This is a genomic window from Rhizobium sp. MHM7A (genome assembly GCF_005862215.1).
Lineage (GTDB): Bacteria > Pseudomonadota > Alphaproteobacteria > Rhizobiales > Rhizobiaceae > Rhizobium > Rhizobium bangladeshense.
Map to the genome: position 1 here is coordinate 279,035 of NZ_VCHT01000003.1, position 54,865 is coordinate 333,899.

Here is a 54,865-nt window from a genome sequence, read left to right on the forward strand (position 1 = left end):
GAGAGGCGGGTGTGAAAGTGCGGAGCGGTCATGGCCCGACGATCATCGGGTCGTAGGCGGGAGTCAATGCTCCCCGTTCGGACTTTCAGGACACCATTGATCGCGATGCCGTGCCGCCGCCCAGGGCGCCTCCCGCGCCTGCGGCCGCAGTGCAACTGCGGTAGACCTCGCGGGGCTCATGCTACATCCGTCAACAGTCCAGGCTTGACGGCCGGTACGGAGGAGCGCTCCTCGATGATCGCGTTCAGCATCCGCAATGCCACGGCCGGGGCGACGTGATGCGGCATATGGCCGACGCCCTCCAGGCGTTTGACGAGAAGGCGGGGATGCCTCTGGCGGAGCCAGTCGATGTGCAAATTCGGATCGACGATGAGGTCTTGCGACCCGAAGAGCACATGGATGGGAACCTGTTCAGGCAGGCCAGGCAGCAGAGCCATGTCTCGGTTGAAAGCGCGCAGCTCGTCAGCCATGGTTTCGATCGCGCTGGGCCGGATCATATGGCCGGCAGGCAGCATGTTCAGGTGGGACGGCAGTGGATTGGGGAATGATGATGACCGAATTCCGTGCCGGAGAAAGAGAGCGGCCCAGCGAGACATGATGTGTCGGCGGATCAGCGGCCCTATGACAGGCGCAACGGCCGTGCGCAGCAGGATCAAAGGCTTCGAGGGAACAGGACTGCAGCAGGGCGAGATCAACAGGAGCGCCTTTACGAGCTCAGCTCTGCGGGCAGCCAGATGAAGGGCCGAGGCACTGCCGATCGAATGGGCGACGATCGTGACAGGCCCAAGCCCTGAGGTATCGAGAAAGCGCTCAAGCCAGAAAGATTGACCGAGTGGACCCCGTTCCTGCGGCGGAAGCGAGGAACTCCAACCGTAGCCGGGACGATCGATGGCGATCAGTCGGTGCTGGCTGTTTTCGAAAGGAAGCAGCGCCTCTTCCGCCAGACTGCCGCAGCCATGCAGAACAACAACCGGGCTTCCGTTTAGTGAGCCGCTTTCAAGGACATGAACCTGAAGGTCATCAATGACGCTGATCGTCCCCAGTCTGGGCAGGATGGGCTGCTTCTTCAACATGGTCAGCAAACCCGGCAGCCCAGCAAAAGTTCCGGTGCCCATGGCGCAAGCAACTGATAACACGTGACTAAAAACAACGTCGACAGACCTTTTAGCGGGCACGGCAAACGTTCGGCCGGCCTCCAATTCGCGTGCCGCAGCCACTCACATCTTATTCTGGTGTCCTCGCGCCCCTACAGCCGCGGAACGTGTGTCACGCCGATTTCACGCGATTTCGATGGCGGCTCTCGTTAGATTCTGCCGAGATTTCGCCAGCAGGATTCTGCCTGAACAGGATGTCTGTCGGAAAATGCGTTTCGGATAGCACCGCCGGCCGCCGCAATGGTGAGGAATTCTCGGGCCGATCAAGCATTGCCCGCCAGGGTGGGCGGCGGTCGGCTGTTTTGATCTTGGTCATGCTGCAGCAGGAGGCAGTGAAGATGCAATTCCCGGTCCATTCAAAGACGATCGCCGAACTCGATTACGACAGCCAAACCCGCCTCTTGCGGGTGCTCTACAAAGACGGACGAGTAAGCTCTGTTCCCGATGTCGCTCCCACGCTCGTGATGAAAATCGTCGCGCGGGTTCCCGTCGAAAAATCTTCATACCTCATGCAGACGGCCATCTGAGGCTTCCGCGAAAGCGGATCAGTCAGACGGCGCCTTTTCCGCGTGGAGCTTTCCTGAACCGACCGGTATGGATCCTCTACCGCCGATCGGTTCCGCCCAGGCCATCCTTGCGATCTATGAAAGCTTCGGCCTCATCCACCACGCGTTCCTTGATGTCATCATGAGCATCGGAGGCAACGTCCACGGCCTTGTGATAGACGTCCGACGCTACCTCTTTACCCTGCGCGACGACGTCCTGGGCCTGATGGCTGAGGCTATCTCTCGCGCTATCTGCGGCTTCGCCGACCAACTCATCCTCGGTGTCGGTATGCGGCAACGCCGCGCCGATCGCTGCACCGACCGCGAAAGCCAGAGCACCGCCGACCAGCGGCTGGTCACGGAACTGGGTGAGGATCGCCTCGTTGAGTCTGCTCGTTTGCTCCTGAAGACTGGTCGCCGCCGAAGAGGATCGGCTCGATAGCGAGCTCGCCGCGCCAGACGCACGGGCGCTGAGGTCGCTCGCGGCGCTTTTCGCCTGCTCCCATTTCTCCGCCGCCCAGCCGGTTGCCGCGTCGAGCATTGCACCAGTCTCGTCGGTGATCTGGCTGATCTGCTTTCCGCTCGCGTCGGCGAAGCCACGATAGGTCTTGCCCGCCTCGTCCATGAAATGGCCGGCACGACCTCCTGTTTCGTCCGTCAACGCTTTCAACCTCTTGCCGGATTCATCGGAAAAATGGCTGTAACGCGCTCCGTTTTCCATTGCCGGCGGGCCAATCCTGCGGACCCGGCCAGTCGCGGGATAAAGCGGGTATTCAGGATCCTCCCTCCAGGTCGTCGTGTCGCCTGATGACGGACTGCCTTTTGCCATGAGCCAGGCCAGGCTCACGCCCATCAGCGCGACCGGCAGAGGGTTCGCCTTGAGGGCGTGGCCAAGATTGCTGACATACTCTCCGCCGCCGCTTTCCTTGGCGTATGCGATGACCTCATCGATGAGCTGGCCCGGCGACATCCGTTCCTGAATCGCGTCGATCCGATCTCCTATACGGCGCCGGTCTTGGTCGATCTCCCGCTGAAGCTCGGCCGATGTTTTTTCCATTGAATTTTCCATCAGATTTTGTCCTTCACAACATCAACGTCGCGGCGAAGCGAGGTCGCAGTACGATCCAGTCTCATGTTATTGGCGCGAAGCGCGGCGAGGCCCCGGGAGACCAATGCCCAAGCGATGCCGGCAATGATGATGCCGACGATCAGAGAGGCGAGCGCACTGGCGGTGGTTTCGGTAAAACCCTGTGTCACGAGGAAGGCCGCGAGACCGCCGACAAGAGCACCCAGCAGGACGCCGACCGCCCCGATCGCCAGGACCAATCCGAACAGGAGAATCTCCACGCCGCTGAGCGCCTGCGAAAGTTTTTCCGAAGCCTCCGTCTTGGCAAGATCGATTTCCTTGCGGAGCAGGCTCGTGACATCACCAACGAGGCCACTGACGAGCTCGGAGAGGGGTGTGTTCTCTGAAGACTTAGCCATTTTTCTCGCCTCCGGTCGTTGCGGTGCCGGGGCGGCGGCCAATCGATGGTTCACGCGGCGCGGCAGCTGTTTGCCTTTTCGCGGACGCTGTCAGGAAGCGGCTTGCTGCCAGGCCTGCAAGTGCGGCGATCCCGAGAAAGGCGAGCGGTTGCTTGCGCCCGAAATCCTCGGTCATGGTGGCAATTTCGCCGATGTCCTTGCCTTCCATCCGCCGAGCGACAGTCTGCACGCTCCGCCCGATTTGCCTGGCGTATCGCCCGACCTCAGCCTGACCGGAGCTTTCCATTTCGGCGCCAGCTTTCTCAAGTGCCGTTGCAACGCCGCGGACCTGGCGAGCAGCGAAGCTGGTGCGTTCGGAAATGACTTCCTTGGCTTTTTCGACGGCGGTGTCGGCGCCTTCCTTGATCGTTTCCTTGGCGGCGGAAACATCTTCGCTCACCTTCGCTTCCAGATCGGAAATGGATGTGCGTGTCCCCGGCGAAGAACCGGAACCTGGGGATGAGGACGGTGTCTGCGCCGATGCGCTTCTTCCTGCCGGATCCGTGAAATCGTTCTGCATGTCTAACCTCCCATGTCGTGCCGGCGATTGCCGCAGCCCCGAACCACGGGTGCCCCGCTTTGTTCCCCGAATGCGCTTCGAACGTTCCTCTTCAGCATGGCTCAGACCTGCGACTGCAATGAAGCAGCGCCGTCCTCGGCTCCTTCCTGATCTTTGGCAGGCGTGATAATGGACGCAGCGACGTAACGCTCCTGCCTGTCGCCATCGTTGAAGTAGTAGACGGCGAGCAGGGATCCCTCACCGCGTTTTACGATTCTGGGATAACCGAGATCAGCCGTGCCGCCGTCGCTCCGGATGACCTTCTCGGCGCCCCATGTCTGGCCGTCATCGGAACTCATGCGCATCCTGATGCCAAATGGCGGATCGCGGTAGCCGTAGACGAGCAGTAGCATGCCTCCGATCCGTCCGAGCGCTGGCGGATTGCCATTGCTGCCGGTGTCGTCGACGATGCAGCCTTTCCGCGTCCAGGTCTTCCCTTCGTCGTCGGAGGTGAAGGCTTCTATCCAGCCCTTGCCACCACCCCTCCCCATGCAGCGCGTCAAGGTCAGCATGGCGCCACCGGAAAGTGCCGTCGATGCCGGCATGATCGAATAGCCCTCAGGTTCCGGGCCGACAAAGCCCTGAAGGACGAAGCTGCGCCCGCCGTCCGCGGTGCGCGCGCAGAACACTCTGCCTTCCGCACCGTCCGCTTTGGAGGTGCTGAGCATGAAAAGCGCACGGTCCCTGCCAAGAGGAACGATATCGGTGCGCGCCGCGATCGGAAGATGCAAACCGGTGAAACGATATGGACCCTGCCATGTCAGGCATCGATCCCGGCTGACATAGAACCAGCTGACAGCATCGCCCTCTACATCGGTTCTGGCGCACATGACGATCGTCTCGGGATCGAGAAAGTCTATGGGTTCATCCAGAACGCGGAGGTCATCACGGGTCGACAGATGGGGACGAGTCTTGAGATTGGCGTTCAGGTGCTCGTCGGCCGAAAGCGAGAGCCCACCCGGCACTTGGCCGCAGAACGGCTCGCCCATCCATGTCAGTCCGCCGTCCAGGCTGCGTGCCTGCCAGGGTACGAATGGATAATGACGGTCCAGTTCGTGCAGCTCCCCCTTCGCTCCGAGTTTGCCGCGCGCGAAGACGACGACGATTTCGTCACCCCAGGACCAGAGACCATAATTTGCCGGCCAGGCTGCGAACTCACCCTGCCTGCGGTAGATTTCAAGATGGCGCAATTGCGTGTCCATGGAGGCTTCCAGGCGGTCAGAGCGTTTCGACTGGAAGTGCCCGCACTAGCAGTTCATCCTGGCCGAGCAGCTGTTCGAGTTCGCGACGGTATTGGCGCCACCACACCCGATCGAGACTGCCCACCATGACTTCGATCACGATGACGGTATCTTCTTCAGTGCCCTCATCATTGGACCAAAGCCCCTTTGCGGGGGAATTGAGATATGCCGTCACACCGCCATGGCGCTCCGTCATCTCGCGCTGAATTGTCGCGATAATGTCTTCGATGTCGATCGCCGCTTGCGGCGCTGCCGGAATAAACAACTGTATCAAGTGCACGTGGAATTCTCCTCGTTCCGCGAACTTCGCAGGTCCGACGAGGTTCCGGCCCGGCTCGAAATCCGGTGCGATGTCATGGTGTCGGCTCCGCCGCCGAATTCGCGGATATCCGTCGGAAAGCGGCAACAGGCGGTGGTCGCAGTTATGAGACACCAATTAGTGTTGACTCATCAATTAGTCCGCACTATTGTTTCCTGATGATCCAGACCGCTTCCATCGACGCCGTCATGCGCGCCCTTGCCGATCCCACCCGGCGGGCCGTGTTCGAGCAGATCGTCAACTCCGATGAGATCACCGTCGTCGAACTGACGCGGGCGAGCCATGTGACGCAGGGCGCCGTCTCCCAGCACCTCAAGGCGCTGAAGCAGGCGGGCCTTGTCACTGAGCGCCCCGAGGGGCGCAAGGTCTATTACCGCGCCGAGCCGGAGGGCCTTGCGCCGCTGGTCGACTGGATGAGCCATTACGGCCTCTTCTGGCGCGACCGCTTTACCAATCTCAGAACATTGCTGAAGGAAATCGATCCATGAATGACGCAGCATTGAAGCCCGACACGCATGATATCGTTGTCGACGAGGTCTTCCCGCATCAGCCCGAGACGATCTGGAAAACGCTGACCACGGCCGAGCTGATGGGCCGCTGGCTGATGGTGCCTGAAGGCTTCGAGCCGGTGGAGGGCAAGCGCTTCACCTACCAGACCACGCCGGCCGGCGCCTGGGACGGCACCATCCATTGCGAGGTGTTGGAGGTGAAGCCGAACAAGCGTCTCTCCTATGCCTGGAAAGGCGGCCATGCCGGGAATGTCGGCTACGGATCGCGGCTCGATACCGTCGTCACCTTCATTCTCTCCGAGGCCGAAGACGGCACGCGGCTGCGGCTCGTCCATTCCGGTTTCGTCCTGCCGGAGAATGACACGGCCTTCCGGAAGATGGGCGAAGGCTGGAAGAAGGTCGTGAAGAACATCGGCGGCCTTGCCGGCGAACAGGATTGAAGCGGCTCGAAAGACCGCATCCCAACAACATCAGGAGAAATAGATGAGCAAGCCCTATACCGGCGGGTGCGCTTGTGGCGCGATCCATTATGAGATCACGGCCGAGCCGATCGCGATGAACGACTGCCAATGCCGCGACTGCCAGAGGACGAGCGGCACCGGCCACGGATCCTATCTGACCTTCCCGAGCCGGCAGGCGGTGAAACTCGAAGGTGAGGCAAGCCATTGGGAGATGGTCGCCGACAACGGCAACGTCAAGACGCGCGGTTTCTGCCCCGCCTGCGGTGCGCCTGTTTACCTGACCTTCTCCTATATGCCGGATTTCTTCACCATCCACGCCGCAAGCCTCGACGAGCCCGAGCGATATCGGCCACAGGCGGTGACCTACACCGTGCGCGGCCATGCCTGGGACCTGGTCGACCATGATGTCCCCAACTTCGAAAAGATGCCGCCGATGTGAGGCTGGGCAGCGCCTGGAAAAATGGTGCATCGGGGGTCGACGTCGCGAGCGGTACGGGCCGGCGCGGCTTCCCGGCCGGGGATCAGCAGACGCAGGACCTTCCGCTTCATCGCCGAGGGTCCTCGCCGTCATTGCCAAGCGCAAATTGCCTTTGACATTCCCCTCCATCCAATGTATCCATTTGGCTATATAGCTAAATGGTGATGCATGGACGACAGGCTTGATGCGATTTTCTCCGCGCTCTCCGATCCCACACGGAGAGCAATTCTGGCGCGGCTTGCCAACGGCAAGGCGACCGTGGCCGAACTCGCCGATCCCTTCGAGTTGTCTCAGCCCGCCATCTCAAAACATCTCAAGGTCCTGGAGCAGGCTGGGTTGATCCGCTCTGGCCGGGAAGCGAATGCGCGTCCCCGCATCCTCGAGCCGGCAGCCTTGAAGACAATTGCTGATTGGATCGCCGATTACAGACGCTTCTGGGATCAAAGCTTCGATCGTCTCGATGACTATCTCACCAAGGTACAAGGATACGAAAATGACTAATCCGGAGACCGCCACCGACAACAGCCGCGACCTGGTTCTTGTGCGAAGGTTCGACGCCCCATGCGATCTCGTTTTCAGAGCATGGACCGACCCGAAAGCCTTCGTGCAGTGGTGTGGTCCTCACGGTTTCAAGGCGGTGGGCGACAGACTTGAAGCCTGGCCCGGCGGCAGACACCGCGCCTGTCTGATCGCACCGGATGGAGAAGAACATTGGGTCGGCGGAAAATATCTGGAGGTCGAGCCGCCGCACAGGCTTGTCTTCACACATGCCTGGGAGACGGGAAGCGGCGAAACCAGCCCCGAAACGGTCGTCGCCATCACTTTCAGGGAAAGCGACGGCGGCACGGAAATGACTTTCAGGCAGAGTGGATTTGCAAGCGCATCTTCACTTGAGGGTCATGAATCCGGTTGGTCGCAAAGTTTCGAGCGATTGGGCTTCTTTCTCGAGACTGAATCCGAAGGGCCGAAGCATGCGTAAGGCGGCGATGAAGCTCTACTATTGCGAGACGCTCAATCCCCGGAAGGCCTGCGCCGCCGCCCGTTTTCTTCAGGCCGGCGTAGAGTTCGTCAGGGTTGACCTGGCAAGCGGAGAACAGCGGAGCGCGGACTTCCTGGCGCTGAACCCGAACGGCAAAGTCCCGGTGCTGCAGGAAGATGCCGGAACCTTGTGGGAAGCGAACGCCATCATGTGCAGGCTGTCTGACGCAGTCGCATCGGATTTCTGGCCGCATGACCACCGGCAGATCGACGTGCTGCGCTGGTTGAGCTGGGATGCCAACCATTTCACCCGGCACGGGGCAACGCTGTGGTTTGAGATGTTGATCAAGCCGTTGTTCGGCGGGAAGCCTGACGTCGCCGTGATCGAAGACGCGAAGACGAGCTTTCGGCTCCACGGCCGGGTGCTCGACGATCATCTCGCCGCCAATAGCGTCGCCGTCGGCAAGACACTGACCGTTGCAGATTTCGCTTTGGCTGCTGCGCTTCCTTATGCCGCCGCCGCCGAGATACCACTCGCGGAGTTTCGGCATATTCAGGCCTGGTACGGACGGCTTGAAGAACTGGATGCGTGGCGAAACCCATTCCCAGCGTGAGAGGCACGCTCTCGCCCCTTCTCCACAGGAACGCTTTGTGCATATATTGCCGCTATGCAGAACACCCCACGCCGTGACGGGCCGCGGTTGCTGCAGAGCGTTCTGGCCATAGCCAAACCGGCGGGTAGATTCTGTCGTGAGCACCACAAGGTACTTGCTGATCTTGCCGCTGATGGCGGTCATCGCCTACTTGGCGATCGTGGCTCTGGTCTATTTCTCGCAGCGGAGCCTGCTTTATCCCGGAGCCGGCGCCACACCCGCCGCCGAGCACGCGGCTTGGGGCGAGTCGGTCCGCGTCAAGACGCCCGACGGGGAGATGCTACTGGGGCTGCACAGCCAGGGTGACAGCGACAAGCCCTGCGTGCTCCTCTTTTTCGGGAACGGTGACCGCGTCGACAATTACGCGTTTCTCGCACAGGCGCTGGCCGCGCGCGGGATTGGATTGCTGGCGATTTCCTATCGAGGCTATCCCGGATCGACCGGCTCACCCAGCGAGCAGGGACTGCTGACGGACGGAATGGCCGCATTCGACTGGCTTTCGGCACGTTGCAGAAGCGAAATCGTCGTGCTCGGCCGGTCACTCGGCACCGGCGTTGCCGTGAATACGGCCGCGGAGAGGCCGGTCGCGGGCGTCATTCTTGTCTCTCCGTACCTGTCGGTTCTGTCGGTTGCGCAGAGGCATTATCCGTACCTCCCTGCCCAGCTTCTTCTCAAGGATCCCTTCCGGTCGGACCTCCGCATAGGCAAAGTGAGACAACCGAAGTTGTTCCTCCATGGACGGCTCGATGACAGCATCCCGCTTTCATCAGGGCAGGCGTTGTACGAGATCGCACCCGAGCCCAAGCAGATGTTGATCTATGACGGCGCGGGTCACAACGATATCTTTACCGACAGCATGGTCGATGACGTGATCCGTTTTGTGGAAGCGCTGGCAGAATACCGGCCTTGAAGCCCGTTACGGAGGCAAGGTCGCGATAGAGATGCCAAACCCTCGTTGCCGACAGACAGAGATCTTTGCATCCATCCGAGTGCGGTCAATCCGCAACCCCAATACCGGCACAGGCTACATCAGCCCTCGCTGCCGTAACCCCAAGCTGCGGAGATCCAACGAGGCGGCCGAGGAAAAGCATCTCGCTACCTTGCGGCTATGCATGCGCCGGGCGCCAGTGGGGATAGGTGACATAGGCGGTGACTGCGCCCTCCTCATGCGAGCGGATCGTCACGGTCTCGCCCTTCGGCATGTAGACGATCTCGCCCGGCCCGGCGCTGACGGTTCCCGCCTCTGTCGAAACCGAAAGCCGCCCTTCGAGAACGATCATGACATCGTCGACCGCCATGGTTTCAGTCAGGCTCTGGCCGGGCGCGTAGCGTCCGTAACCGATGGTGACCGGCCCGCCATGCCGCTCATCGACGAGATTGCCGACGCGGATATCTGCCTCCTGCCCCGGGGAACGCTCCAGCGAAGCGTCGGCGATCTTGAATTTCTGCATCTTCATCGTCTACCTCCATGCCGCCGGCTTAGGTAACGCGGAAATCTCCCGCGCCAAGTCCGCAGCGTTTGGCGCGACAAGGTCAGAGTCTCTTACGGTGAGGGAACCGTGAAGGACGTCACCGTCAACATCAATGTGATCAAGAACTAAGGCGCGCTTGGGTGCAGAGGCGCCGGAGTTCGGCCGAGACGCACCCCCACCCTCCGTCATTCCAGGCCTTGAGCCTGGAATCCATGGCCGCAGCCGATCGAGCGTGTGAAGTGCGGGACCGTCCTAGGCCGATGATCATCACGCTTCTTACGACAATTGGTTCTTCGAACCTTCGACCCGAGCATCGATACCGATGTGGTTTCATTTGGTGCTTTGAAGGCAAGCACCTACGTCAGGAGCTATCCCCACGATGATGCCTACTTCGTGCTTGTAGCCAGAGATGCGTGACCGCAATGGGCCAACAGCAGCCGTTTGTCCGTCCCGGATAATTCCACGGCATCAGTCCGTTGATTTGGCTCTGCTTGTGGCCATTGACGATAGAGGTGAGCGTGGCGGCCAAATACGCAAACGGATCGACGGAATTGAGCTTGCAGGTCTCGATCAGCGACGCGACGGTCGCCCAGTTCTCCGCTCCGGCATCGTGTCCGGCAAATGACCACGCAGATCCGCCTCTATCCGATAAAGCTCGCCGATATTGCCGTCATCGCCCAAAACGTCAGAGCTCTCTGATGTACTTCACCAACTCGATAGCTTCCCCGGCCACTTTCCTTCCGTTACAATCTCTTTCGGATGTAGAGGAGTTCCGCCATGAGCGAAGACGCCTTCAACATGTCGATCCGCAAGTTCCTAAAGGAAGTCGGCGTGACCTCGCAGCGTAAGATCGAGGAGACGGTGCGTAACGTGCAAATCGACGGCAAGAAGCTGAAAGTTCGCATGACGCTGACGGCCGAAGGCAGCGGCCTCAACCACGTGGTGGAGGGTGAGATAGAACTTCCATAGGCCGGGGAATCGATTAAGTGACGTCGACCGGCCGTCGGCGCCCTCGATTTGATGCTCGCTCGCGGCTGCTTTGCTAGAGTTGGAAGAACTAGAGCCGAGCAACAGGATTTTTAAATCCACTCTACGCGACAACTTGAACTAAGGCCCGATGCTGATGACGAGATTCCAGCCGTCGCTAGGTCCACATCAGATCAGCGAAAGATGTCGTGAGAAGAGCCATCCCGGCTATGACCAGCACCGCCGCCATGATGCGGGAGACGTTCTTTCCGGCAGGAGCGAGCTTCTCCACGGCTACATAGACTGCGATGGCGGCGATCCACCAGATGTTCATGATCCCGCCCACGAACAAAAGCATCATCAATGCCCAGCAGCAACCGATGCAAAATCGACCGTGGACCAGGCCCATGCGGAATGCAGCGGCCCTGCCCGTGCGGCGATGGCGGATGAGCGCCTCGACTGGACCTCGGCAGTGATCGAGGCATGCGGCTTTGACGGGCGAAAGTTGATACAGCCCGGCGCCGATGAGGACTGCCGCGGCCAAATAGCTGGTCGCAAGGTTCATATACATGGCGGACATCAAGCCGCTTGCGGCAAGAACACCTTGAACCGAGGTCGCCACAAGGCTGAACGCGGCCCACATTGCCAGGTAGCCGGCAAGAAATTCGAGCGCCCCCCGCGCGCCACGGTCTCGATGAAGCGCTCCATAGAGCAGGATGGTCGGCGCCGCGCTCGGCACCATCATGGCGACCATCATCAGCCACCACATGGCGAAAACGATCACACCATAGCGCACCGACCACGCTTGGGGGCTGATCATGTCGTCGGTGCCAGCAAGCAGCGCCCCGCCGGGTCCGGTCTCGACGGACATCTCCACGGGAGACATGCCCGTCCGCGCTCCGTCGAGGATGTACCAGGCGGACAGGGCCACGCAGAGCGATAGCGACACAACCACGATGACCCGGTCGCGTCCGAGGATACGTTCGACTGTTGGCAGCGCCATGGGTGTTCTCAGGCGGCGTGTTCGATGACGCCCTGGCCGTTCATGTAGACCCTGCAGATATGGGCGTGGCTATCCTTGATGTTTTCGAGCGACATCATGCCGAATGTCCTGGTCGTGCCGCTGGCAATCTCGGCCACCCGATATTCGAAGCCATGCGGCAAGTTGATGCGGGCGCGGTGTTCGGCTCCGGTGACGGGATTACGGATAGGCTGGATGTCCATTTCGAAGACATCGAGGACCCGGACATGGCCCGTCCGCTTCTCGACGTCGACCTCCAGATCGATCGGCTTGGTCAAAACGTCGAGCTTGTTCGGAGACATCTTGCTGAACACCCAGAACATGGTAGCCATATCCTCGGTGTCGCCGCCGGAGACGATGGTCGCGACGGCGTCGCGCTGTGCCGGAGTGGCACTTGGATCCACGATCAGTTGGATCGTCCCGTTCCCGAGATGGATCGGACCAGGCCATTTGGCGGTGAACGCCATCTTCACGCCGTCCAGCCTAACGTCGCCGTAGAAACCCGACTTGACGGCGAATCCCACCGCAGCCTCGCAGTTACCGTTCGTCGGCAGCGAGTTGAACTGACAGGGGCATCCGGAGCTGCAATTGCAGTTGGTGATCGCAAGCGCATCAATCTCCCAAGGCGTCATGACAAAGCCTCCCCCGCTGATCCGAATGACCGCTAATAAAGATATCACTAATTGAATGTTCGCGGTAGGGCATGACGATCACCGGCGAACAGGAAGAGATGTGTGCGCTGCCATCGGAAGTTGGATCTTCTCCAGACCGGGTACGAGTTCACGAGGCGCAGGCGGTCGCCTGCCGCCGATACCCATTGCCATTGGAAGGCGCGGACATGACGCTCCCGAAGGGGGGCCGTCAAGGCCAATCTCTGAGGTGGACGCTGCGCTTGTCCTAGCTGCTTCTTGCGGCTCCGGTCGTCGAAAAAGCGGGGTCTGTCGCACCCGCCCTGACGAGACCATCCCGCATGTGCTGCACATTGGAATCCTGCGCGTAATGCAGGGTGGAAAGAAAAGTCTCAACGTCGAAATCCGACGCGAGTGCTCGCACCTTCTTCAAATGGGAGAGCGCGCTGTCGGCGTCGCCACGCCAGCCGTGGCAGGCCGCGGCGAAGGCATGCTGTTCATGATCCATCGTCGACAAGCGCTTGAACGCCTCGAGCGCCTCGTCGTACTGTCGGGCTGCGAAATGGGCCTTTGCCAGGTGGCTCCAAAAGCGTTCGGGATGATGGGGGTTGAGCCGCATCGCCTTGCGTATCCAGTCCATGCCCTCTTCCGGCCGCCCGAGCCAGGTAAGAAGTTCACCTTGCTGCACGACGACCAAGTCGTAATTCGGATTGAGGGAAAGAGCCCTTTCCTGATGATATTGCGCCTCCGAAAGCTGGTTGCTGCTGACGCGGACTGCGGCGAGAATGCGGTGCACGTCGGCATCGTTGTCGTCGAGAGCCAGTGCCTTGTCGAGTTCGCTAGTCACCTGCTCCCAGGTGGCGTCCTTGTCTTCGCACCAGCCGTGCACCCACGCCTGGCCAAGGATGCACGCTCGCCACGCATGGGCGTGGGCGTATCCGGGGTCGAGTGCGATTGCTTTGTCGATGAAGGCCTGGGCCTTCAAATTGTCCTCGGCTGTGCTTCGGTGATGTAAGACCTTCGCGGCAAGGGCACATTCATAGGCGACCATGTTCGACGGCTTCATCCTGGACAAGTGGTCGCGCTGGGCCGCCTCGACGCGTCCGGGAAGTGTGGCCGCGATTGAGGCCGTCACCTCATCCTGAATGGCAAAGACGTCGTCGAGCTTACGATCATACTTGTTGGCCCAGATATGTGTGTCGTTGACCGCATCGATCAACTGAACGGTGACGCGCAGCCGGTCTCCGATCTTTCGCACGCTGCCTTCTACAAGGTACTGGACTCCGAGCTTCTCGGCGACTTCACGGACATTGGTCGATTTATCCTTGTAAACGAAGCTGGAATTTCGGGAAATCACGAAGAGCTCGTGGTGGCGAGAGAGTTCCGTGATGATGTCCTCAGTCAGGCCGTCGGCGAAGAACTCCTGATCGGGATCACCGCTCATGTTGTCGAACGGCAGCACCACGATTGATGGCTTGGTGTTCGTACGTCGCCTCTGCGACGTTTCTTTCACCGCCGGGTGAGCAGCAATTTCCTCATCGATGCCGATGCGATAGAGCCGCACCGGGCGGCTGATGTTCTTGAGCACCTTTTCGCCCAAGTCTTCGATCGATACTTCGAGCCGATCGGCGATCTGCGCCGCAACCGCCGCTGTGATGCAAATCCCGCCGACGTCGGCGAGCTGTTCGACCCGAGAGGCGATATTCACTCCATCGCCAAAGATATCGCCGTCTTCGAATATAATGTCACCAACATTTATGCCAATCCTGAACTCGATCCGCCGGTCCGTGGCGACATCGGAGTTGCGCCGCTTCATGCGCTGCTGTATTTCGACGGCACAACGCACCGCGTCACTCACGCTTTGAAACTCGACCAGCATACCGTCGCCCGTCGTCTTGATGATACGACCATCGTTCTTGGCGACCGCTGGATCAATCAATTCAATTCGATGGGTCCGCAGGCGGGCAAGCGTGCCTGCCTCGTCGGCTTCCATGAGTCGGCTGTAACCCGCCATATCGAGCGCCAGAACTGCAGCGAGCTTCTGTCTCATGGAAGCACCAAGGGTAACGCATTGGCCAGACCGCAACATTTTAGCGGAATATGATGCGATCTCCTATCGAAATTGGCGTTCCTTCATGTTCGAGGCGACATCGACGCCGTCAGCGCCTGGCAGGAAGCGAAAGCTTGCGCCGGTCCTCCTGACCGACGGAAACAATGCCCAGAGTGCTGTTTTCGTCTGCTCCGTCATTTCGAGTTGGACAGGGCGCTTTGCCTTCTTCTGAATGAAGAATGCGCGAACTCTGATCGGCTATCCAACCACAGTTCCTCGACTGTTGGCGTGACGAGGTCCCATATACGGTGCTTGCTATCGAAACAGGAGCACCAGCCCAATCATTTGTGCAATCGCCTCTTTTGCCCGCGCCCAGCTCGCTGTAGGAGTGTCCTGCCGCGAACGGCCATATTGGGGTGAAGACCCTTAGGACAAACAGAGGTGAATGTGCCGCAATCGATTCGACATCCCGCTCGAATGGTACCGATTGCTTTCCTGGCCGCCATCGCGATAGGCACACTGCTTCTGATGCTGCCGATCTCTCGCAGCGGACCGGCCGGCGCGCCATTCCTCTCCGCCCTGTTCACGGCGACCTCGGCCGTTTGCGTGACAGGCCTCATCGTCCACGACACGCCCAATTATTGGTCCGGCTTCGGACAGGGTGTCATTCTCGCGCTGATCCAGGTCGGCGGTTTCGGCATCATGACTGGGGCAACTCTCCTTGGGCTGCTGGTCACAAAGAGACTCCGGCTGTCAAATCTCTTGGTGGCGCAAGCCGAAACCCGGAGTTCAGGGCTTGGCGATGTCAAGAGCGTGCTGCGGCTGATCTTGACCGTTACTCTCGCTGTAGAGGCGGTTACCGCACTGGTCCTCATCCTCCGCTTCCATTTCGGCTATGGGCTCCCTTGGCTGGAAAGCCTCTGGCACGGCCTCTTCCAATCGATCTCCGCTTTCAATAATGCGGGCTTTTCCACCTTTTCGGACAACCTGATGGGCTTTACGGGGGATGTGGCAATCCTTGGTCCCATTATGCTCGCAGTGGTCATTGGCGGCCTGGGTTTCCCCATTCTCTTCGAACTGCCGCAGGGTGTGCGCGATCCCTCGCGATTTTCCGTTCACGCCAAGATCACGCTTGTCGGCACCGCTATCCTGCTCATAGTCGGATTTGTTGCGGTTGCCGCCTATGAGTGGGCCAATCCGGCAACTCTGGGCCCGATGAGCTTGCCCGACAAATTGCTCAACGCCATGACCCATTCGGTGATGACACGCACCGCCGGCTTCAACTCGGTCGACGTGGGCAAGATGACCACCGAGACGCTGACGCTGAGCAACGCACTGATGCTGATTGGCGGCGGAAGCGCTGGCACGGCGGGCGGGATCAAGGTCACGACCTTCATGCTTCTCGGTGTCGTCGTCTGGGCTGAAATCCGCGGAGATGCGGACTCGAACATATTCCGGCGCAGGATCGGCCGGCATGTGCAGCGGCAAGCGCTTACCGTGGTCCTCCTGGCGCTCGGTGCCATTGGAGCCGGCGTGCTTTTCGTCCTGAGCGTCACGCATTTTTCCCTTGAAGCCGTCCTGTTCGAGGTCATCTCGGCCTTCGCTACCGTCGGCCTCTCCACCGGCATCACCGCCGATCTTCCGCCATCGGCGCAATTGGTGATCGTCGCCTTGATGTTCGTCGGAAGGGTTGGCACCATAACGGTGGCGAGCGCCCTGGCGCTCAAGGAAAGATATGTCCCCTACCGCTATCCAGAGGAGCGCCCAATCGTTGGCTAAAAATACGGCTTTCACGGGTGACGGCGTCGTTGTCATCGGCCTTGGCCGTTTCGGAACTGCCGTCGCGCAGTCCCTCGTCCACCTTGGGCACGACGTCCTCGCCATGGACGAAAGCGCCCAGCTGGTGCAAGACTGGTCCCATCGGCTGACCCACGTCGTCGAGGCAGACAGCACGAATGCCGACACGTTGAGAAAGCTCGGCTTACAGGATTTCGCCCATGCGGTAGTCGCGATCGGGACCGACATCGAAGCGAGTGTGCTGACGGTCCTGGCGCTCTCCGAGCTTGGCGTGCCTGATATATGGGCGAAGGCGTTAAGCCCGAACCACGGACGAATTCTCGAGCGAACCGGAGCACACCACGTCGTCTATCCGGAAGCGGCCATGGGCGAGCGTGTTGCCCATCTGGTGACGGGAAAGATGATCGATTTCATTGAGTTTGATGACGGCTTCGCAATTGTGAAGACCACCGCGCCTGCCGAAGCAACGGGAAAGACGCTGAGCGAGTCGGGGGTGCGCACGAAGCACGGGGTGACCGTGGTGGGGGTGAAGAGGCCTCATCAGGACTTCACCTATGCGACGCAAGATACGATGGTCGAGCGTGGCGACCTGCTGATCGTCTCTGGACCAACTGCCATGGTCGAGAAGTTCGCAGCATTGAAATGACCGAATGCTTGTTCGGGATGAGAACCGAACCGTGCGGGGCCTGACGAGCTGTCAAGGGATAGCGACGATCTGAGTTGCGTGTCTCCCTGACAGCCGCTTCTGGCGCAAAGCGGCCAAAGCCGCATCATGATCGGTTGGTGGCAATTGCTACGTCAGGCCCCGGTTGTCTTCGAGCCGATGGGAACATGGCGGAGATAGCCTCTGGTAAGGGTCTTCGGGAGCCAAGCTTGGCGGATGGACATATCGGCGGGTTTTTCGCTCATCCCCTGGCCTCCTGGGCGGAAGCGCGGAACGATTGGGTTTCCTCCGTCCGTAGCGCGACTTCACGGCAATAGCTCTGCATCCGACGCTGTTTGTGGCCTTTGGCGATAGCGGCTGTGTATCTAAAGGGGCGGGGTGCGTGGTCTTCAATCGCACCCGATCATGTCCCTGCATGACACAGAAATCGTGCCTGTCCCTTGCACTCCGTCTCCGATCAGCTTCGGTGGCGGATACAAAGGGTCCACACCGTGCTTTAGGTAGGCCCGCATCCAGAGGACGCTGCTTCTGAACGGGTCAGGGTCGAGTTCCTCCGGATAGTAATGGGGCAGCTTGTACTCGTAGTAAGTCGGGCGGCAATCGGGCTTACTGCGACCTTTGCCATCTGGGCCGATTGGGCACCAGGCATTCTTCGTCGCGTCTGGCACCCAGGCGATCCCGCTGCGAAAACACGAGATCGCTTCGAACTTAGCGTCGACAAGCATGCGCCCGTCGGGGCCGCGCAGCCCCCAATCACCGTCCTTCGATATGATCGAAACACCGCTCTTGCACTGGGTATTTTTGGAAGGAGCAGGCAATTTACCAGTTCTGAAGGGGAAGGGTTTCTCCTCGGGGACATCAACAAGCCTTCCGTCAGCAGTGATGCCGAACCATTTGCCATCGAGCTGCACCTTGAGCGGCTTTCCTTGTAGGTCGCGCTCGACCTTTTCGAAAAACCTGCCTCCGAGGAGACTGCCGCCTGTATCCAGGAAACCTTCCTCGCCATTCAGTCTCGCCACCGAATAGCCCTGATCCCAATATGACAGCCAGTCGTAGGCGATGGGGATCGCCAGCTTTCCGTCGGCATCGACCGCACCCCAAAGCTGACGCCGCGTTTCCGTGTCTTTAACCTTGACCGAAACAACGGCACGACCGTCGAAAAGTGGTTGAACCGTATCGAACATCGGTTCGACCTTCCATTCTCCCTCATTGTTCATCAGGCCAAATCGCGACTGCTTCGCTCTTAGGTCGCGGGCCCAAACGTAACCCGGTCGGCCACGTTCGAAGCGCCGAAATTCATAAGTTTCTTCGGTGAGCCAGCCCTTGCGCAGGCTGTAAAGGCCCATCGGACCGTACTCAGTGTAAAGTCCATCGAACGATTCCAATTCTTCCAGTTCAGGAGGACGCTTTGGTCTAAAATGACCCTTCCGCACGATGAGGACATCGCCCATGATTGGTGTAGAACGACCGAATTGCGGTTCCAGCACCACTTCCCCACTCTCTGAGACGACTCCGGTCTGTTGACCGACTAGGATTTCCGCAAATCCATCATGAAAGGGCCCGGCGAGGTCGAAGCGCGGCTCGATGACAACCTTGCCTGTCGTATCGATGTAGCCGAAGAGGCCGTTCATGCGCACGGCGGCCAAGCCCTCCGAGAACAGTATAGCCCGCTCGAACAACTTGGGGATCAGTTCTTTGCCACTCTGTCGGTCTGAGTAACCACACAAGTCGAATATCCCGCCGCATGACGGAACCATCGCTCTGCCGCTCGCCACAACGTCGGCAGTGCCGAATCCCTGGGACGGCGTGCAGGAGAGCGATATGACCAGCAGCGGGATTCGGACCCATTTCCACGACCAAGTTCTGTTCGCCCAAAAGCGTGGCATGCGTGTCTCCAGTGAAAGTGCAATCACCCCGACCACAAGAAACGGAACAAGTTATGATCGTCAGTAAGATATCTACTAAAATTGCGTAGGTAAGTGGTTGCTGGAAAAAACGATACTGGGCAAACGGGCGGACACACGTCAGCTCGTACTGGTCACTCTGACATAATAGCCGTCAGGATCGACAAGGCGGAAGTCGCGCAGACCCCAGGGCTTCAGGGCAAGATCGGACACGGGCCAACCGCTGTCCTTCGCGATGCGATAGGCACCCTCGACGTCGGCTACCCGCATGACGATCTCGACGCCAAGGCCAGGTCGCTCGCCGTTTTCGACCCGCACTGGATGATCATTTGAAAGCACGGATCGCGCGTTGACCGAGACGACGGCGTCACCATTTCTCAACATAGTGTATTCTGCGCTCGCAGTACCCTGAATTTCAAAGCCCAGAACCCGCTGATAGAAATCGAGTGATTTCTCAGGCGCTTCGACGAACAGCTCCAAACCGAGTTTCATCTGGTGTTTCCCTTTTGAAAGCATGTTGTTTGAAAAGAAGCCAATTGGCTGCACGTCGACCTAGTCGCGCAAATCTTCGGCAAACTCATAGTGATCGTTCGAAGAGAAGTTCGTTATCGTTCTCGCCAATATGCTCCCATCCAGCCGCTCGGTAGAACCTCTCGGCTCGGGTATCCGGATCAGTGGTGAGCCAAGCGCGGCCGAGGCCCGCCTCCTTCAAGCAGGCGCAGGCTTCGCCCAGCAGAACCGAGCCGATCCCTCTTCCTTCAAATCCGGGAGCGACGAAAAGCGCCCAGACGTTTCCGTCGCGTGGATCAGCGGCGGAAAAGCCAACCACGGTGCCGTTCTCTTCCCAAAGGGCGACTCCAGGGTTCGTTACATACCACTCGTAGTCCGCGTCGGTGACCTTGGACACGTCGTTTAAGGTATTTTCAACGACTGACGACCGGACAGCTTTGAGCGCCATTATGTCTGTCAGTAGCGCTTTTCGGAGCATGCCACTATCTCATGTTATTCCAAGGAGCTGTAAAAAGCTCAGCAAAAGGCCTTCATCACTGCCGTCTCCACTTGAAAGAGCTGACTTGTGGACGTGATCAAGAATGCGGATAAGAATATGACGACCCAAAGCTCCGGTCGCAAGGCAGCGTTTAAAGGAAGAATGTGCGACAGCTCGGGTTGGGGAGCAACTTGCCGACAAGCGGATTGCACTTAAGCAGTGTGCAGCTCACACCTAGATAAGAAGCAGTGGTTTCGAGGACCTGGGGCCAGACTGCAATAGCCATGTCATTGTCTTCCGACATTTGCGGTGTTACTCGGAACCTCGAATGTTCCTTCCGAAGTGGTGAATGGATGAATGACGAGGTCAACGAAGATATCTTCGATCACGTGGCTAGGGAGATTAAGGCAGATCAAAATATTGTAAGCCGACAGTTAGGCGTCATTTGCGCTACCATCGCAGCCTATAGTGCCGTGATATTCTTTACGTTTCTCGTTTTTAGACTCCACCCGTCAATATCCTGCGAGTTCGTCAATAACGAGGTTCTCCTGCGGTTTTGGCCCCCAAATACCGCCATATTATCTGTTCTGAAAACAAGTGGTTATTCGCAGTCTGATCAATGCCTGTTGATCGCCATGCGATCGTTTGCCAGCATGGTCATGCTCCCTGCCGTCGTCGTGTTTCTTGTAAAGCAACTGTTTGCATCCGACAGCTACCACGTCCAAGGAATGATGACGGTGTTCATCATTGTATTAGCTGCGAGCTTGGCGTCGGCGTACATCGGACCAACTGAGCATTATTCGCGTTATCGAATGAGCTTCGATTCGCCGATAGAGGCGAACATCTGGAAGAGTATGATCCACATCTTTGGATTTTACCTGGCCGCATTCGTACTTGCATTTAGGCTTCCCGCTTACATCAGATCAACCCGTAGAAAGCGTTAATCGTAGCCGACGGAACGATAATGTTCCTATGTCTCTTCGCGTCCGACTGCTGCAGTCACTTTTGCGATTGATCATCTAAACTGGATAGTTCCACGGCAGAAGTTCATCGATCCGGTTTTGCTGATGACCTTTGACGATGGCGGTGAGCGTGCTGGCGCTTCCTGACCGACGGCCGCATCGAGATCGACAACAACAGTCGAGCGCACCATTCGGCCGATAGCCCTCAATCGCAAGAACGCGCTCTTCGCGGGCCACGATACAGGTGCCGAGAACTGGGCAACCACCGCCTCCATCGAAACCTGCAAGTTCAATGCCGTCGATCTGTTGGGCTATTTGACCGCGACGCTCATCGCCATTGTCAATGGTCACAGGCAACGTCGCATCGATGAGCTTCTGCCGTGGAATTATTCGGGACGAACAAACGGCTGAAGTCTGCTGTCGGCCCAAGCCGCCATCTTACACTTGCAACGATGTGCGGAATGCAGCAGCTTCTGGTTTACCTCTGTACAGATCGCGAGACTGCATGACCCGATCCCTGACGAAATTTGCTTGCCTCGACTGTCAACGGGTTTTCAAACGACCCGCCGATGCTACACAGAAGACTTGCCCACGTTGCGCGGGTATAACCTATAGGACGGGATCGGATTTCCGTGCGCCTTGCGCTGCCGACAAGAAGGGGTGGGCGGTGGCGACATTTCTTATCTCAAAAGGCTTTCCGTACTATCGGCTCGGTGTGAAGTATCCCACGACCCTGAAAGAAGCCCGGCAATTAGTCGAAAAGAACGCATCCTTGGCCGTGGATATGACGAGCAACCGGTCCATCCTGCTGCATTGGCCGAGAGATCATCGCGCATAGCAAACGTCCGCCCGTGGCGTGCAAACTGGCTGACTATCGATGTGGGCTATCGGCCCAAAGCGGTCAGGAGGCGGAAAATCAGAAGATTGCCAACGCGGATGACGGGATTTACCTCTGGCGTTCAGGCCTCCAGTCCGGAGCATTTTTTAAAACCGGCGGCCATTGGCCTTCATGTTCAAATTCTGCAAATGGTGGCTCCACTTTATACGTCGGGTCGCAGTAGTGCCGCAGCCATTGGGCGGCACGCTCTTCGCAATAGCGTGAATTCAGCGGAGCGCCGTTCTGGTCAAGCTCCAGATTGTTGGTAAAGACAGTGTAGACCATCTCCATGGCGCTTGGCTCTTTCAATACATCAGAATAGTTGATGCCTTCTAAGATGGGATACCCTAGGGTTCCATTCGCGAGCCACAACGAAAACCGAGCCAACGCGCCGCGCATTTCAGGGTGCATTTTGTTTCGCATTGCGTCTCCGTCTATATCAAATCACTTAAAGATGAGCGCAAGCATAGCGATACTAGCAGGTCGTGCAATGACCGCTTCTGGCGCAAAGCGGCCATATTGCTTCTCTTGAGCGGACTCGAACCAGCGATCCTGAAGAAACGAGTCCCTGCTCCCCCGAAATCAATGAGTTGAGGCGACATCGACGCCGTCAGCAACGCCATCGAGCTGGCCCGGAGCAACGGACAGCCCGAAGGCCGGATCAACTGCCTCAAGACCTTCAAGCGCGCAATGTATGGTCGGGCAGCTCCCGAACTGCCGAGGGCACGAATGCTGCCACGGCTCCACACAAAGTGAGGAAGAACCCGGTTAACTCAACGACGTGAGCCCCATTCCGGGAACTAGCATGAAGTGGCGCGAATGTTTCAGTGTGCGACGCCTTGTTCCTCGTGTGCCCTCACGATGGCGTCCGCTTCCTTGCCGTATAGCTCCTCGAAGTGATCGAAGGTCTTGGAAAAGTAACCGATGCCCTGCGTCGCCGAGCGCAGAGCCCGCGCCAGATCGTCAAGTGCGCCGCCGGGAATAAGTGCCCGGAAGATGTCCCATCCCTTAGCGGTTTCATCCCGGTCGAAGCCGAGAACCTGACCCTTGAGAGCGGAGACGATCTGGACGAGGCTGCCGGAATAGATCGACGGGATGTGAATTTCGCTGCGGAAGACCGGTTGCATTAAGACGGCCGACCCTTCGGAAAGCGCCTGCCGCACTCCCATTCTCGACGCAGTCCTGAAGGCGTGTTCCGAACTGTCGACGGCATGGTGCTGACCATCGAACAGCGTTACGCCGACATCGATGACCTGGAAGCCGAGCGGCCCTTTCTCCATCGCTTCGCGCGCGCCTGCTTCGACGGCAGGGATGTAGTTGCGCGGAACGACGCCACCCTTGACGGTTTCGCTGAAGGTGAAGCCCCGGCCGCGCTCGTTGGGACGAATGCTCAGCTTCACATCCGCGAATTGCCCGGCACCGCCGGTCTGTTTGCGATGCCGGTAGTGAACCTCGGACGGCTTCGCGATTGTCTCGCGGTAGATCGGCCTGGGCGTTCGATCGGTTACCTCGATGTGGAAGACGTCGGACAGGGTTCGGCAGAGATCGCGCAGATGTATCGGGCCTTGAGCGCGGACGAGCTGGGCGCCCGTGCCTTCCTCCTGCAAAACGACAAGACCGCGATCCGTCTCGGAAAGTTTTGCCAGCGTTTCGGAGAGCTTGTTTTCATCGCGTTCGCTGCCCGGGACCAGGATCCTTTCAAGCATCGGCGTGGGTGGCTCGGTCCATTCGGGCGGGGCGACCGTCGCGTTTGATGTCAACAGCGACGGGACGGTCAAGTGGTCGGACTTGACCGTTGCGAACACATCCCCCGGTGCAGGCGTGATCGCCGAGCTGGACCGTCCGTTTGCGGGATCCTGCACGGCGCCGAGGCTGGAGCCGCCCAATGACGCGCCTTGCCGCAGTCCCTCGCCAAACGCACGCACCAGCACCGTCTTGCCGATATTCTGACGATGATAGGCATGAAAGCTCACGGCGGTCAGCTTGTTTTCATCGACATTGCCCGCACGAGCCAGGCGCTGCCGAAGCGCCGTGACCTGCGGCGCCTCGTGGCGCAGCGCCTTCATCAACCTCATCATGCCGTTGCCGTGGCTTGCGGCACCGATCAGGACTGGAATAATCCGGTTTTCCCTGAGAACCCGTGACGAAATGGCATAGAGCGCGTCGCTGGGTGGCTCGCGATCTTCGATCAGCTCCTCGAGAAGCCAATCGTCGAATTCGGACAGGTGTTCCAAAAGCTCTGTGCGCGCCTCGTGCTCGCGTTCAGCGGCGCTTTCCGGGATTGCGATCAGCGCCGAAGTCTGGCCTTCCCGGTATTGCCACGCCCGTTCTGAAATCAGATCGCAGCTCCCCACGATCCTGTCCCCCTCGCGGATCGGGATCTGGCGAAGCAGAAGAGTATGGTTTGCATAGTCCTGAAGCGCCGCGATCACATCCCTTAGCCGTCCTCTCGGTTCGTCCATTCGATTGACGAAGAGGATGCAAGGCGTCTCCGATGCCTCGATTATGCGCAGATAGGGGGCGGCGAGCACGGCCTCTTCGGGAGCCGGAGAAACGCACAGGATGCAGGCGTCGCTGGCAAGAAGCGCGTGCTGCACATGCGCCAACGCTTCGTTCGGTCCTGGCGCATCCAGCGCGCACCACGCCTCGTTTCCAAAGGTGAATTCTGTCAAGTTCAGCCCATAGGGAGAGCTGGATTTTCTCGGCGCCCCCTCCAGGGAGCCGAGCTTTTCCACGACTGTCGATTTTCCGGTCTGCGAAGGTCCAAGCACGGTAAAGCAGCGCATCGGCATTCCTCCAACTGCCATAACACAATTTTCAGCCATCATAGGATGCCCTGAACCGCTGCAAGGCGCCAGAGGCGTTCAGTTTCAGAAAACGCTTGGGTATGCGTCGAAAGACCTGGATGTTGCAGTTGATCGGATACGAACCCACGAGCGCGTTCGTAGCAGAAGCCTCATATCTCAGATGTTGCAGCAGCAGGTTCGGCTGCGGCCGAGATGGAATGACCGATTTGGGGACGGTTACGGAATGTCCGGTATTGCGTAAGCAATCGAGAAAGCGGACTACCGCGTGACGGGCGCCAGTGGAGTAACCGACCAAGCCTTGCCTCTTGTTGTAGGGCTGCGTCGGCCAGCAGACCCGAGGGCGCGGCGTCAAAAACACGACGCTCCTGGCGAATCAGTGGTGGAATTTCTTTGGGTCGAAGCCGAGTTAGCGCATGGTCCAGTCCAATCCGTTAACCCTGCGCACTGTCGGAGCCGCCTTTGAGTCCCGCAGCAACGGCCTCACCTTGACATTGCTCGGGAAACAAAACTTTCCTGGTGAGAGTCCAAACGAGTGACAGTCTTGAGTGTCGATGAACAAATATCCATTTTGAGCGCCATAGGATTTCGGATTGTTCATGTGAGAGGTCCTGCCTGGGAAAGCGTCGGGGAATTGCGCCGGGCCAATGCCGGCTCTATCGCAATCGGCTATAACGGCCAACGAAATGTCGCCATGGAGACGCCGAATGGTGGTGTTACCACGCGCAATTTGCCGGCCGGCAGCATCCGGTTAAACGGACCCGCCCCAACCCAATGGTTGCGCGTCAATTCGCCGGCCGAAATGGTGGAAATTACGGCCTCGCCAGCTCTAAAGGCCAATATTGCGGAGTCGCTCGCGGTGGAGCGCCACCGGGATCTGGCTGACGCCTTCGGATGGGAAGATCCGATCGTGTGGTGCTTTGCCACCCGGCTCCGCCAAGCAGCGACCGGCCTCGCTCCGGCTAACGAACTTTACTGTGATACCTTGGTGCGCAAGCTCTATGAGCGTGTCTACATTGAGCAGTTTGGCGGAAGGCCGATTGAGCGACCAAGATCGGAGAGCGGACTTGATGAGCGACGTTTGGGCCGCGTCTTCGATTACATAGAGGCGCACCTTGCCAAGCCAATGACCATCAGTGATCTCGCAGCCGTCGCAGCCTACAGCCCTTTCCATTTTGCACGAGCGTTCAAAGTGGCAGTCGGCTTCCCGCCGCACGCGTATCTTGCTGTTCGACGGCTAGAGGCTGCGCGGCGACTGGCTCTGCGCTCCCACCTTCCCATCGAACAGATCGCTGAAAATACCGGTTTTATCAATGTTTCCCATTTCCGGCGGCGATTTCGCAGGGAGCTTGGCATGCTTCCATCTCAGATGCGCCGATCTGTAACTTAGCAAGATTGGACCCTCCGCAACGCCGCCGAGATTGTTCATGTTCGGTCATCTCTAACACGGGGACGAACATGGAAACCTTAGCTCAATCCAATACCAGCCTTGCAATCTCCCGCCGGAACGCGATCTTCGGCGCTGCTACCGCAGGTGCTCTCCTGGCAGCCAGCGGCACCGCCGCGCAAAGCAAAGAAGCACGCCCGCTGGACGGCAAAGCGGCTGTCGTGACCGGTGCCCGGAACAACCTGGGCCGCGGCTTCGCCGTGGCCCTCGCCTCTATGGGTGCGGACGTCCTAATCCATCATCACAAGCCGGAGACCTGGGATCAAGCCGAAGAAACCGCGCGCCTGTGCCACGAACAAGGCGTGCGCACCGCGATCTTTGCAGGTGATCTTGGCAGCGCCGAAACGGTCTTGGCCATGTATGACGCCTGCCATTCTCAGTTTGGCAGCATCGACATTGTCGTGAACAACGCGGGTAGGATCTGGAAGGGCAACTTTGCCGACATTCCCGATGAGGAGTTCGAGCGCTGCCTCGCCATCAACACGAAAGCTATGTTCTATTCGATGCGCCAAGCAGCGCAACGTTTGGCGGAAAACGGGCGGGTGATCAATATTGCCACATCGCTTTTGTGTGCCACTTCACCCTTCTATGCCGCGTATGCCGGCACCAAGGCACCGATCGAGGAGCTTACACGCACTCTGGCGCGTGAACTGGGCGCGCGCGGCATCACGGTGAATGCAATTGCGCCAGGCGCGATCGACACCCCCTTCTTCCATGGGCCTGAAAGCAAGGAAGCGGTTGCCTACATCACCAACTCTGTTCCTGCCAAACGGCTGGGCAAAATCGACGATATTGCCCCGGTGGTTGCTTTCCTCGCGACCCCGGAGGCCCAGTGGATTAGTGGCCAAACGCTTTGGATCAATGGGTCGTATGGCACTCGCTGAAAGGGCGGGAATGAAGGTCGCAAATGGAGCAGGTCGTCGCATTGGTTACAGGCGCAAGCAGAGGCGTGGGAAAGGGGGATTGTGCTCGCCCTCCTTGAGGAGGGCGCGACCGTTCACGTTACCGCGCGAACGCTCACGAAGGCACAAGCTGCCTCGCACCCGCAAGGGTCGGGCTGCTTGGAAGAACTCGTCGAAGCAGCCAATTCGCTGCCGGGCAGGCTGGCAATCCACGTATGCGATCACCAGAACGGTGACGAAACGCTGAGCCTAATCAACAGGCTGACAGGGTGCCTGGCTGTCTGAGCTGGGGAACCTCCCGACTTGCTCTTGTCCGAAAAAGCAAGGCTGTTTGTGCGCTGCCGGGCGGCAAGCGTTTTGTCTGCAACGGGCCAAACGCAAGGCGCCCCTTGGCCAACAATGCCATCGGCAACTCAATGGAACGAGTCACACCATGTTCAGATGACTTGTTGCGCCGACTAGGCTTTTTTTCCTGATTGGATGTTGGAACATCAGACAAGATTGGGATCCCGATCGCAGGGCCAACGGCAGCTTTTGGAAAAACGCAGATGGTGCCGGGGCGGCCGACATGGGGCGCATTTCTGCCATCTCTGTCACAAGGCTATTATTCGAAACGGCAGTAAGCGCCTGGTCAAGGTGCGAGGCAAACAACGCTAGCGATAATTGCGCCAAGGCCGATAATTTAGCGATTTGCGAGGCGCCGCGGAGAGTTGGGCGGCAACGCACCCCCCTCCGTCATTCCAGGCCTTGAGCCTGGAATCCATTGCCACAGTCGCGAAGGGCGGGCGTCGTCCTCGGGGTCAAGCCCGAGGACGACGGAGTGGGTGAACCGTGTGCCGATAGCCCGGTCTGCGGGCGCTCGAGAAGGCGCGCCCTCCCCCAGTCCTCAGCGGAAACCGCCGCTCGCGATCAGTCGTTCGCCCGTCAGCCAGCGGGTATCGTCGGAGGCGAGGAAGACGGCGATGTCGGCGATATCGTCCGGCTGACCGATGCGGCCGAGCGGCGTCTGGGCAGCGATGCTCTGTTCGATCTCAGAGCCGATGACGCCGGCCGAGTGGGTCCCCTTGGTCTCGACCATGCCCGGCAAAATGGCGTTGACGCGGATCTTGCGCGGGCCAAGCTCCTCGGCAAGCACGCTGTTGATGCCCTCGGCGGCGCCTTTGGTGCCGGTGTAGACGGCCGAGGCCGGCAGCCCGAGGCTGGTGACCACCGAGGAGATGTTGATGACGCTGCCGCCCTCGCCGAGATGCTTGACCGCGGCCTGGGTGGTCAGGAGACGCCGAGAACATTGACGTCGAACATGCGGCGGTAGTGCTCCTCGGTCACCTCGCCGATCCAGGCGTCGTCATCGTGCATTCGGGAACATTCGCCGAAGTGGCAGCCACCCGGATTGGCAGATCGTTCGCCTGGCCGGCTGTCAGGTGACGCCGCCGTTGCTTCCAATTAGGCGATGAGTTTCAGGAGAAATGGACGACTACATCAGCAGATTCTAATAGATAAAGATGCGCGTCGCCTGTAAACTTCTCGTGCCGTCGCCCGTATTGGCTGGCAAGCGTCCGAGACAGGTAACGATATTCTGCAATCGCGCTCGTGATCGTGTCGCGCGAAACCGTGTTCCAACGCGCTGAGTGTCGGACGAGGTCTGTGAATACGGCGGCAAAATAGATGTCGATTCGCAACGGCCGGAAGTCAAAGCGAACGCGCGGCATGTCCAAACGCATGTTGTCATCGCTCAACACAGGGACAATCGTCATGCCACAGTATATGGTCGAAAGACACCTGCCAGGAATCACTCCCGATCAGCTCAGTGCGGCGGCATCCCGCGCGAAAAATGTCACTGCCGAGATGACCAGGCAGGGTAAGCCGGTGCGCTATCTGCGCTCGACATTCGTACCCGCCGAGGAACGATCATTCTGCCTGTTCGACGCTTCGTCGGAGCAGGAAGTGAAGGAGGCAAACGAACGCGCCGAAATCCCGCTGGTGAGAATTACCGAAGTCAAGCACATCTCGGCCGACGAAGTGGACTAGCGCATCCGGCGCGACAGAGCGCAAATGTTGCGACACCGCGTCCGGCCGGCCAAGGCGGGGCACATCGACCCCGCGAACGCGGCGCTGCGGGACATCAGGAAAAGCCGCTCCTGCGAGGCTAGCGGCCGCCACGGCGGTAATGCCGAGTCGCAGGGGCGATGTTATGATTGCGTTGTTTCCAGGTGCTCGTCGGGGATGAGAGCGCCAGCCAGCAGGTAGAGCACAAGCCTCACGATCAGGCCGACCCAGGCCAGCCACGGGCGGTTTGCCAAGCTGGGCGCCACAACTCACCACTGCGATCGGCGCACCGAAGCTCCAGATCACATGGCCGCTGACGAAGCCGAGCAGGCTTACAGCGATCGGCGGAACTCATAGGAAGGCGCCAGCACATTTCCATGTCTGCCATGATGCTGTTCCGCCGTCGCAACGCCTAGTGACGTCTGATGGAACCCACCATTTGCTCAACTCACCCGCAAAGCGAGCTTGCCGACGTAGTGGGTGGCAAGCGCCCGGTGCGCATCAACAACCTGGTCGAACGGGAATGTACGGGCGACATGGACGTCGAACGGGCCAGACTCGATCAGGCGGTTAAGCTTGTCGGTCGCGTCCTGGCCGCGGGCGCCGTTGTAGCGAATGAGCTCCACGCCGGGCCTGATATTTGGATCGGGCATCACTCCGTAGGGGCAGGCGACCCGACCGCCGTCGCGCATTGACGTCAGCGCGTGGTCGGCCGCCTCACCGCCGACGGTGACGAGGGCAGCGTCGAGGCCGCCGGCGGCGAATTCACGAGCGGCCGCCACCACGTCGTCCTTGCGCCCGTTGACGATGGCGTCGGCGCCCAGCCGCTGCGATAGCGCCACGCCGTCATCGCCCGAAGCCACCGCCAATACGCGGGCGCCCAATCGTTTTGCGAGTTGGATGCCCATGTGCCCGATACCGCCGCTGGCGCCGAAGATCATTATTGTATCGCCCTGCTTCAGGCCGATCTCTTCCAGGCCGCTGAGCGCGGTCAGCGCATCCCAGCCCATGACGCCCGCCTGCTCGATCGTGAGCTTGGCGGGGATGAGCGACACGTTTTCCGCATCCGTTACTGCGTACGTGGCGTAGGTTCCACCCTTGGGAAGCGGCATGGATGCAGCGTACACCCGGTCGCCCACCTTGAAGCGGCTAACCTGGCCGCCAACGGCGACGACTGCGCCCGCGCAGTCCCAGCCGAGGACATAGGGGAATGTCGACGGCATTCCGAAAGCCCCGTCGTAGTGACCCTCACGCTCGACCGCGTCCCAGGAGGCCACGCCTGCCACTTCGACCCGGATTAGCACATCGCTCGGCCCGACCTCGGGCACTGATACGGCTCGCACAGTAATCAGGTCGGCTCCACCGAACCGGTCGATGGCGGCGGCCTGCATTGTATCTGATTTTGCATTCGTCACGCTTATTCTCCTAAGAATACTGATGGTGATGAACGGCCGCCGCTTCTAGCGGCCGTGAATCCAGTCTCGCTGACGTGATTTCTTGTTTCGCGCCGGCGAAGCAGGAATTCGCTTTTCGTAGGCGTTCCATGATTGGTTGATGATGAAGGCTTGGATCGCCTCCCGTCTCCTTTCCTGTCCCAGACAGTCGTGCGATATCCCGCTTGAAGCAGCTCGCGGGCGAGCGCCGATCCCATACATCAAGTGTCCAGGGCACTGATTGCAGGCATCATTCCGACACCCCATATTGGATTGGCGCAACGCTCGGCTCGCTTGTCGTTCGAGGGAGAGCTATGATTTGGGAAGCGTGATGCCAATACGCACGGAGGCGTAAGTGGTTACCTGCCGGTAAGGAGGGCAAGGTGAACAAACCCACCGAGAATGGTCTTGCAACCGCGATAAAGATGGTCTCCGGCAAGTGGAAGCTGGACATCATCTGCGAACTCGGCGCGACACCACGCAGGTTCGGCCGGCTGCGGCAGTCAATTCCGGCGATCAGCGAAAAGATGCTGACGCAGCAGCTGCGAGAACTTGAGGCGGACGGGCTTGTGAACCGAAAAGTCCATCCGGGTTCTCCGGCGAAGGTCGTCTATTCGTTGACGGAAAGGGGATCGACGCTCTGTGCTGGGGCAGAGGGCTTATGCCGCTGGGGTGAACAGTTCCATTGCTCGGGTCAGCCGGAATGATCGCACGATGCTGAAAAGCTGCGGCGATCTAGCGACTGTGCGGCTCGCACTTTCACGTCGCTGACGACGAGCGGCGGCCAATTGGGCGGAAAAGCACCTCCGGCCCCGTCATTTCAGGCCTTGAGGCCCGAATCCATGGCCACAGCCGATGATGCCGATGCGGGTCCTCGGGGCAAGCCCGAGGACGACGGAGGGTGGCTGGACCCGTATCCGAGTATGCGCGCGCTCAAGAAGCGCGCGCTTTTCACTTACATCTCAGCGGTAACCGCCGCTGGCTACCAGGCGTTCGCCGGTCAGCCAGCGGGCGTCGTCGGAGGCGAGGAAGACCGCGACGTCGGCGATATCATCGGGCTGGCCGATGCGGCCGAGCGGCGTCTGGGCGGCGATGCTCTGCTCGAGATCCGAGCCGATGACGCCGGCCGAGTGCGTCCCCTCAGTCTCAATCATGCCTGGCAGGATGGCGTTGACGCGGATCTTGCGCGGGCCGAGCTCCTTGGCCAGCACGCTGTTGATGCCTTCGACGGCGCCCTTGGTGCCGGTGTAGACGGCAGTGGCCGGCAGCCCCAGGCTGGTGACCACCGAGGAGATGTTGATGACGCTGCCGCCCTCGCCGAGATGTTTGACCGCCGCCTGGGTGGTCAGGAGAACACCGAGAACATTGACGTCGAAGATGCGGCGATACTGCTCCTCGGTCACCTCGTCGATCGGCGCGAATTCATAAACGCCCGAATTGTTGACCAATACGTCGAGCTTGCCGAATTCCTTGACCGCGGCATCGACCAGTCCCTGCGCCTGCTCGGCCTTGGAAACGTCGCCCTGGACCGCGATAGCCTTGCCGCCCTTGGCGCTGATCGCCTCCACCACGGCATCGGCTCCCGCCCTGCTCGAGGCGTAGTTGACCACCACTTGCGCCCCCTCTGCTGCGAGCGCCTTTGCGATCGCGGCGCCGATGCCTTTGGACGCCCCGGTTACGACTGCGACCTTCCCTGTGAGCTTAGCCATCTCTTCTTCCTTCTGATCCGGACAGTCGCCGGAATTGGCAACCTCGTTCCGTAGTTCAGCAATTCGGAACTGTTGATCTCGATGTCAAGTGGGACTATATAAAATTCATGAGACCGCTCTTTCACCCAGCCCTGGAGGATATAAAGCCCGAGGCGATCCTCTATGCGCTGTCCGATCCCGAGCGCGTCACGATATTCGCCAAGCTCGCCGGCGCCGCCTGCGGCGGTACCTGTTCGGCGCTTGCCGATCTCGGCGACCGCATCATTCCAAAATCGTCGCTGTCGAACCATTTCAAGGTGCTGCGCGAATCCGGCCTGATCCGCAGCGAGCGCCAGGGCGTGGAGATGCGCAACCAGACCCGCTGCGCCGAGCTCGACGAGCGCTTTCCCGGACTGGTCAGGGCGATTCTGACAGCTTATGGGCAGCTTCCCGAGCAACTGAAGACGGATTGACCGCCCCTAGAACAGAATGCTTCCGCATGGAGGCTCGCCTGCGTCCTCGGTCAAGCCCCGGGACGGAGACCTGTCGTCCGTTATAGGGTTTTGGCAGGAACCTATAACTCTGATGAGAAGTGAGCGACGAGGACTTGGCCAAGCGACGGGAAATGGAAACGCGACCGGAGCTCACTCGCTATCGCGCGACAATGTGGCATCGCTCGAGCCCCAGTCCGATCCGCGCCCCCGCTCGCTCTTTCCGCAGGCCTACCGCAGCCTGACGACCACGCCGCGCTTCTGTTTTCCCGGCGGTGAAAGCATGAGGGCATGAGGCGGGATTTTGCGCTGGTGCTGCGGGCGCACCGTTCAAATCTCTCTGAAGCGCGTCGCATCCAAAATATTCCGCCGGCTCGGGAACAACGGGCTTTGCCGATCGTAAGTATTATGGGCCGTGCGGAGGTGCTTACAACGCAGCCATGCACTTCGATACTCTGTGCGGCCCACTCCAGTCAAAGCCAGGGCGCGTCCATATGTTTGGAAGCGCCCACATCCCTTGCCCACTTCGATCGGCATCGCGATTGTCCGGCAAAAACACCCGCCCGACCTCCATCATCCCCTTGAGCTTGCAATCCATGCCCGGAGTTGGAGGTCGACGTGGATCCCAGGGTCAAGCCCTGGGATGACGGAGGGTGAGGTGGGCTCTGCCGACACATCGGCGCGTTGCGGAAGGAGCCCATGCCTGATCTCCCCCCGGTCGCCAACATCCTGCTATCGGGACGCCCCAGCAGAGTATGGCAGAAGCGGCACCCCACCCTCCGTCATCCCAGGCCTTGAGCCTGGGATCCATGGCCACGGCGGACCAGGCCAAACGTGGATCCTCGGGTCAAGCCCACCGCTCACAGCCGCGACGTCTCGACGCGGAACTTGAAAGGCAATCGCGCGCCGGTGAACCCCACGACGCGACCGTTACAGAGCGTTCAAGGACGCCCTCGGCCGGCTTTGATGATATCCCCCATCCCTAGTATGGAGGGCTGAAGCCCCAGGCAGCAGGCTGGAGGTAATCACGGGGTGGCTGCATTTCATCCATACCCACCGGCCGGCGCGTCAGCGTCACTATTTTGAACCTCTCGCTGTCTCCCCAGCCAGACCAGCGGTCGTCAATCAGCGGTATGCCGTCCGAAGTCAGGCATTGCCTTAGACCCCCATCAGCCGAATTCGGTGTCCGGTCATACCATGCGCAGTCCTCGCCGAGCAGCCGATCCTGCTCTCTCATGTCGACCATCCCATAAATCTCGTCGAATCTCCTGAACTTCGGCGCGGGAATCGAGGAGGAGCGGGCAGCTTCGAACATGCGCTCCCCCTTGGATGCGGAATATCGAAGCCCCTGGTCTTCACGCTCGTTCCAGACGGTGATCAGGATCGATCCACCTCCACCGTCGCGCTGTCGGAGCCACCAGGGATAATGACGCAACAGCCTCTCCTTGGATCTGTGGCTAACCAGCTCCGCCTCGAAGTCTCCAGGATTTGGGGTGTAATCGTCGTAACGTGGCAAGGGCGCGAGCCAGGTACCGGCTTCGAGAAACTGCATAGGCGGTCGTACCACCGCTTCCGGCACAGGCCCGCGCCGCAGATCCGTCAGCCGCGTCTCGGACATGACCTTCCCGCTGGAGAAAAGGACTTTCGTCGCGATCTCTATTCCGTCCTCGGTCAGGCAAGTCAATTCACTGGGACTGGTCTCGTCCCTGTCCATGCGCCGGACGATCTGCCGCCAGCGACACTGCTCACCGCCGACGGTCTCGACATCATCCGTTTCCCTGACTTCCGTGATGCCGTAATGATCCTGAGATGGTTCGACCTGCCTGACCTCAAATGACGAGATTTCACCATTCCTCCTGGTTGCCCTCAGAACCACGTTCTTGAAGAAATTTCCGTAAGAAAGGTTGGTTTCTTCGTTTCGTTGCTCTTCAACACGTGTCCAGCCTTTGTGATGCTGGACGACCCGCTGGCGGTCGCCTTTGGCATCATAGGCGTCACGCACGATCATCTTTGCGGTATAGTCGGGCACATCAGGACTGGCGAAAAACGGAACCCCGCTCGCATAGGCGGAACCGGCCGCGATCGTGATCACTGCGAAAACAATCAATCTGTACACGATACTCCTCGGCGGGAAGGCGCACACAACCAGTGGGATTGACAGGAGCAGCGACATGTTAGCGCAGCTGTAGGTCAACTGATAGCCAGCAGGCTCAAGCCGAATGGCGGTCGACCGCACCACCGCCGCACGCCAGGCAGCGTAGACGAGACAGACTTCCCCGATCATCACCAAAACGTAGTGCATATTGTCCCCCCGGGTTCCTCATCTTCTGCAATTTTTAGCTGCAGTCTCTCGTTTGTGGAACCACCAATTTTGGTTGGCGGGCCGGCACCTTCCCATTTGCCTGCCGTCAGCGCAGACCTCTCCTCCGTCATCCCAGGGCTTGACCCTGGTATCCATGCGGGCGAGGCACTGCGTGCCGATGGTGTGCGACGCAAACAACTGCAGCCGCGTGCGTGGCCTTGGATCCCAGGGTCAAGCCCGATCCTCGGGTCAAGCCCGAGGAGACGGAGTGCGGGGTTGGCCTTGTTGCCCAACGCACCGCCGGTGCGGCTTGCGCCGCTTTTGCCGCAGTTGCCGCCGGTGAAGCGCGTGAGGGCTTTTGGCGTGGTACCGCCGGCCAGCGTGAGGGCCGCGTTTGCCGGAACGTCATCGCGCCGACGCCGCCTACCTCCCGGCATCACCTCTCCTCCGTCATCCCAGGGCTTGACCCTGGGATCCATGCGGGCGAGGCACTGCGTGCCGACGGTGTGCGACGCAAACAACTGCAGCCGCGTGCGTGGCTGTGGATCCCAGGGTCAAGCCCTGGGATGACGGAGTGTGGCGTTGGCCTTGTTGCCCAACGCACCGCCGGTGCGGCTTGCGCCGTTTTTGCCGCAGCGACCCCCCGGTGAAGCGCGTGAGGCGCGGCTTTTGGCGTGGTACCGCCGGCCAGCGTGAGGGCCACCTTTGCCGTAACGTCATCGCGCCGACGCCGCCTATCTCTCCCGGCACCACCTCTCCTCCGTCATCCCAGGGCTTGACCCTGGGATCCATGCGGGCGAGGCACTGCGTGCCGACGGTGTGCGACGCAAACAACTGCAGCCGCGTGCGTGGCTGTGGATCCCAGGGTCAAGCCCTGGGATGACGGAGTGTGGCGTTGGCCTTGTTGCCCAACGCACCGCCGGTGCGGCTTGCGCCGTTTTTGCCGCAGCGACCCCCCGGTGAAGCGCGTGAGGCGCGGCTTTTGGCGTGGTACCGCCGGCCAGCGTGAGGGCCACCTTTGCCGTAACGTCATCGCGCCGACGCCGCCTATCTCTCCCGGCACCACCTCTCCTCCGTCATCCCAGGGCTTGACCCTGGGATCCATGCGGGCGAGGCACTGCGTGCCGACGGTGTGCGACGCAAACAACTGCAGCCGCGTGCGTGGCTGTGGATCCCAGGGTCAAGCCCTGGAATGACGGGTGCGGGGTTGGCCTTGTTGCCCAACGCACCGCCGGTGCGGCTTGCGCCGCTTTTGCCGCAGTTGCCGCCGGTGAAGCGTGTGAGGCGCGGCTTTTGGCGTGGTACCGCCGGCCAGGTGAGGGCCGCCTTTGCCGTAACGTCATCGCGCCGACGCCGCCTACCTCCCGGCATCACCTCTCCTCCGTCATCCCAGGGCTTGACCCTGGGATCCATGCGGGCGAGGCACTGCGTGCCGATGGTGTGCGACGCAAACAACTGCAGCCGCGTGCATGGCTGTGGATCCCAGGGTCAAGCCTGATCCTCGGGTCAAGCCCGATCCTCGGGTCAAGCCCGAGGAGACGGAGTGCGGGGTTGGCCTAGTTGCCCAACGTACCGCCGGTGCGGATTGCGCCCGCTGTTGCCGCAGTTGCCGCCGGTGAAGCGTGTGAGGCGCGGCTTTTGGCGTGGTACCGCCGGCCAGCGTGAGGGCCGCCCTTGCCGTAACGTCATCGCGCCGACGCCGCCTACCTCCCGGCATCACCTCTCCTCCGTCATCCCAGAGCTTGACCCTGGGATCCATGCGGGCGAGGCACTGCGTGCCGATGGTGTGCGACGCAAACAACTGCAGCCGCGTGCATGGCTGTGGATCCCAGGGTCAAGCCTGATCCTCGGGTCAAGCCCGATCCTCGGGTCAAGCCCGAGGAGACGGAGTGCGGGGTTGGCCTAGTTGCCCAACGTACCGCCGGTGCGGATTGCGCCCGCTGTTGCCGCAGTTGCCGCCGGTGAAGCGTGTGAGGCGCGGCTTTTGGCGTGGTACCGCCGGCCAGCGTGAGGGCCGCCCTTGCCGTAACGTCATCGCGCCGACGCCGCCTACCTCCCGGCATCACCTCTCCTCCGTCATCCCAGAGCTTGACCCTGGGATCCATGCGGGCGAGGCACTGCGTGCCGATGGTGTGCGACGCAAACAACTGCAGCCGCGTGCATGGCTGTGGATCCCAGGGTCAAGCCTGATCCTCGGGTCAAGCCCGAGGAGACGGAGTGTGGGGTTGGCCTTGTTGCCCAACGCACCGCCGGTGCGGACGGAGGGTGGGACACGCTCTGCGGCAGACCTCCATATCACCCCGCCTTCGCCCTCCTTAGCGCGATCAGCCCCCGCCGCAGCCACAGCAATTGCTGTGGCGGCATCTGGCGCAGATGTTCGTAGTCCATCACAGCGACGTTATAGACGGTGCTGCGCACCTGCGGCCCGTCCTCGCAGCGGAGAAGGACGGCCTGCAGTTCCATCATGCGGTTGCTGGCCTTGCGGGCGCGGTCGGCGAGGCTTTCGGTCACCTCGCCTTCATGGCCCTTGACGGCAAAGAGCGACTGGGCCCTCGGGCTCGGGGCCGGGATGCCCGTCGTCTTGTGGTAGCGGGCCATGACCTCGGCGTAATCGTCGCCGGCCTGGCGCTGCTCGTCTGATATCAGCCCGTCGAGAAACATGCGGCCGAGGGTATAACCGGCATAGGGGCTTCTGACTGTCTCGTCATCAACCGTCCTGCCGAAGCCGTGAATGCGCCGGCGCGCCGCCATCGCGACGCTGATATTCTCCTTCTCGGTTTCGAACGGCTTGATCTTGCCGCAGGGGAAACGCTCGACATTGGCCTTGCGCGGCCGACCTGCGCCCTTGTTTGCCCGCTGTATCTTCACCTTGGTGGCCTTGCCGCCCATGGGGATGTCCTTCCTATCGAATGATGCCGTTTCGAAGTGCGGCGGCGACCAGTGCGGTCTCCTTGAACACGCCAAGTTTCGCCTTGGCGTTGGCAACGTGGGTGTTGACGGTGATCGGCGAGATGCCGAGGATGGTGCCGATCTCGGCGGCGGTCTTGCCTTGCGCCATCCAGCCGATGATTTCCCGCTCGCGCGGGGTCACGGCGCTGGTCACGGCGCTCATGGCGCCGGCCCGTCGATCGTCGGCACACGCGGCATCGTCACCTCGGCGCCCGACAGCGTCACCCGCCTGACACGGTCGGGATGGCGGATCGGCGCGGGCGCCGCGCCGGCGGTCGCCAACTGCTTGCGCGCATCCTGCCTTGACGGAAACCTGTCGCGGTTGCGATGCGCCATGTTGATGACGGTGTTCTTCTTCGAGCCGAAGAGTTCGGCGATCTCACGCGCCGAAAACCCTTCCTGCCAGAGCTTCTGCGCCTTGACGATCTTGTCTTCCGTCCAGAACAGATCTCTCATCCCACTGCCTCCTGTGCGTCTCGTGCGGCCTTTGCGATGACCGGATTATCGGGAAACATCTCAGCCAGCGCCCGTTTGGCGCTGCGGCTGCCGTTTGCCGCCTGTCTCAGCAGCAGCATCTTCTCGGCCGCGACCTTCGGCTGCGGCTGTTCGGGTGGCGCCTCGACGCGCGGGCGGCTTTGCGCCGTCATCACCGCCTGCTGCTGGCGGGCGATTTCGGCGAAGCTCGCCGAGCTCGGGGCGAAGGCGCGGTTATGGTCTTTGACCTTGCCGGAGAGGAACAGCCTGGCGGCGCGCCAGACCGCCTCTGCCGGAATGCCGTCGATGGCGACTAGATAGGCGCGGATCTGCATGTCGGGATCAATGCCGGCGGAGGCCGGAAAGCCCGAAAGCATCCCCGCTATGATCTTCACCGGAGAGGAAATCTCTTGCGGCATCGACCGTCGTCCTTCTGCCCACGCTTGCATTGGTTGGCCCGGCTTCCCTCGCCTTCTCATTGAAATACCAATCGGATTTGATCGCCCGCCAGCCGCGCAGGATCTGCATCTCGGCGGCCTCGACCGGATTGCCGGTCTTGAGATACTCCCTGACCTGGATCCTCGCCGCATAGGCCGTCAGCGGCTTCTTCAGCGTGCGGCTGCGATGCTCGATGATCGCCTCCGCCAGTTCCTGCCCGAGCACCGGGCTGAGGATCTCCATGATGTCCTTGTGGATCTCTTGCTTTTCCATGCGACTGCCTTCCCGCTCGAGAGCTCCCCTCAAATGCGCAGCCTGCGTCGGGCGCCGGCGAAACCGACCAGGGCGCCGGGCTTGGCGGCGCGGCCGGCAAACCGCCTGGCCTTGCCGGCGGCGTAATCCTGCTGGGCGGTGTCGCCCTTCTCGGCGCTGCGAAGCCGGTGGATCTCCATTTCCACGGCGGGCACCGACATGCCGAGAATGCTGGCGATCTCGATATAGTCCCTGCCGGAGCGGAAGAGCTCGAGGGCGTTCATGTCAGTGCCTTGATAGGCTGTGGCGATGCTCATCGCTTGATCCTCTTTCTCATTTCGATCCGCAGCCGGCCCTTCCCGCCAGGCGGGCGCCGGCCAGATCGTTCATTTTCAAACTTGTGGAAGGGGCTGGCGTCGCCGAGGGAGCGCGACGACGCCAGCTGCCGAAAGCCTTCAGGGAGGAGTGAGGCTGTCGGAATTGGTGATCGGCTGGGGACCGGGGAAGACCGGCATCTGCCGCATCTCCTCCGGCTCGGTCTGCCGGCCGCAACTCTCGCAATGGCGCTCGATCACCTCGGCGATCGATAGCGTCCTGCCGCAGTTCGGGCAGCCGGTGTAGCGGGCATTGGCAAAGCCCGAAAGCCGGGGCCGGTTGTTGGTAATCTCAGTGCTTGTCATGGCGATAAGGGTACGTAAAATACCCCGCACGTCAAGCAATTTAGGGCATTACATGTACCTTTTTTTAGGGTATTATTTATATCATGTTGAAAGATCAGGAACAATTTGAGCGCGAAGAACGCGCAAAGCGTCTGGTCATGGCCAGGAAGAACGCGGGCTTTGCCGGGCCGAAGGCGATCGTCGATCGTTTCGGCTGGAACGCCAATGTCTACAAGGCGCACGAGTCTGGCCGGAACGGCTTCGGCATTGCCGATGCGAAGAAATATGCCAAGGCGTTCAGGGTCAATCTCAACTGGCTGCAGTTCGGAACCGGCGATGCGCTCGATCCGGAGGAGCGGCCGGTCTCCGTCGCCGACGTGCCGAAGATCTCCTGGGTCAGCGCCGGGCAGCTGACCGAGCAGGCGCCGATCACCGACTTCTCGGAATTTCCGACCGTCGCCGCGCTCGATCTGCCCGACGGCGACTGGATCGCGCTCGAGGTCGAGGGCAATTCGATGAACAAGATCTCGCCACCGGGCTCGATCATTTTCGTCAACCGGCGCGACAAGCGCCTGGCGCCGAACGCGCTCTATGTCGTCGCCGACGAGACCGGGGCGGCGACCTACAAGCGCTACCGCCCGAACGACAACCCGCCCTTCCAGCCCGCCTCCTACGAGGAGGTGCCGCCGCCGGAATTCCAGGGCGCCGTCACCATCGTCGGCCGCGTCCGCCGGTCGGTGATCGAGATGTGATAGCAAGGCACCCCGGAAAATGCCAGTTCATTCAGTGGCTTAACGCTTATCATTCCAGCAAAATTCCAACCACTTCCCAAAAAGATTCAAGATCATCCGCCTGCGCTCACGAACCGGCAGACCTGGCTCCAAATCGCGACACTTGCCGTGCTTCGGCGCCAGCTGGCGATCCTGCTTTGATGCGAACCTCTCGCAAGCCCGAGGCCGGCTCCGCCCGGCGCTTCAATCACCACACGCAATGCATGCAGCAACCTTGCGAGACCGACGGCTGCAAACAACCGCCTCGAAGGCAGGCCTCAAAATCTGAAAGCCGCGACGCGCCGCAGAGCGGATCATCGCCGCCGCGCCGCGCGCCTGCGATATACTGATCTCTCTCACTCCTTCTCTCTTCCATCTCTTTCCAGTTCCTGAAGGCTGGTGAGGGAGGGTTCCGGCCAAAGCTTCCCCCTACCCCATGAGCAAGGCCCATGAAGCCGGGAGAGCATTGGCCATGTCCTGAAGGCCGGAGCCGGGATGGGACACGTGCCAGAGGGGCCATTCGCTTCGCCCTCGTCCTGATTTTCTGACAGCGCACTTAAGGACTTTCGCTTCCCGCGCCGCTGGGCTTCGTCAGCTCGGGAGTTGCACCCGGTCGCCCAATCATCTGCCTGAGACATACGCCTACGATTCGTACCTCGTCAACCGTTTGGGTATTCTTTATACCTTTTCTAATTGACGATCTGAGGTATGATATATACCTTAAGCTCGACGCCGAGGGCCGGCACGAAAGAGGGCAGAGCGATGCAGCATATCCGCGGGATCGAGACCGAACAGAGCCGGCGGGACGCCCGCTGGAATGCTGCCCGAGGGCTCGGCGACTGCGCAGCCTATATGGCCAACGAGGCCCAGCGCATGGGCGCGCTCGGCTTTGCCTATCTCGGCCGCCCCGAGCATTCGGTGCGCGGCCCGTCATGGCTGCGCGGCGCCACAGCCAGCGTCGAGGCGCATTACCGCTATGCCCGCGAGGTCATGGGCATCACGGATGGCGATCAGCTTTATGCCTGAGGGAGAAAAGGACATGTCCGCCGATTGCGTCATCAAAGCCTTTTCCGGCTGCGCCTGCCCGCCCGGTGAATGCGCCGAGAAGCCCATCATTCCGGCGCCGGTCACCTTCGTCTCCTGGCGGATTCAAGCAATCACCTGCATCGCCTTCGGCATCATGGCCGCGATCCTCTCGGCCGCGTGGATGGGAATTTTCCTTGATTCCAGCCGCGGCCAGCCTATTTTGACTACATATGGTCATACTGGACAGGAGGTGGCGATGTCGACAATCAGCGTCGCGGAGGCAAAGGCTGGTTTCGCCGGCCTGGTGGATGAAGCTGCAAAGGGCGAATTCGTAACCATAACCCGCCATGGCAAGCCCGCCGCCGTATTGGTTTCCGTGGAAGCGGCCGAAGCTGCAAGGAAGGCACTCAGCAAGCCGCGGCCGAATTTCGGGGATTTCCTGCTGACCTTCCCCGGCGGCGTCGAACTGGAGCGCAACCCCTCAAAATTGAGGGATACCGATCTTTGACCGCGTATCTCCTCGATACGAACATTATCAGCAAGTTTGCGCCGGATCGCACACCACCCTCGGATTCCGTTCGAGCATGGTTCCACGCTCGGGGCGAAGCCGACGCGCTTTTTCTGTCGGTCATGACGCTTTCCGAAGTCGAAAAGGGAATGCGCAGCCTTCACCGTCGCGGGGGCATCGAGCGGGCAAAGCGGCTTTCGCAATGGCTGAATTTCATCACCGACAGTTTCGGGGATCGTATCCTGCCGATGGACGCCCTTGTCGCGCGGATCGCCGGCGCCCTGGCGGACGAGGCCGAAAGCAAAGGCTGTCATCCCGGCCTTGGCGATCTCATCATCGCGGCGACGGCACGCGCCTATGACCTCACCGTCGTCGCGGAAAATTTGCGGCATTTCCAGCCGCTTGATGTACCTGTGGATCTTCCCGCAGCTTTCCGCCGGGAGTGATTAACCCATCGGCCGGTGAGGCCGGTCAGGAACTGAACTTGATGTCGCTCGCCTTGGCAGCGGTAATGAATGCCCGCCGCACCTGCTCGGGCTCGGCAACATCGTTGAAGACATCGAGCACAAGCAGCTCGGCAGCCTTGGCCGCCGGCGTCTGCTCCGGCCAATCGTTCAGCAAGGTATTGCCGGCCTGGACGACGTTATAGACGGTCCTGGTCTTGCCATTGATGGTGATCTTCACCGGCTTGAAGCTTCGTCGCCTGCTCATGATGCAACCCCCCAACGCGGAACACGCGACTCAACGAGCGGCGTTCGGACTCGTTCCAGTTGAGGTGACTATCTCACATGTTATTGTCGCTGAGCGAATCAACTTGCCGGTAGCCAAAACGTGCCAAAGCCAGAAAAACGTAGCGACCGGTTTACGTGGACATATGCCCTCTGGCTGTTGCCGCTTCTGGCGGAAGTTTGGCTCTACTGGCTTGCGCCTCGATGGGACTGGGGAACGATCGGTCTTATCATTTGGCTCGCGACGCTGATCGCCGTTGCGGGCTCCATGTGCTTCAACCTGGCGCTGCGGCGCTGGCGACGCGTCCTGTCTCTCCTGACAGCGCCCCTGCTGTTGCTCTTCGCCCTTTATCTCCTCGCCACGGCCTCTATAACGCCCGACAGCGTTCGATTTGCGCTGACCAGGCAGGCGTATTTGGCTGAGATCGAACGAAGCGATCCGCCGGACGAGGCGCCGCGCTTGCGCACATTCGTATGGGACGACACGTTCAGGGCTAAGACATACTCGACGCTCGTCTATGATGAGAGTGACGAGATCGCCTTGCCCAAAGGCGCGCAATCCGCTGCCTGGCAACAGCGCCTTCAGAAATCCTGTTTGGAAAACAAGAAAGAATGCGTCAATCTCGATCCGGGTCCGGACGAGGTCGTCGGCGTCAGAAAGATCGGCGAGCACTTCTATATTCTGGACAACAGCTTGCCAAACGCGTTTCCTTAAGCCGCGTCTGTGACTTTACGCGCAGCAACACCAGCGAGAAACGAAAAACCCCGCCAAAGCGGGGTTTCTAGCTGGTCGGAGTGGAGTGATTCGAACACTCGACCCCCACGTCCCGAACGTGGTGCGCTACCAGACTGCGCTACACTCCGTGACCAGCGGCGCTTCTATAGAACAGCCTATCTGGTTGCACAAGCGCCAAATTTCAAAAAGCCGAGGGAATTTTTGACGGGTTGATGACGGCGGCGAAAGCGGCTGCTGCAGCAAAAAGACACACCGCGGGCAAATCGAACGGAAGTGCAAAAGGGGCAATTTTCTTTTGCCGGGTTCCGCGCTAAAGGGCTCGGCGGGACAGGCGAAACCGCCGTGACGGCGGCTTCGCAGCCATTGCGCTAGAGATCAGGGACGACACGATGAAACTCCGCACCATGTCAGCGGCCGGGCTTGCCATTGCGCTTGCCGGATGCACAACCATTCCTTCCGCCGGCAATCCGATCGAGGCCCGCTGGGTCGGCAAATCGGCCGGCATCTTCTTTGCCGCCTACGGGCCGCCGATCAGCGATCGCGAGGAAGGTTCGAGCACCATCTATACCTGGCGCGGCGGCTACAAGACCGTGCGCATTCCGGCTAGATATGCCGAGGGCGCCGATGGCAAGCGCGGCAAGCAGATCGCTGCTGCCCGCACCGCCTATCTGCGTTGCCAGGCGGAAATCACCACCAATTCCGACTATACGATCCGCGACATCCGCACCGTCGCCGACATCCCTGGCGTCAACGGCCCCTCCTATTGCGCAGAGTTCCTGGCGCCCGAACAGAAGTGACGGGCGGTTCGTATGGGCTGAGCAGCGGGCGGCCCGAGTGCCGCCTCGAGCCACAATAAGCTCAGCCATCCCCCTTTCCTCGTTTTCGGGCTTGTCTTGTCCGGTTCGCCCCGAGATTTGCGGAGGCCGAAGCCAGTTCGTGGCCTTTTTCCGCCGGAAACAAACATGCCATTTTGGCGATGTGCTGGTTGCGGCGCTTGCGCGGGTGTAGACTGCCGACACTGTTGCATGTTCATGCAAGGCAACGATGATGGGCACCCTCGCACTCGATCGGAAGCTGCTCGCGATCCTGGCGGCGGATATGGTCGGTTATTCCAGGGCGATGGAGGCCGATGAGGCCGGCACCATCCGACGACTGAAGGCTATCCGCGCCGAACTGATCAATCCTGCCATCGCCGAGCGCCATGGCACCGTTATCAAGCTGATGGGCGACGGCGCGCTCGTCGCCTTCGACAGCGTGGTTGATGCAGTTGCCTGCGCCGCGGAGTTTCAGAATAGCGTGGCGGCACGCAACGCCGACCTGCCGGAACCTGAACGTATCGTATTCCGCGTCGGGATCAATCTCGGCGACGTGGCCTTGGTGGATGGCGATCTCTATGGAGATGGGGTGAATGTCGCCGCGCGGCTGGAGCATTTGGCCGAGCCGGGCGGCGTATTGGTCTCGGGCACGGCATATGATCACCTCCAGGGCAAAGTCGACTGGCCGCTCGATTTCGCCGGCGAGCAGCAGGTCAGGAACATCAGCCGCCCGGTGCGGATGTATCGGCTGAGGCTCGACGGCAAACGGGCGCGTCGCCCGTTTCTCGCAATGAGATCGCGCTCGGCCAAAACGCTTGCCGCGGCGATCGTCGCCTTGGCTCTGGCGGGCGGCGGCGCCGCCTGGTGGTTTCTCCGGCCGGAACCTCTGAGCGGCAAGCCGTCGGTGGCGGTGCTGCCCTTTAGCAATTATGGCGGCGACGAAGCGAGCGGGCGTCTGGCCGATGGCCTGACCGAGGACGTCATCACCGACCTCGCGCGGTTTCCCGAATTCGAGGTGGTGGCGCGCAATTCGACGGAAGCCTATAGAGGCAAGGCGGTGGATGCCCGCCTGGTCGCAACTGCGCTCCATGTCGGCTTTGTCATGGAAGGCTCGATCCAGCGGCAGAGCGGCCGGGTAAGGATCACAGCGCAGTTGATCGACGCCAAAACCGGCCGCCATCTGTGGTCGGAGAATTGGGACCGGCCGGCTGAGGACGTGTTCGCCGTCCAGACCGAAATCGCAGAGCAGGTCGCCAACCGCCTCGGCGGCGGCATGGGACTGATTCAGGAGGCCGGGCGGGCTGCAGCCAAACGCAAACGGCCTGAAAACCTGAATGCCTATGATTATTACCTTCTCGGGACCGAGAAGATTGAAAATTTCACCAAGGCCGATGTGGAGGAGGCCGTCGCCTTTCTCAGCCGTGCCGTCGAGCTGGACCCGGGGCTGGCACGGGGCTGGGTCGAACTTTACCACGCTCGTGATGTATTGGGTGTGTTTGGCGTCGATCCCGAGGGCAACCGCAAGGCGGCTGCCGATGCGGCTGAACGCGCGGTGCGTCTTGATCCGCGCGATGCTGAAGCTCATGTGGTGTTTGCGATGAGCCTTGCCGACAAGGGCGACATGGGCCGTGCCAAGTCGGAGTTTGACACCGCACTTCGCCTGGCGCCGGGCTCGTCCGAGATCCTGACGTTTTACAGCGGCTTTGCCGCACGCTTCAACGAAGCCGAACGCGGCGCTCAAATGGTCGACAAGGTCATGCGGCTCGACCCGAACTATCCGATGTGGGCATCCAACTTCTTCGCACCGGCCTACTTCATGGCCGGGCGGCATCAGGACGCGGTGACGATGCTGGATCGTATGACGCCCAACAACTACCAAAGGTGGACCTGGGTGGTCCGCAGCAGCGCGCTTGCGGCATTGGGCCGAACCGAGGAGGCCAAAGCTTCAGCCATGGAAGCTCTGAAGCAGCACCCCGACGTGACGGTCGAGAGCATGATCAACGAACCCGGCCTCAGTACAATTGAGCGCAACCGCTTCATAGAGACGATGCCGCTCGCCGGCTTCCCGGCATGCGCCAAGCCCGAGGCGCTGGCGAAATTCGCCAAACCCGTGCGACTGCCGGAATGCGAGGCGGAGAAGGCGAACCCTCCCGGCCAACCATAGAACAGCCCTGCGCAACGCACTTGCAAGCCGCTGGTGGCTGTTGCTCCATAGGACCGGAGTCGTCGCGCCCGGAGGCCAATGGCCTCGAGCACAGAGGCACGGAACAAATGATGAGAAGTTGCGCCGAGCCGCCGCTAAAGCTCACCCCTCCGCCGGCCCATAGAGGCCGAGCTGTTCGAGCAGCGCCCGCTGCCGGTCGGCGCTTTCGACGAGCAGGCCAGTGTAACGCTCGACGATCCGCTGGCGGTGATCCCTATCGGAGACGGCGGAAAGCGCGCCTGTGATCGCCGCGATCCTTTCCGAGACCTGGCGCAGTTCCTCCAGCAGTTCCGCCTTGCCGGCGGCCTCCGCGACCGCCTGCTTCGTCACCTTGCCGATGCCGGCCGGCGTGCGGCTGCCGGCGGAGACGTAACCCTCCGGCAGGTCGCCCTTGAGATTGACGACCGACTTGAAGCGGATGACGTCGAAGATCTGGTCGACCGCCTGCTTGGCGCCCGTCACCCGCGAGGGGTGATCGGTGTCGGCGGCGGCATGCGGCAGGAGCTCGAGCTTGCCCTTGTGGCGCCGTTCGAGCGGCAGATAGGGCAGCATCGGGCCGCTGAGCGTGCCGGTTGCGGCGTCCTTGAAGAGATCGGCGTCGATCGCCGCATGGGCGATCTTGCCCGACGACAGTGCCGCGTCGAGCGCATTGGGATCGACGACTTCGCCGCGGTCGTAATTGACCAGCACAGCGCCATCCTTCATGGCGGAGAGCACCTTCGCATCGACGGTGCCGGCATTGGAATAGCGGCCGGTCGATGCGTCCAGGCGGCCGAGGCCGATATGGATGGAGAGCACATCGGCGCCGCTTGCCGCTTCGGCCGGGCTTGCGGCATAGTCGAAGCCCTCGGCCTCGATCCAGCGCTTGTGATGTTCGCGGGCATAGATTGCAACCTGCATGCCGAAAGCCCTGGCGAGCTTGGCGACCTCGCGGCCGATATTGCCGTAGCCGAGCACGGCGATCTTGCGGCCTTCGAGCTTTGCCGTCGGAAAATCCTTGAGCTGACGGCCGGTGTCGAAATCGCCTTCGGCGACCATCCGGTGCAATCTATCGACCGGCAGGTCGGGAACGACCTTCAGGATCGCCTTCATCACCATCTGGGCCGTCGCCCGGCTGTTGATGCCGGGCGTGTTCATCAGAGGCGCCTCGCCGCCCTCGCCGTTGCCGCCGCCCCACGAGGCCGAGCCCATATTGCCGGTGCCGGCGCCGATGCGCACGCCGCCGAGCGGGAAGACCGAGGCCTTGGGGATGAAGGTCGCCGCCGCAATCAGCGCGTCGTACTGGCCCCTGTCGGTCTGCGGCAGGATCTCCGCCTCGGTGCTCAGGTTCGGCTGATAGAAGAAATGGATGCGGCCCTTTTCGAGGCCGGCACGGTCGCCGAGCGGGCCGACATGGAAGACGCCGCCCTTCTCCTCGATATAGGCCTTGACCTCGCTGTGGTCAGGCTCGCCGTCGGCGCCGAAGCGCAGGCCGACCAGGTCGGCGATCAGCACCGTATAGGCGCGGTTCGGATCGTCCTTGCGAACGGCGCCTTCGGCTTTGACAGGCGCCTCGAAGGTCACGCCGTGCTTGGCCAGTTCCTCCTCGAAAACGACGATCTTGGCTCTGAGATAGGCATATTGCAGATTTTCCAGGAGTGCCACGACATCTTCCGGCTCGCGGATGCCGCCGACCCAGGCGCGGTAGTCGCCCGGCGTGCCCGGAAAGGCATTGACATAGCGGGCCGCGTCGAGGCCGGGCTCATGTTCGCCGTTCGGATGGGTGATGCCCTCGTAACCGAGCAGTTGCTTCGACCGGGCGATGATGCGGGCGTGGATCGCGGCATCGGTGATGTCAGCATCCCAGACCTTCAGCAGCGTCACCGCAGCACCGCGCCGTTCGGCATCGGTGACGGTCAATGACAGCAGCGGATGCAACTTGACCCATTCGTCGATGACGGCGCGATTGGCGGCGGAGCGGCGGTTGAGCTCGACGACGGAGCCGACCCGGGCCTCCGACTGCAGCAGGCCGAAGGTGGTCTCGGCAAAGGCGAGCGCGCTGTAGGTATTGATGACGCCGCCCAGCATGCGGTCTTCAGCCGCATCGTAGAACGGGCCGGCATCGACGGAGCGCTTGGCCGAAAACGGCTGGCGCGGATCGACCGGCGGGGCGATCTTCAGCTGCCGCGGGATCGCCCAGGCGGGATCCTGCTGGTTCTTCTCGATCAGCGCCAGCGCATGCGGGGTGAAGGAGGCGACGAAATAGCCCGAAATGCCGCCGATCGCCTTCTGGAACGGCATGAACAGGCAGCATTTCGCCATCACGGCGCTGACCAGTTCCGGCTCCCACGGCATGGCCCCGAGCATCGAGGTGGCGTCGAACACCGCATGGCGGTTGGCCGGATCGCCGTCGAGCCAGCTCAGCAGTTCGCGGATCTCGCGGCTGGTATAGGCGTTCGCCCCGGTCGTCTCGTGGCCGACGCCGACGAAGATCGAAACGCCGAGGTCGGCAAGCTCGGCCGCCGTCGGGATCACGCCCTCGGAGGCGGCGAAATGGATGCGGCTCTCGCAGCCCTTTTCGGCGAAGCGCTGCATCTCGATCAGCTGCGTCGCCCATGACTGGCGGAAGAAGCCCGCCGCCTTCGACGGATCGCTCTCCGGCCGCGGCGTATCGACATAGACGCGCTGGGAAGCGTCGTTGGCATTCATCAGGTGCTGGATGCAGACGGTGAAGCCGCTGTGGCCGCCGCCGAGCCCGACCGCCATGCGGTTCTCCTTCGGGAAACCGAAATAGCGATGGATCGCCCGCATCATGTCGCTCAGGATCTTGTCGGCCGGATAGCCGCGATGCATGCTGCGGGAAATCTCGGCCGTGGTGAAGCCGCCGATATCGTTGCCCTTGTCGTCGAACTTGCGATAGGTCTTTTCGATCCAGGCGTCGAAGGCGATGCGCCGCAGGCGGCTGTCGACCTCGTCGGTCGTCGCATCGGTGATCGGCCCGACGCCGAAGAACGGGTTGGACGGCAGTCTCGGCGCGCCCGACGCGGTCTGTCGAAGGGCGTTCAATCGCTGTTCCTGCATCTGCGCGATATCTGTCATGGCCTGCCTGTCTCTGTCCGGAGCTGAAGTTGCCTTCATGGTGAAGCGAGTGCACGGGCAGGACAAGCTCATATGCGCCGAACGACAGGCGAAACGCGTCATCGGGGCCAACGTTTCGGTGGCCACCGCCAAGATCACCGACATCTCGCTGGAGGCGAAACGCGCGCGCCGCTTCGGCCTGTTCAACGCCGTGTTCTATGCGCTCACCGTGCCGCTCGTTCTGGGTCTCGGGGTGACGACGCCGGAACGGGCGCCGGCGAGTTGAACCGCTGCGGCAGGCCTGGTGTCGCCCGGATTCATCCGGGAGCCGGTCATCGGCGCGTTTGGCGAGAATGCCGGCCCACACTCCGTCATCCCAGGGCTTGACCCTGGGATCCACAGCCAGGCGCGCGGCTTCAATTGTTCCGCTTCAGATCATCGCTCTTCTGCAGCGCCAGCCGCATGGATCCCAGGGTCAAGCCCTGGGATGACGGAGGAGAGGTGGTGCCCGGGATGACGGAGGAGAAGTGGTGCCCGGGATGGAGGAGGAGAGGTTGTGCCGGGACAAAAGCCTCGCCAGGGCGATGAAGCGAACCGTGAGCGCGGCGCCACAAAGCATCACAGCCGCAACCATCCCCCGCACAAAAACAGACTTGCCGCACGCAACCATCCGGCGTATGTCTTTGCCGTCGCGAAAAGCGACTGCCTCCCTTGATCCGCTCAGTGGCGGAGTAAACAGGTGGACGAATGGGTCGTCCAGGCGGTCGAGCACACGCCATCCATGCGCATCAGCCATGGTTCGGCCAGCACTCCCTGAAACCAACGCCTGACCAGATCAGGCCTCATCGTGAGCCCTCGGCGTCGCGACGCAATTCCGTGATTTGAACGAAATCAGGGATGCGCTGGCGAGCCTCCCCGCTTGCGTCGACCACGGAACGCACCCATGACCAGATCCCTCACCGTCATCTTTACCGCCATTGTCCTCGATGCCGTCGGCATCGGCCTCATCTTCCCCATCCTGCCGCAGCTCTTGCAGGAGATCACCCACGCCGACAATGTCGCGCCCTATATCGGCACGCTGACCGCGCTTTACGCTGTGATGCAGTTCGTCTTCGCGCCGGTGCTCGGGGCGCTGAGCGACCGGCTCGGCCGCCGGCCGGTGCTGCTGATTTCGCTTGCCGGTGCAGCCGTCAACTACCTGTTCCTCGCCTTTGCGCCCAACCTGCTGCTGCTCTTCATCGGCCGGGCGATCGCCGGCCTGACAAGCGCCAACGTCTCGGTGGCCACCGCCTATATCACCGACATATCGCCGGAGAAGAAACGCGCCCGCCGCTTCGGCCTGTTCAACGCCATGTTCGGCCTCGGCTTTATCATCGGCCCGGTCCTCGGCGGCGTGCTCGGCGAGCACTGGCTGCGGCTGCCCTTCATCGCAGCCGCCGCGCTGAACGGCGCCAACCTGCTGCTCGCCCTCTTCGTCCTGCCGGAATCGCGCCCGGGCAGCCGCGAGAGGATCGACCGTGCCGCGCTCAATCCGCTGAAGCCGCTCCGATCCGTGCTCGAGGTCAAAAGCCTGCTGCCCGTCATCATCCTCTTCTTCCTCTTCAGCGCCACCGGCGAGGCCTACGGCACCTGCTGGGCGCTGTGGGGCAGCGACGCCTTCCACTGGAACGGGCTTGCGATCGGCCTGTCGCTCGGCGCCTTCGGCCTCTGCCAGACGCTCGCCCAGGCCTTGCTGCCGGGGCCGGCCGTCAAGCTGCTCGGCGAACGCGGGGCGATCCTTGCCGGCGTCGCCGGCGTCTCCATCGCGCTCACCGTCATGGCCTTTGCCGACCGCAGCTGGATGATCTTCGCGGTCATGCCGGTCTTCACCCTCGGCGGCATCGGCGTGCCGGCGCTGCAGTCGCTGGCGACCCGGCAGGTCGGCGAGAGACATCAAGGCCAGTTCCAGGGTGTGCTCGCCTCGGCCGTCAGCCTCGCCTCGATCGTCGCGCCGCTCGGCTTTTCCAGCATCTATTTCCTCGTCCGGCAGGCATGGCCGGGCGCCATCTGGCTCTCGGTCGTCGCCGTCTACGCGCTCGCCGTGCCGCTGGTTCTCATGCTGCGACTGAAGAAGCCGGAGGTGGCGCCGGCGAGTTGAAACACTGCAGCGACGGGCTTCTGCGTCCCGGCACCCACCTCTCCTCCGTCATCCCAGGGCTTCAAGCTGTGCCGGCAGTGCGTTTGGCAACAAAGGCAATCCCACCCTCCGTCATTCCAGGGCTTGACCCTGGGATCCACAGCCAAGCGCACGGCTTGAATAATCTCCTGCAGCTGCACTCCATCACTCCACACGCGCCAGCCGTATGGATCCCAGGGTCAAGCCCTGGGATGACGGAGGAGAGGTGGTGGCGGGACGCGAAAGCCAGCCAGCGCGGAGGAGAGGTGGTGCCGGCACGCATAAGACCGCCGGTGCGAAGGAGAGATGGTGCCGCGACGCATAAGTCCGACCGCGCGCAACAGAGGTGGTGCGGGACGCTCGGCTTAGCGGCGCAATGAGGCGCCGGTAAAAGCGACGCCGCACAAGCCTCGGCGCGAGCGACATCCCACAAGCTGCCCCGGCGCTCAATCTGCACCAGCGGTTCATGTGGCGAGAACGCCACCCCAAACTCCGTCATCCCAGGCTTGACCCTGGGATCCACGACCAAGCACTCTGCGCACATGGCAGGATATGTTTACATCATCACCAACCAGAAAAAAGGTACGCTCTATATCGGCGTGACCTCCGATCTGGAGCGCCGCATCTACGAGCATCGCGAAGGGCTGACGCCGGGTTTTGCCTGGAAATATGGATGCACCCGCCTCGTCTGGTACGAGGAGCATTGGGACATCGGCAGCGCCATCCAGCGTGAGAAATCATTGAAGCGGTGGAACCGGCAATGGAAGATCGATCTGGTCGAGGCGATGAATCCCGGGTGGGACGATCTCTATCTTACGCTGGGGTAATGCCGGCCGCGTCTTCCCGCAGGGCCAGCCGCATGGATCCCAGGGTCAAGCCCTGGGATGACGGAGGAGAGGTGGTGGCGGAACGCACAAGCCGGCGCGGACGAGGGGTGGTGCCGGGACGCATAAGTCCACCCGCGCGGACGGGAGGTGGTGGCGGGAGGCATAAGTGCGCCAGCGCGGAAGCGAGGTGTGCCGCAACGCATCGGCTCAGCAACGGTGAGGAAGCTTCGGCAAAGCGGCGCCGTACAAGCCTCGGCAAAAGCGACGTCTCACAATCTGCGCCGGTTCTCAAGCTGCGCCAGCGGTGCATTTGGTCGAGAACGCCAACCCCACACTCCGTCATCCCAGGGCTTGACCCTGGGATCCACAGCCAGGCACGCGGCTTCAGTTGTTTCCCTGCAGTTGGAGGCGATCAGTCCACGAGTGCCAGCCGCATGGATCCCAGGGTCAAGCCCTGGGATGACGGAGGAGAGGTGGTGGCGGGACGCACAAGACGGCGCGGACGAGGGGTGGTGCCGGGACGCACAACCCGGAGGTGGTGCCGTGACCATCGGCTCAGCAGCGGCGATGAAGCCTCGGCAAAGGCGACATCCCACAATCTGCGCCGGCTCTTAAGCTGCGCCAGCGGTGCATTTGGCGAGAACGCCAACCCCACACTCCGTCATCCCAGGGCTTGACCCTGGGATCCACAGCCAGGCACGCGGCTTCAGTTGTTTTCCCTCAGCGGCACAAATCAATTCCCGCAGAGCCAGCCGCATGGATCCCAGGGTCAAGCCCTGGGATGACGGAGGAGAGGTGGTGGCTGAACAGGCCGCCTCCGCAGGCGCGATTAAGCTTCTGACGGAGGAGAGGTGGTGCCTCGACACAAAGCCTCACCGGCGCGATGGAGCCACGAAAGCGGCGCCTCACCCTTCGCCGGCGGTGCTGCGCCAAAAGCTCGCCTCAGCTGCGGCAAAGCGGCGCATAAGCTGCACCGGCAGCGCGCTGGGCGAGAACGCCAACCCCACACTCCGTCATCCCAGGGCTTGACCCTGGGATCCACAGCCACGTACGCGGCTTTACTAATTTCCCGCAGACGGCCTCCATCAATTCACGTAGTGCCAGCCGCATGGATCCCAGGGTCAAGCCCTGGGATGACGGAGGAGAGGTGGTGCCGGACGCACAAGCCGGCGCGGACGAGAGGTGGCGCTGGAATACATAAAGCCGCCAACGCGGAAGCGAGGTGGTGCCCGCATAAGCCCGCCAACGCAGAGGAAAGGTGGTGCCGGGATGCATAAATCCGGCCAGCGCGGATGCGATGTGGTACCGCGACGCATCGGCTCAACAGCGGTGAGGAAGGTTCGGCAGATGCAGCGCCACACAAGCCTCAGCGCCGCCCGCATGGATCCCAGGGTCGAGCCCTGGGATGACGGAGGAGAGCTGGCGCCCTCCCCCAACCCAACGCAAGCGCTACGCCGCCTCCTCCTTCTCAACCGCACCCTCCGCCAGCTTCCGCGCCGCGACGAAATCGACCTTGCCGGAGCCGAGAACCGGCACCTTGCCGATGGTGACTTCGGCCGGGACCATCATGTCCATCGCGCCCCTGGATTTGGCGAAGGCGAGGAATTCGGCGCGGGTGGCGGTTTCGGCTTCGGTCAGGAGCACCAGGCGCTCGCCCTTCTTCGGGTCGGGCAGCGACGAGACGACCGAGAGCGCGCCGGGCCAGAGCTCGGCGGCAAGCGTCTCGATCGCCGCCAGCGACACCATTTCGCCGCCGATCTTGGCGAAGCGCTTGGCGCGGCCGCGGATCTTGACGAAGCCGTCCCCGTCGATGGTGACGATGTCGCCGGTGTCATGCCAGCCATCGGCGAGCGGCTCGAGCACGCCGGGCTTTTCGGCGCGGAGATAACCGGCCATGACATTGGCGCCGCGCACATGCAACCGGCCGCCCTCGTCGATGCCGGGCACGGGCTCGAGCTTCCATTCCATGCCCGGCAGGATCTTACCGACCGTGCCGGAGCGGTTGTACATCGGCGTGTTGATCGAAATGACAGGCGCGGTTTCGGTGACGCCGTAGCCTTCGAGAATGCGCAGGCCGAATTTTTCCATATAGGTGTGGCGGGTCGAAGCCTTCACCGGCTCGGCGCCGGAGAAGATATAGCGGATCGAGCGGAAATCGTAAGGATGCGCCGTCCTCGCGTAGCCGTTGAGGAAGGTATCGGTGCCGAAGATGATCGTGGCATTGGAGACATAGATCAGCTCCGGCACGATGCGGTAATGCAGCGGCGATGGATAGAAATAGACCGGCACGCCCGAGATCAGCGGCAGCACGGTGCCGGCCGTCAGCCCGAAGGAATGGAAGACCGGCAGGATGTTGAACACCTTGTCGCCGCTATGGAAATCGATGCGGGCGGCGGCCTGGGCG

The 54,865-nt window shown here is 61.2% G+C and carries 58 protein-coding genes, 1 tRNA gene and 4 pseudogenes (2 of these 63 cut by a window edge); 30 read left to right on the forward strand and 33 right to left on the reverse strand.

Annotated features, from left to right (window positions below; all coding sequences use genetic code 11):
- Both aac(3) and FFR93_RS14190 read right to left on the reverse strand, forming a co-directional pair.
- Positions 1–32, reverse strand: the start of a protein-coding gene (gene aac(3) / locus FFR93_RS14185; RefSeq protein WP_138393687.1) for an aminoglycoside 3-N-acetyltransferase. It extends 784 nt beyond the left edge of the window; 32 of the gene's 816 nt are visible here — the first part of the coding sequence; it begins with the start codon at positions 30–32; the stop codon falls past the left edge of the window.
- Between the two features lie 144 nt (positions 33–176).
- Complete coding sequence (locus FFR93_RS14190; RefSeq protein ID WP_138393688.1) at positions 177–1,073, reverse strand: alpha/beta hydrolase; 897 nt, start codon at positions 1,071–1,073, stop codon at positions 177–179.
- Positions 1,074–1,492: 419 nt separating this feature from the next.
- On the opposite strand from FFR93_RS14190, the gene FFR93_RS14195 reads away from it, so the two are divergent.
- Complete coding sequence (locus FFR93_RS14195) at positions 1,493–1,681, forward strand: hypothetical protein (protein WP_064706467.1); 189 nt, start codon at positions 1,493–1,495, stop codon at positions 1,679–1,681.
- A 76-nt stretch (positions 1,682–1,757) separates the two neighbouring features.
- On the opposite strand, the gene FFR93_RS14200 is transcribed toward FFR93_RS14195, so the two are convergent.
- The 5 genes from FFR93_RS14200 to FFR93_RS14220 form a co-directional block, all read right to left on the reverse strand.
- On the reverse strand, positions 1,758–2,768 hold the full coding sequence (locus FFR93_RS14200) for a DUF3618 domain-containing protein (RefSeq protein ID WP_138393689.1): 1,011 nt from the start codon (positions 2,766–2,768) through the stop codon (positions 1,758–1,760).
- Complete coding sequence (locus FFR93_RS14205; RefSeq protein WP_064706465.1) at positions 2,768–3,184, reverse strand: phage holin family protein; 417 nt, start codon at positions 3,182–3,184, stop codon at positions 2,768–2,770. Before FFR93_RS14205 ends, FFR93_RS14200 begins: the two co-directional genes overlap by 1 nt.
- Positions 3,177–3,743: a hypothetical protein gene (locus tag FFR93_RS14210; protein ID WP_064706464.1), complete on the reverse strand. Its 567-nt coding sequence runs from the start codon at positions 3,741–3,743 to the stop codon at positions 3,177–3,179. The genes FFR93_RS14205 and FFR93_RS14210 overlap by 8 nt, the downstream gene beginning before the upstream one ends.
- Before the next feature lie 101 nt (positions 3,744–3,844).
- Positions 3,845–4,984, reverse strand: coding sequence for a sialidase family protein (locus FFR93_RS14215; RefSeq protein WP_138393690.1), 1,140 nt, complete (start codon positions 4,982–4,984; stop codon positions 3,845–3,847).
- A gap of 16 nt (positions 4,985–5,000) precedes the next feature.
- The gene (locus FFR93_RS14220) at positions 5,001–5,303 is read right to left on the reverse strand and encodes a hypothetical protein (protein WP_138393691.1); all 303 of its coding nucleotides are present in this window, start codon (positions 5,301–5,303) and stop codon (positions 5,001–5,003) included.
- A gap of 197 nt (positions 5,304–5,500) precedes the next feature.
- On the opposite strand from FFR93_RS14220, the gene FFR93_RS14225 reads away from it, so the two are divergent.
- From FFR93_RS14225 to FFR93_RS14255, 7 genes are all read left to right on the forward strand, one after another.
- On the forward strand, positions 5,501–5,830 hold the full coding sequence (locus tag FFR93_RS14225; RefSeq protein WP_138393692.1) for a metalloregulator ArsR/SmtB family transcription factor: 330 nt from the start codon (positions 5,501–5,503) through the stop codon (positions 5,828–5,830).
- Positions 5,827–6,291, forward strand: a complete 465-nt coding sequence (locus FFR93_RS14230; RefSeq protein WP_138393693.1) for an SRPBCC domain-containing protein — start codon at positions 5,827–5,829, stop codon at positions 6,289–6,291. Before FFR93_RS14225 ends, FFR93_RS14230 begins: the two co-directional genes overlap by 4 nt.
- Positions 6,292–6,334: 43 nt before the next feature.
- Positions 6,335–6,751, forward strand: coding sequence for a GFA family protein (locus tag FFR93_RS14235; RefSeq protein ID WP_138393694.1), 417 nt, complete (start codon positions 6,335–6,337; stop codon positions 6,749–6,751).
- Positions 6,752–6,958: 207 nt separating this feature from the next.
- Positions 6,959–7,291, forward strand: a complete 333-nt coding sequence (locus FFR93_RS14240) for a metalloregulator ArsR/SmtB family transcription factor (RefSeq protein WP_064706458.1) — start codon at positions 6,959–6,961, stop codon at positions 7,289–7,291.
- Positions 7,284–7,769, forward strand: coding sequence for an SRPBCC domain-containing protein (locus FFR93_RS14245; protein WP_138393695.1), 486 nt, complete (start codon positions 7,284–7,286; stop codon positions 7,767–7,769). The genes FFR93_RS14240 and FFR93_RS14245 overlap by 8 nt, the downstream gene beginning before the upstream one ends.
- Positions 7,762–8,382 (forward strand): glutathione S-transferase family protein, encoded by a 621-nt coding sequence (locus FFR93_RS14250; protein ID WP_171049188.1) that lies wholly within the window; start codon positions 7,762–7,764, stop codon positions 8,380–8,382. Before FFR93_RS14245 ends, FFR93_RS14250 begins: the two co-directional genes overlap by 8 nt.
- Before the next feature lie 136 nt (positions 8,383–8,518).
- Complete coding sequence (locus FFR93_RS14255; protein ID WP_138393696.1) at positions 8,519–9,331, forward strand: alpha/beta hydrolase; 813 nt, start codon at positions 8,519–8,521, stop codon at positions 9,329–9,331.
- A gap of 196 nt (positions 9,332–9,527) precedes the next feature.
- On the opposite strand, the gene FFR93_RS14260 is transcribed toward FFR93_RS14255, so the two are convergent.
- Positions 9,528–9,878: an AraC family ligand binding domain-containing protein gene (locus FFR93_RS14260; RefSeq protein WP_138393697.1), complete on the reverse strand. Its 351-nt coding sequence runs from the start codon at positions 9,876–9,878 to the stop codon at positions 9,528–9,530.
- Positions 9,879–10,254: 376 nt separating this feature from the next.
- Positions 10,255–10,515, reverse strand: a pseudogene (locus FFR93_RS41435) (transposase domain-containing protein); the annotation flags it as partial.
- 155 nt (positions 10,516–10,670) lie between these two features.
- Here FFR93_RS41435 and FFR93_RS14270 point away from each other — a divergent pair.
- Entirely contained in the window at positions 10,671–10,862 is a 192-nt protein-coding gene (locus FFR93_RS14270; RefSeq protein WP_138393698.1) for a DUF6494 family protein, read from the forward strand.
- Between the two features lie 175 nt (positions 10,863–11,037).
- On the opposite strand, the gene FFR93_RS14275 is transcribed toward FFR93_RS14270, so the two are convergent.
- From FFR93_RS14275 to FFR93_RS14285, 3 genes are all read right to left on the reverse strand, one after another.
- Positions 11,038–11,862 carry a DUF2182 domain-containing protein gene (locus FFR93_RS14275; RefSeq protein ID WP_138393699.1) on the reverse strand — a complete coding sequence of 275 codons (825 nt, stop codon included), beginning with the start codon at positions 11,860–11,862 and terminating at the stop codon, positions 11,038–11,040.
- 8 nt (positions 11,863–11,870) lie between these two features.
- Positions 11,871–12,512 carry a DUF1326 domain-containing protein gene (locus FFR93_RS14280; protein ID WP_138393700.1) on the reverse strand — a complete coding sequence of 214 codons (642 nt, stop codon included), beginning with the start codon at positions 12,510–12,512 and terminating at the stop codon, positions 11,871–11,873.
- Between the two features lie 265 nt (positions 12,513–12,777).
- Positions 12,778–14,559 (reverse strand): adenylate/guanylate cyclase domain-containing protein, encoded by a 1,782-nt coding sequence (locus FFR93_RS14285; protein ID WP_138393701.1) that lies wholly within the window; start codon positions 14,557–14,559, stop codon positions 12,778–12,780.
- Positions 14,560–15,006: 447 nt separating this feature from the next.
- On the opposite strand from FFR93_RS14285, the gene FFR93_RS14290 reads away from it, so the two are divergent.
- Together FFR93_RS14290 and FFR93_RS14295 are read left to right on the forward strand one after the other, a co-directional pair.
- Positions 15,007–16,338 (forward strand): potassium transporter TrkG, encoded by a 1,332-nt coding sequence (locus tag FFR93_RS14290; RefSeq protein WP_138393702.1) that lies wholly within the window; start codon positions 15,007–15,009, stop codon positions 16,336–16,338.
- Positions 16,331–17,002, forward strand: a complete 672-nt coding sequence (locus FFR93_RS14295) for a TrkA family potassium uptake protein (protein WP_205910740.1) — start codon at positions 16,331–16,333, stop codon at positions 17,000–17,002. Before FFR93_RS14290 ends, FFR93_RS14295 begins: the two co-directional genes overlap by 8 nt.
- Before the next feature lie 407 nt (positions 17,003–17,409).
- Here FFR93_RS14295 and FFR93_RS14300 read toward each other — a convergent pair whose 3' ends face one another.
- From FFR93_RS14300 to FFR93_RS14310, 3 genes are all read right to left on the reverse strand, one after another.
- Positions 17,410–18,906, reverse strand: a complete 1,497-nt coding sequence (locus FFR93_RS14300; protein ID WP_138393704.1) for a WG repeat-containing protein — start codon at positions 18,904–18,906, stop codon at positions 17,410–17,412.
- Positions 18,907–19,044: 138 nt separating this feature from the next.
- Positions 19,045–19,416 (reverse strand): VOC family protein, encoded by a 372-nt coding sequence (locus FFR93_RS14305; RefSeq protein ID WP_138393705.1) that lies wholly within the window; start codon positions 19,414–19,416, stop codon positions 19,045–19,047.
- 85 nt (positions 19,417–19,501) lie between these two features.
- Positions 19,502–19,912: a GNAT family N-acetyltransferase gene (locus FFR93_RS14310; protein WP_138393706.1), complete on the reverse strand. Its 411-nt coding sequence runs from the start codon at positions 19,910–19,912 to the stop codon at positions 19,502–19,504.
- Between the two features lie 353 nt (positions 19,913–20,265).
- Here FFR93_RS14310 and FFR93_RS14315 point away from each other — a divergent pair, with 353 nt between their 5' ends.
- On the forward strand, positions 20,266–20,856 hold the full coding sequence (locus FFR93_RS14315) for a hypothetical protein (protein WP_246661312.1): 591 nt from the start codon (positions 20,266–20,268) through the stop codon (positions 20,854–20,856).
- Between the two features lie 155 nt (positions 20,857–21,011).
- Positions 21,012–21,285, forward strand: a pseudogene (locus tag FFR93_RS14325) (transposase); the annotation flags it as partial.
- A 535-nt stretch (positions 21,286–21,820) separates the two neighbouring features.
- Here the strand turns inward: FFR93_RS14325 and FFR93_RS14330 are convergent.
- On the reverse strand, positions 21,821–22,174 hold the full coding sequence (locus FFR93_RS14330; RefSeq protein WP_138393708.1) for a hypothetical protein: 354 nt from the start codon (positions 22,172–22,174) through the stop codon (positions 21,821–21,823).
- Positions 22,175–22,348: 174 nt separating this feature from the next.
- Between FFR93_RS14330 and FFR93_RS14335 the strand changes: the two are divergent.
- Positions 22,349–22,507 (forward strand): annotated as a pseudogene (locus FFR93_RS14335) (ISL3 family transposase); the annotation flags it as partial.
- Between the two features lie 68 nt (positions 22,508–22,575).
- Here the strand turns inward: FFR93_RS14335 and FFR93_RS14340 are convergent.
- Positions 22,576–24,537 (reverse strand): elongation factor G, encoded by a 1,962-nt coding sequence (locus tag FFR93_RS14340; protein ID WP_064710969.1) that lies wholly within the window; start codon positions 24,535–24,537, stop codon positions 22,576–22,578.
- 562 nt (positions 24,538–25,099) lie between these two features.
- On the opposite strand from FFR93_RS14340, the gene FFR93_RS14345 reads away from it, so the two are divergent.
- On the forward strand, positions 25,100–25,945 hold the full coding sequence (locus FFR93_RS14345; RefSeq protein WP_138393709.1) for an AraC family transcriptional regulator: 846 nt from the start codon (positions 25,100–25,102) through the stop codon (positions 25,943–25,945).
- A 68-nt stretch (positions 25,946–26,013) separates the two neighbouring features.
- Complete coding sequence (locus FFR93_RS14350) at positions 26,014–26,886, forward strand: SDR family oxidoreductase (RefSeq protein WP_138393710.1); 873 nt, start codon at positions 26,014–26,016, stop codon at positions 26,884–26,886.
- Positions 26,887–27,790: 904 nt separating this feature from the next.
- Here the strand turns inward: FFR93_RS14350 and FFR93_RS14360 are convergent.
- Both FFR93_RS14360 and FFR93_RS41440 read right to left on the reverse strand, forming a co-directional pair.
- Positions 27,791–28,239, reverse strand: a pseudogene (locus tag FFR93_RS14360) (SDR family oxidoreductase); the annotation flags it as partial.
- A 122-nt stretch (positions 28,240–28,361) separates the two neighbouring features.
- Positions 28,362–28,640: a hypothetical protein gene (locus FFR93_RS41440; RefSeq protein WP_171049176.1), complete on the reverse strand. Its 279-nt coding sequence runs from the start codon at positions 28,638–28,640 to the stop codon at positions 28,362–28,364.
- A 16-nt stretch (positions 28,641–28,656) separates the two neighbouring features.
- Here FFR93_RS41440 and FFR93_RS14365 point away from each other — a divergent pair, with 16 nt between their 5' ends.
- Complete coding sequence (locus tag FFR93_RS14365) at positions 28,657–28,932, forward strand: DUF4242 domain-containing protein (RefSeq protein WP_138393711.1); 276 nt, start codon at positions 28,657–28,659, stop codon at positions 28,930–28,932.
- 461 nt (positions 28,933–29,393) lie between these two features.
- Here FFR93_RS14365 and FFR93_RS14370 read toward each other — a convergent pair whose 3' ends face one another.
- Positions 29,394–30,293 (reverse strand): NADP-dependent oxidoreductase, encoded by a 900-nt coding sequence (locus FFR93_RS14370; protein ID WP_205910741.1) that lies wholly within the window; start codon positions 30,291–30,293, stop codon positions 29,394–29,396.
- A gap of 473 nt (positions 30,294–30,766) precedes the next feature.
- Between FFR93_RS14370 and FFR93_RS14375 the strand changes: the two genes are divergently transcribed.
- On the forward strand, positions 30,767–31,090 hold the full coding sequence (locus FFR93_RS14375; RefSeq protein WP_082928021.1) for a helix-turn-helix domain-containing protein: 324 nt from the start codon (positions 30,767–30,769) through the stop codon (positions 31,088–31,090).
- Positions 31,091–31,345: 255 nt separating this feature from the next.
- On the opposite strand, the gene FFR93_RS14380 is transcribed toward FFR93_RS14375, so the two are convergent.
- The gene (locus FFR93_RS14380) at positions 31,346–32,092 is read right to left on the reverse strand and encodes a glucose 1-dehydrogenase (protein ID WP_064706442.1); all 747 of its coding nucleotides are present in this window, start codon (positions 32,090–32,092) and stop codon (positions 31,346–31,348) included.
- A 107-nt stretch (positions 32,093–32,199) separates the two neighbouring features.
- On the opposite strand from FFR93_RS14380, the gene FFR93_RS14385 reads away from it, so the two are divergent.
- Entirely contained in the window at positions 32,200–32,544 is a 345-nt protein-coding gene (locus tag FFR93_RS14385) for a helix-turn-helix domain-containing protein (RefSeq protein ID WP_138393712.1), read from the forward strand.
- 1,000 nt (positions 32,545–33,544) lie between these two features.
- Here the strand turns inward: FFR93_RS14385 and FFR93_RS14395 are convergent.
- From FFR93_RS14395 to FFR93_RS14430, 8 genes are all read right to left on the reverse strand, one after another.
- The gene (locus tag FFR93_RS14395; RefSeq protein WP_138393927.1) at positions 33,545–34,678 is read right to left on the reverse strand and encodes a hypothetical protein; all 1,134 of its coding nucleotides are present in this window, start codon (positions 34,676–34,678) and stop codon (positions 33,545–33,547) included.
- A gap of 2,481 nt (positions 34,679–37,159) precedes the next feature.
- Positions 37,160–37,753 carry a hypothetical protein gene (locus tag FFR93_RS14400; protein ID WP_138393714.1) on the reverse strand — a complete coding sequence of 198 codons (594 nt, stop codon included), beginning with the start codon at positions 37,751–37,753 and terminating at the stop codon, positions 37,160–37,162.
- A gap of 13 nt (positions 37,754–37,766) precedes the next feature.
- Positions 37,767–37,976 (reverse strand): helix-turn-helix domain-containing protein, encoded by a 210-nt coding sequence (locus FFR93_RS14405; RefSeq protein WP_138393715.1) that lies wholly within the window; start codon positions 37,974–37,976, stop codon positions 37,767–37,769.
- Positions 37,973–38,269, reverse strand: coding sequence for a GcrA family cell cycle regulator (locus FFR93_RS14410; protein WP_064694143.1), 297 nt, complete (start codon positions 38,267–38,269; stop codon positions 37,973–37,975). The genes FFR93_RS14405 and FFR93_RS14410 overlap by 4 nt, the downstream gene beginning before the upstream one ends.
- Positions 38,266–38,664, reverse strand: coding sequence for a hypothetical protein (locus tag FFR93_RS14415; protein WP_138393716.1), 399 nt, complete (start codon positions 38,662–38,664; stop codon positions 38,266–38,268). Before FFR93_RS14415 ends, FFR93_RS14410 begins: the two co-directional genes overlap by 4 nt.
- Complete coding sequence (locus FFR93_RS14420; RefSeq protein ID WP_138393717.1) at positions 38,630–38,998, reverse strand: hypothetical protein; 369 nt, start codon at positions 38,996–38,998, stop codon at positions 38,630–38,632. The genes FFR93_RS14415 and FFR93_RS14420 overlap by 35 nt, the downstream gene beginning before the upstream one ends.
- 29 nt (positions 38,999–39,027) lie before the next feature.
- Positions 39,028–39,294, reverse strand: a complete 267-nt coding sequence (locus FFR93_RS14425) for a hypothetical protein (protein WP_138393718.1) — start codon at positions 39,292–39,294, stop codon at positions 39,028–39,030.
- A 138-nt stretch (positions 39,295–39,432) separates the two neighbouring features.
- A complete protein-coding gene (locus tag FFR93_RS14430) occupies positions 39,433–39,657 on the reverse strand; it encodes a hypothetical protein (protein ID WP_138393719.1) in 225 nt (74 codons plus the stop codon).
- An 83-nt stretch (positions 39,658–39,740) separates the two neighbouring features.
- Here FFR93_RS14430 and FFR93_RS14435 point away from each other — a divergent pair, with 83 nt between their 5' ends.
- The 4 genes from FFR93_RS14435 (at position 39,741) to FFR93_RS14450 (ending at position 42,386) form a co-directional block, all read left to right on the forward strand.
- Positions 39,741–40,388 (forward strand): LexA family transcriptional regulator, encoded by a 648-nt coding sequence (locus tag FFR93_RS14435; RefSeq protein ID WP_138393720.1) that lies wholly within the window; start codon positions 39,741–39,743, stop codon positions 40,386–40,388.
- Positions 40,389–41,168: 780 nt separating this feature from the next.
- A complete protein-coding gene (locus FFR93_RS14440; RefSeq protein WP_138393721.1) occupies positions 41,169–41,432 on the forward strand; it encodes a hypothetical protein in 264 nt (87 codons plus the stop codon).
- 256 nt (positions 41,433–41,688) lie between these two features.
- Complete coding sequence (locus FFR93_RS14445) at positions 41,689–41,940, forward strand: type II toxin-antitoxin system Phd/YefM family antitoxin (RefSeq protein ID WP_138393928.1); 252 nt, start codon at positions 41,689–41,691, stop codon at positions 41,938–41,940.
- Positions 41,937–42,386 carry a type II toxin-antitoxin system VapC family toxin gene (locus FFR93_RS14450; protein WP_138393722.1) on the forward strand — a complete coding sequence of 150 codons (450 nt, stop codon included), beginning with the start codon at positions 41,937–41,939 and terminating at the stop codon, positions 42,384–42,386. The genes FFR93_RS14445 and FFR93_RS14450 overlap by 4 nt, the downstream gene beginning before the upstream one ends.
- A gap of 25 nt (positions 42,387–42,411) precedes the next feature.
- Here the strand turns inward: FFR93_RS14450 and FFR93_RS14455 are convergent, their stop codons facing one another.
- The gene (locus tag FFR93_RS14455; RefSeq protein WP_064694135.1) at positions 42,412–42,651 is read right to left on the reverse strand and encodes a DUF982 domain-containing protein; all 240 of its coding nucleotides are present in this window, start codon (positions 42,649–42,651) and stop codon (positions 42,412–42,414) included.
- Between the two features lie 120 nt (positions 42,652–42,771).
- Here FFR93_RS14455 and FFR93_RS14460 point away from each other — a divergent pair, with 120 nt between their 5' ends.
- Complete coding sequence (locus FFR93_RS14460) at positions 42,772–43,383, forward strand: hypothetical protein (RefSeq protein WP_138393723.1); 612 nt, start codon at positions 42,772–42,774, stop codon at positions 43,381–43,383.
- 72 nt (positions 43,384–43,455) lie between these two features.
- On the opposite strand, the gene FFR93_RS14465 is transcribed toward FFR93_RS14460, so the two are convergent.
- A tRNA-Pro gene (locus FFR93_RS14465) sits at positions 43,456–43,532 on the reverse strand.
- Between the two features lie 261 nt (positions 43,533–43,793).
- On the opposite strand from FFR93_RS14465, the gene FFR93_RS14470 reads away from it, so the two are divergent.
- A complete protein-coding gene (locus FFR93_RS14470; RefSeq protein WP_064706425.1) occupies positions 43,794–44,201 on the forward strand; it encodes a hypothetical protein in 408 nt (135 codons plus the stop codon).
- A gap of 250 nt (positions 44,202–44,451) precedes the next feature.
- Positions 44,452–46,383 carry an adenylate/guanylate cyclase domain-containing protein gene (locus FFR93_RS14475; protein WP_138393724.1) on the forward strand — a complete coding sequence of 644 codons (1,932 nt, stop codon included), beginning with the start codon at positions 44,452–44,454 and terminating at the stop codon, positions 46,381–46,383.
- Positions 46,384–46,524: 141 nt separating this feature from the next.
- On the opposite strand, the gene FFR93_RS14480 is transcribed toward FFR93_RS14475, so the two are convergent.
- Positions 46,525–49,500, reverse strand: coding sequence for an NAD(P)-dependent oxidoreductase (locus FFR93_RS14480; RefSeq protein WP_138393725.1), 2,976 nt, complete (start codon positions 49,498–49,500; stop codon positions 46,525–46,527).
- 37 nt (positions 49,501–49,537) lie between these two features.
- Between FFR93_RS14480 and FFR93_RS40875 the strand changes: the two genes are divergently transcribed.
- The 4 genes from FFR93_RS40875 (at position 49,538) to FFR93_RS14500 (ending at position 53,490) form a co-directional block, all read left to right on the forward strand.
- The gene (locus tag FFR93_RS40875; protein WP_171049177.1) at positions 49,538–49,765 is read left to right on the forward strand and encodes a hypothetical protein; all 228 of its coding nucleotides are present in this window, start codon (positions 49,538–49,540) and stop codon (positions 49,763–49,765) included.
- A gap of 657 nt (positions 49,766–50,422) precedes the next feature.
- Positions 50,423–51,616: a TCR/Tet family MFS transporter gene (locus tag FFR93_RS14490; RefSeq protein WP_138393726.1), complete on the forward strand. Its 1,194-nt coding sequence runs from the start codon at positions 50,423–50,425 to the stop codon at positions 51,614–51,616.
- A 560-nt stretch (positions 51,617–52,176) separates the two neighbouring features.
- Positions 52,177–52,461 carry a GIY-YIG nuclease family protein gene (locus tag FFR93_RS14495; RefSeq protein WP_138393727.1) on the forward strand — a complete coding sequence of 95 codons (285 nt, stop codon included), beginning with the start codon at positions 52,177–52,179 and terminating at the stop codon, positions 52,459–52,461.
- A 756-nt stretch (positions 52,462–53,217) separates the two neighbouring features.
- Positions 53,218–53,490 carry a hypothetical protein gene (locus FFR93_RS14500; RefSeq protein ID WP_138393728.1) on the forward strand — a complete coding sequence of 91 codons (273 nt, stop codon included), beginning with the start codon at positions 53,218–53,220 and terminating at the stop codon, positions 53,488–53,490.
- Between the two features lie 420 nt (positions 53,491–53,910).
- On the opposite strand, the gene FFR93_RS14505 is transcribed toward FFR93_RS14500, so the two are convergent.
- Positions 53,911–54,865, reverse strand: partial view of an acyl-[ACP]--phospholipid O-acyltransferase gene (locus tag FFR93_RS14505; RefSeq protein ID WP_138393729.1) — the 3' end only. It continues 2,441 nt past the right edge of the window; only the last 955 of its 3,396 coding nucleotides appear in the window; the start codon falls outside the window, past its right edge — the gene reads right to left on this strand; the stop codon is at positions 53,911–53,913.

What these genes read in the sequence shown, in the direction of transcription:
- FFR93_RS14190 (WP_138393688.1), bottom strand. Translation starts at nt 1,073, where the DNA reads ATGTTGAAGAAGCAGCCCATCCTGCCCAGACTGGGGACGATCAGCGTC.
- FFR93_RS14195 (WP_064706467.1), top strand. Translation starts at nt 1,493, where the DNA reads ATGCAATTCCCGGTCCATTCAAAGACGATCGCCGAACTCGATTACGAC.
- FFR93_RS14200 (WP_138393689.1), bottom strand. Translation starts at nt 2,768, where the DNA reads ATGGAAAATTCAATGGAAAAAACATCGGCCGAGCTTCAGCGGGAGATC.
- FFR93_RS14205 (WP_064706465.1), bottom strand. Translation starts at nt 3,184, where the DNA reads ATGGCTAAGTCTTCAGAGAACACACCCCTCTCCGAGCTCGTCAGTGGC.
- FFR93_RS14210 (WP_064706464.1), bottom strand. Translation starts at nt 3,743, where the DNA reads ATGCAGAACGATTTCACGGATCCGGCAGGAAGAAGCGCATCGGCGCAG.
- FFR93_RS14215 (WP_138393690.1), bottom strand. Translation starts at nt 4,984, where the DNA reads ATGGACACGCAATTGCGCCATCTTGAAATCTACCGCAGGCAGGGTGAG.
- FFR93_RS14225 (WP_138393692.1), top strand. Translation starts at nt 5,501, where the DNA reads ATGATCCAGACCGCTTCCATCGACGCCGTCATGCGCGCCCTTGCCGAT.
- FFR93_RS14230 (WP_138393693.1), top strand. Translation starts at nt 5,827, where the DNA reads ATGAATGACGCAGCATTGAAGCCCGACACGCATGATATCGTTGTCGAC.
- FFR93_RS14235 (WP_138393694.1), top strand. Translation starts at nt 6,335, where the DNA reads ATGAGCAAGCCCTATACCGGCGGGTGCGCTTGTGGCGCGATCCATTAT.
- FFR93_RS14240 (WP_064706458.1), top strand. Translation starts at nt 6,959, where the DNA reads ATGGACGACAGGCTTGATGCGATTTTCTCCGCGCTCTCCGATCCCACA.
- FFR93_RS14245 (WP_138393695.1), top strand. Translation starts at nt 7,284, where the DNA reads ATGACTAATCCGGAGACCGCCACCGACAACAGCCGCGACCTGGTTCTT.
- FFR93_RS14250 (WP_171049188.1), top strand. Translation starts at nt 7,762, where the DNA reads ATGCGTAAGGCGGCGATGAAGCTCTACTATTGCGAGACGCTCAATCCC.
- FFR93_RS14260 (WP_138393697.1), bottom strand. Translation starts at nt 9,878, where the DNA reads ATGAAGATGCAGAAATTCAAGATCGCCGACGCTTCGCTGGAGCGTTCC.
- FFR93_RS14270 (WP_138393698.1), top strand. Translation starts at nt 10,671, where the DNA reads ATGAGCGAAGACGCCTTCAACATGTCGATCCGCAAGTTCCTAAAGGAA.
- FFR93_RS14275 (WP_138393699.1), bottom strand. Translation starts at nt 11,862, where the DNA reads ATGGCGCTGCCAACAGTCGAACGTATCCTCGGACGCGACCGGGTCATC.
- FFR93_RS14280 (WP_138393700.1), bottom strand. Translation starts at nt 12,512, where the DNA reads ATGACGCCTTGGGAGATTGATGCGCTTGCGATCACCAACTGCAATTGC.
- FFR93_RS14285 (WP_138393701.1), bottom strand. Translation starts at nt 14,559, where the DNA reads ATGAGACAGAAGCTCGCTGCAGTTCTGGCGCTCGATATGGCGGGTTAC.
- FFR93_RS14300 (WP_138393704.1), bottom strand. Translation starts at nt 18,906, where the DNA reads ATGCCACGCTTTTGGGCGAACAGAACTTGGTCGTGGAAATGGGTCCGA.
- FFR93_RS14305 (WP_138393705.1), bottom strand. Translation starts at nt 19,416, where the DNA reads ATGAAACTCGGTTTGGAGCTGTTCGTCGAAGCGCCTGAGAAATCACTC.
- FFR93_RS14310 (WP_138393706.1), bottom strand. Translation starts at nt 19,912, where the DNA reads ATGCTCCGAAAAGCGCTACTGACAGACATAATGGCGCTCAAAGCTGTC.
- FFR93_RS14315 (WP_246661312.1), top strand. Translation starts at nt 20,266, where the DNA reads ATGAATGACGAGGTCAACGAAGATATCTTCGATCACGTGGCTAGGGAG.
- FFR93_RS14330 (WP_138393708.1), bottom strand. Translation starts at nt 22,174, where the DNA reads ATGCGAAACAAAATGCACCCTGAAATGCGCGGCGCGTTGGCTCGGTTT.
- FFR93_RS14340 (WP_064710969.1), bottom strand. Translation starts at nt 24,537, where the DNA reads ATGCGCTGCTTTACCGTGCTTGGACCTTCGCAGACCGGAAAATCGACA.
- FFR93_RS14350 (WP_138393710.1), top strand. Translation starts at nt 26,014, where the DNA reads ATGGAAACCTTAGCTCAATCCAATACCAGCCTTGCAATCTCCCGCCGG.
- FFR93_RS14365 (WP_138393711.1), top strand. Translation starts at nt 28,657, where the DNA reads ATGCCACAGTATATGGTCGAAAGACACCTGCCAGGAATCACTCCCGAT.
- FFR93_RS14380 (WP_064706442.1), bottom strand. Translation starts at nt 32,092, where the DNA reads ATGGCTAAGCTCACAGGGAAGGTCGCAGTCGTAACCGGGGCGTCCAAA.
- FFR93_RS14385 (WP_138393712.1), top strand. Translation starts at nt 32,200, where the DNA reads ATGAGACCGCTCTTTCACCCAGCCCTGGAGGATATAAAGCCCGAGGCG.
- FFR93_RS14400 (WP_138393714.1), bottom strand. Translation starts at nt 37,753, where the DNA reads ATGGGCGGCAAGGCCACCAAGGTGAAGATACAGCGGGCAAACAAGGGC.
- FFR93_RS14405 (WP_138393715.1), bottom strand. Translation starts at nt 37,976, where the DNA reads ATGAGCGCCGTGACCAGCGCCGTGACCCCGCGCGAGCGGGAAATCATC.
- FFR93_RS14410 (WP_064694143.1), bottom strand. Translation starts at nt 38,269, where the DNA reads ATGAGAGATCTGTTCTGGACGGAAGACAAGATCGTCAAGGCGCAGAAG.
- FFR93_RS14415 (WP_138393716.1), bottom strand. Translation starts at nt 38,664, where the DNA reads ATGCTTTCGGGCTTTCCGGCCTCCGCCGGCATTGATCCCGACATGCAG.
- FFR93_RS14420 (WP_138393717.1), bottom strand. Translation starts at nt 38,998, where the DNA reads ATGGAAAAGCAAGAGATCCACAAGGACATCATGGAGATCCTCAGCCCG.
- FFR93_RS14425 (WP_138393718.1), bottom strand. Translation starts at nt 39,294, where the DNA reads ATGAGCATCGCCACAGCCTATCAAGGCACTGACATGAACGCCCTCGAG.
- FFR93_RS14430 (WP_138393719.1), bottom strand. Translation starts at nt 39,657, where the DNA reads ATGACAAGCACTGAGATTACCAACAACCGGCCCCGGCTTTCGGGCTTT.
- FFR93_RS14435 (WP_138393720.1), top strand. Translation starts at nt 39,741, where the DNA reads ATGTTGAAAGATCAGGAACAATTTGAGCGCGAAGAACGCGCAAAGCGT.
- FFR93_RS14440 (WP_138393721.1), top strand. Translation starts at nt 41,169, where the DNA reads ATGCAGCATATCCGCGGGATCGAGACCGAACAGAGCCGGCGGGACGCC.
- FFR93_RS14445 (WP_138393928.1), top strand. Translation starts at nt 41,689, where the DNA reads ATGTCGACAATCAGCGTCGCGGAGGCAAAGGCTGGTTTCGCCGGCCTG.
- FFR93_RS14455 (WP_064694135.1), bottom strand. Translation starts at nt 42,651, where the DNA reads ATGAGCAGGCGACGAAGCTTCAAGCCGGTGAAGATCACCATCAATGGC.
- FFR93_RS14470 (WP_064706425.1), top strand. Translation starts at nt 43,794, where the DNA reads ATGAAACTCCGCACCATGTCAGCGGCCGGGCTTGCCATTGCGCTTGCC.
- FFR93_RS14475 (WP_138393724.1), top strand. Translation starts at nt 44,452, where the DNA reads ATGGGCACCCTCGCACTCGATCGGAAGCTGCTCGCGATCCTGGCGGCG.
- FFR93_RS14480 (WP_138393725.1), bottom strand. Translation starts at nt 49,500, where the DNA reads ATGACAGATATCGCGCAGATGCAGGAACAGCGATTGAACGCCCTTCGA.
- FFR93_RS40875 (WP_171049177.1), top strand. Translation starts at nt 49,538, where the DNA reads ATGGTGAAGCGAGTGCACGGGCAGGACAAGCTCATATGCGCCGAACGA.
- FFR93_RS14490 (WP_138393726.1), top strand. Translation starts at nt 50,423, where the DNA reads ATGACCAGATCCCTCACCGTCATCTTTACCGCCATTGTCCTCGATGCC.
- FFR93_RS14495 (WP_138393727.1), top strand. Translation starts at nt 52,177, where the DNA reads ATGGCAGGATATGTTTACATCATCACCAACCAGAAAAAAGGTACGCTC.
- FFR93_RS14500 (WP_138393728.1), top strand. Translation starts at nt 53,218, where the DNA reads ATGGATCCCAGGGTCAAGCCCTGGGATGACGGAGGAGAGGTGGTGGCT.